This is a genomic window from Nocardioides hungaricus (genome assembly GCF_054782915.1).
This window is the reverse complement of sequence record NZ_BAAGRO010000066.1, coordinates 115,344-171,733: the sequence shown is the minus strand read 5'-3', so window position 1 is coordinate 171,733 and position 56,390 is coordinate 115,344. Positions and strand designations below refer to the sequence as shown.

Here is a 56,390-nt window from a genome sequence, read left to right as displayed (position 1 = left end):
CCGGCCTGGCTGCGCCAGGGCGCCGCCGTCATGTCCGGCGGCGCGCCGCTGACCCGCCAGGTCGTCGAGCGCGCCCCGGTGGCGCCGCAGCGGGACGAGGCCGTCGCCGAGGCGCCGGTCGCTGCCCCGTCCGCCAAGCCGGCCGCCGCTCCGGCGACCGAGCCGGTGCGGCAGCCGGACTCGAAGCCGGATCCGAAGCCGGGTCAGCGCGGCCCGGGCGACGGCCGCCCGACTCCCGACCTCCCGTCCGCGCCGCCGGCGAGCCCGACGCCGGAGGTCGTTCCCGGGGACGACCCGCCCACGTGGGGGAGCAGGGGTCCGAGCCTGGTCGGCCATGAGCCGTCCGAGGACGACGACGGGGGGCGTCCCGACCGGACCCCGCCGGTCCTCGGCAGCGGGTCCGAGCCCGGCCCCGGCGGTCCCTGGTACGGCGACGACCGGGGCGACCGTGGTGACGACCGGGGCCACGACCGTGGTGATGGCCGGAATTGGTCCGACCCGGGTCGGGGACACGCCCTCTCCGGCTGGGGTCACGACTGACGCCCCTCGCCGGCCGGAGCCCGCACGGCTACTCCACCGGCGCCAGCACCGCGTCGACGGCGATCTCGGCCGCCGCGTCGTCGACGGTGAAGACCAGGTCGCCGGTGATCTTGCCGGTCTTGCGCAGGTCGTCGGCGGCCTGCTCGGCGGCGCGGACGAGCGCCTCCGGGCCGCGGATCTCGACCCGGGAGAGCTCGGCGCGCATGGAGGCCTGGGCGTTCGACTTCGCGCCGCGGATGCCGACGAGGGCGGCCGAGACCGCGTCGAGGGTCGCGGCGTCGGTGGCGGCGGCCGAGCCGAGCTCGACCACGGTCGGCCAGGAGGCGCGGTGGATCGAGCTCCCCCCCGAGTTGGCGGAGTGCCACCACGACCAGACCTCCTCGGTCACGTAGGGCAGGAACGGCGCGAGCAGCCGGAGCTGGGCGTGCAGCGCCAGAGCCAGTGCGGCCCTGGCCGACGCGGTGGCGGCACCACCCTCCTCGTCGTACGCGCGCTCCTTGACCAGCTCGAGGTAGTCGTCGCAGAACTCCCAGAAGAACTTCTCGGCCGTCTCGAGCGCGGTCGTGTAGTCGTAGGCCTCGAACGCGTCGGTGGCCCTGCGGATCACCTCGGCGAGCCGTCCGAGCAGGGCGCAGTCGACCGGCTCGGACACCTCGAACGAGTTGAGAGCCGTGGCGCGGACCTCGCCGAGCACGAACTTGGACGCGTTGAGCACTTTCATCGCCAGCCGGCGGCCGACCTTCATCTGGGTCTCGTCGAACGGCGAGTCCAGGCCCGGCCGGGCCATCGCGGCGCGCCAGCGGACCGCGTCGGCGCCGTACTTGTCCAAGATGTCGGTCGGGACGACGACGTTGCCCTTGGACTTCGACATCTTCTTGCGGTCCGGGTCGAGGATGAAGCCGGAGACCAGCGCGTGCGACCAGGGCGCGGCGTGGTTCTCGAAGTGCGCGCGGACGACGCGGGAGAACAGCCAGGTGCGGATGATGTCGTGCGCCTGGGTGCACAGGTCCATCGGGAAGACCCGTCGCCACAGGTCGTCGTCGGACTCCCAGCCGCCCGCGATCTGCGGGGTCAGCGAGGAGGTCGCCCAGGTGTCCATCACGTCGGGGTCGCCGAGGAAGCCGTGCGGCTTGCCCCGCTGGTCCTCGGTGTAGCCGGACGGTGCGTCCGTCGACGGGTCGATCGGGAGTTGCTCCTCGCGAGGGAGCAGCGGGTGGTCGTAGTCGGGCTCGCCGTCGGCGTCGAGCGGGTACCACACCGGGAACGGGATGCCGAAGAACCGCTGCCGCGAGATCAGCCAGTCGCCGTTGAGGCCGCCGACCCAGTTGTCGTAGCGGTGCTGCATGTGCGCCGGGAGCCAGGTGATCCGCGCGCCGACGTCGATGAGCTCCTTGCGCAGGCCGGCGTCGCGGCCGCCGTTGCGGATGTACCACTGGCGGGTCGCGACGATCTCGAGCGGCTTGTCACCGCGCTCGTAGAAGTTCGTCATCCGCTGGGTCGGCTTCGGCTCGCCGTCCAGGTCGCCGGTCTCGCGCAGCTTCGCGGCCACGGCCTCGCGGGCCGAGAACGCCGTCTTGCCCTTGAGCTCCTCGTACGCCGCCGCGGCGGTCTCGTGGGAGAGCCACTCGGGCGTCTCGCGTGACATCCGGCCGTCGCGGCCGATCAGGGTGCGGACCGGCAGGTCCAGCTCGCGCCACCAGGTGACGTCGGTGAGGTCGCCGAACGTGCAGCACATGGCGATGCCGGCGCCCTTGTCCATCTCGGCGGCCGGGTGCGCGAGCACCGGGATCTCGACGCCGAACACCGGGCTGGTCACGCTCGTCCCGAACAGCGGCCGGTAGCGCTCGTCGTCGGGGTGCGCGATCAGCGCCACCACCGAGGGGATCAGCTCGGGACGGGTCGTCTCGATGTGGACGGGCTCACCTGAAGGCTGGTGGAAGGCGACGCGGTGGTAGGCACCGGCGTACTCACGCGCCTCGAGCTCGGCCTGCGCGACCGCGGTCTGGAACGTGACGTCCCAGAGGGTCGGCGCCTCCTGCAGGTAGGCCTCGCCGCGGGCGAGGTTGCGCAGGAACGCGCGCTGGCTGACCGTCTGCGCCTTGGCGCCGATGGTCGTGTAGTGCTGCTTCCAGTCGACCGAGAGGCCGAGGGTGCGCCAGAGCGCCTCGAAGACCTGCTCGTCCTGCTCGACGAGCTCCTCGCAGAGCGCGATGAAGTTGGGCCGGCTGATCGGGATCTGCCGCTTCGGGTCGGGCTTGGCCGGCGGGGTGAAGTCGGGGTCGAAGGGCAGCGACGGGTCGCAGCGGACGCCGTAGTAGTTCTGCACCCGCCGCTCGGTCGGCAGGCCGTTGTCGTCCCAGCCCATCGGGTAGAAGACGGACTTGCCGCGCATCCGCTGGAAGCGCGCGATCAGGTCGGTGTGCGTGTAGGAGAACACGTGGCCGACGTGCAGGCTGCCGCTCACGGTCGGCGGCGGGGTGTCGATCGAGTAGACGCTCTCGCGCGGCTGGGTGCGGTCGAAGGCGTAGGTGTCGTCGGCCTTCCAGCGCTCGCTCCAGGTGGCCTCGAGGCCCTCCAGCGCAGGCTTCTCGGGTACGGCTACGACGCGCGGGGGTGCGGTCGTCGTCTCCGGTGCCTGGTCAGCCTGCGTCTCGGTCATGGAAGAAAGCCTAGGGCGCGGCCACTCCGCCGGAGAAACCGGTTGTGGCCACGGCCGCTTGCTGGCTGACTTCCGCCATGGAGCTCGAGCTGACCGAAGACCCCGCCCGCTTCCTCGCCGAGGCCGCCGGGTACCTCGCCGCGGACCCGGTGGTGACCACGGTGATCGCCACGGTCACCCACCGGCTGGCGGCCCAGCCGATGGCCGACGCGCCGTACTGCTGGTGGCTGCTCGTGCGCGACGAGGCCGGCGCGGTCGTGGGCGTGGCGATGCGGACGGCGCCGTTCGAGCCCTATCCGGCCTACGTGCTGCCGATGCCGGACGACGCCGCGGTCGCGCTCGCCCGAGCGCTGCACGACCGCGGCGAGGAGCTGGGCGGCGTGAACGGCGCGCTGCCGGCCGCCCGGATCGTCGCCGAGGAGACGGCCCGGCTGACTGGTGGAGCGGCGAGGGTGGACGAGCACGTGCGGCTGTTCGAGCTCGGCGACCTGGTGGTGCCGCCGGCGCCGGCCGGCCGGCTGCGTCTCGCGACGCGGACGGACGCCGAGCTCTGCCTGGCGTGGTTCGACGCGTTCGCCGTCCATGCGGCCGCGCAGGCCGGCCGGGACGGGCGGCACGCCATGGTCGCGTTCACGCTCGAGGACATCGGCGTACGCATCGACGAGGGTCTCCTCTGGCTCTGGGAGGACGAGGCCGGCACGCCGGTGCACCTCACCGCCGCCAACCCGCCCGCGAACGGCGTCACCCGGATCGGCCCGGTCTACACCCCGCGCGAGCACCGCGGCCGCGGCTACGCCGGCCGCGCCGTCGCCGAGGTGTCGGCGGCGTACCTCGCCGACGGCGTGCGGTGCTGCCTGTTCACCGACCAGGCCAACCCGGTCTCGAACCGGATCTACGAGGCGCTCGGCTACCGGCCCGTCGTCGACATGGCCAACCTGGTGGTCCGCCGGCGTCATCGCTAGCATCACTGCTAGCATGATGTCATGTCCGCCGTCCACATCCGCAACGTGCCTGAGGAGACGGTCGCCCGGCTCAAGGAGCGAGCGGCGGTCAACGGCCGCTCGCTCGAGGCCGAGCTGCGGCTCGTCCTCGACGAGGCGGCCGCGCAACCCCGGGGCCGCCGCCGTCGTTCGCTCAACCTGACCACGGTGAGCACCGGACGGACGGAGCCGTTCAATCGTGCGGACGTCTACGGCGAAGACGACCCGGATGGCCGTTGAACGCGTTCTCCTGGACACCAACGTCCTTCTGGCGGCCGTCGACGACTCGCGTCGCCGGCACGCCGCCGCGATCGAGCTGATCGGAGGAGATCCACGGGCGCTGGCAGTGACCACCCAGGTGATGCAGGAGTTCCTGGCCGTCTCGACGCGTCCCGTCGCCGTCAACGGTCTCGGCCAGTCGGGGCACGTCGCGGTGGCCAACCTCGAGGAGATGGCCAGCGGTCTCGACGTGCTCGTGGAGACGCCCGAGTCGCTGCGCAGGCTGAAGAGCCTGGTGCGCGAAGGGCTGGCCAGTGGCAGGCAGGTGCACGACGCCAACCTGGTGGCCGTGGCGCTGGCACACGAGGTCGATGCGATCGTCACGGACAACCTCGCGGACTTCGCGCGCTTCGCCGAGCTGATCGAGATCGAGTCCTTGACACCGTAGGGACCAGCCGCGATCCGGTCGCACCCTAGACTCGTCGGGACATGACGGACCTACCTGCGCCCCGCCTGGCCGAGACCTTCGCAGAGGTCGAGGACGCGCTGCTGTCCCGATGGCCCGAGACGAGGCTGGAGCCGTCGCTGGACCGGATCCGCGCGTTCACCGAGCTGCTCGGCGACCCGCAGCGGGCCTACCCGGTCATCCACCTGACCGGCACCAACGGCAAGACCTCGACGTCGCGGATGATCGACACCCTGCTGCGCGCGCTCGACCTGCGCACCGGCCGGTTCACCAGCCCGCACGTCGAGCGGATGACCGAGCGGATCTCCGTCGACGGCGAGCCGCTCCCCGACGAGGAGTTCGTGCGGGCGTTCAACGACGTCGCGCCGTACACCCACCTCGTCGACGCCCAGGAGTTCGACGACAGCGAGGCCCACCCGCTGTCGTTCTTCGAGACCGTGGTCGGCATGGCGTACGCCGCCTTCGCCGACGCCCCGGTCGACGTAGCCGTGGTCGAGGTCGGCATGGGCGGGTCCTGGGACGCGACCAACGTCGCGGACGCCGCGGTCGCGGTCGTGCTGCCGGTGGCGGTCGACCATGCGGCGTACCTCGGCGACACGCCCGCGGCCATCGCGGTCGAGAAGGCCGGGATCATCAAGCCCGGCTCGATCGTGGTGCTCGCCCAGCAGGAGCCCGAGGTCGCCGCGATCATGCTCGAGCGCGCGGCCGAGGTCGGCGCGACGGTGGCCCGTGAGGGCATGGAGTTCGGCGTCGTCTCGCGGGTCCCGGCGGTCGGCGGCCAGGTCCTCACGCTGCAGGGCCTGCGTGGTCGCTATGACGAGGTCTTCCTCCCGCTCTACGGCGCCCACCAGGCGCAGAACGCCGCCGTGGCGCTGGCCGTGGTGGAGGCGTTCGCGGGGGAGACGCCGCTGGACGAGGAGGTCGTGCGCGCGGCGTTCGCCGAGGTCACCTCTCCGGGCCGGCTGGAGATCGTGCGGCGCAGCCCCACGATCGTGCTCGACGCGGCGCACAACCCGCACGGCGCCGAGGCGACGGCCGCCGCGCTCGACGACTCGTTCACGTTCTCCCCGCTGATCGGGGTGGTCGGCGTGATGGGGGACAAGGACCACGAGGGGCTGCTGGCGGCGTTCGAGCCGCACCTCGCCCACCTGGTCTGCACCCAGAACTCCACCGGCCGCGCCCTGCCCGCCGAGCGGCTGGCCGAGGCAGCGCGCGAGATCTTCGGCGCGGACCGGGTCACGGTCGCGCCGCGGCTCCCCGAGGCGATCGACCAGGCCGCCGCGCTGGCCGAGGCCGGCGGCGCCTTCGGCGACCCGCTCGGCTCGGGCGCCGTGCTCGTGACCGGCTCGGTCGTCACCGTCGGCGAGGCGCGCTCGCTCCTCGTGCGGGGTGCGCGATGAGCGCGGCCGAGCAGGAGCGCTCGCCCCGCCGGGGCATGTGTGCCGCCGTGCTCAGCCTGGAGGCGATCACCCTCGGGCTGACCATTCCAGTGATGATCAGCGTCGCCGGCGTCGACACCGCTACCGCGCTGTGGGTCGGGCTCGGGCTCACCGTCGCCTGCCTGCTGCTCGCCGGCCTGCTCCGCGCCGAGTGGGCCTACGGCGCCGGCTGGGTGATCCAGGGCGCCGCGATCGGGCTCGGCTTCGTGATCCCGCTGATGTTCCTGCTCGGCGCGATCTTCGCGCTGCTGTGGGGGTCGGCCTACTTCCTCGGCCTCAAGATCGAGCGCGAGCGCGCGGCGGCGTACGCCGCCTTCCAGGACTCGGGCGAGCCCGGCGACGATCGCGGCTAGTGGTTGCCGCCGGGCCGGTCCCCGGTCGGCGTCCTCGCGCGGGCGGAGGCTCGATAGTCTCCCCGGCATGACCTCCGCGACGACCCAGCGCACGCTCGTCCTGCTCAAGCCCGACGCCGTCCGCCGCGGCCTGGTCGGCCAGATCCTCGGCCGGCTCGAGGCCAAGGGGTTGAGCCTGGTCGAGATGGAGCTGCGCACCATCACCGGCGAGCAGGCCGACGCCCACTACGTCGAGCACCTCGACCGCGACTTCTACCCGCCGCTGCGCACGTTCATCACCAGCGGCCCGTTGGTGGCGCTGGTCGTCGAGGGCGAGGAGGCGATCCCGGTCGTCCGCACGCTGATCGGACCCACCGACGGCCGTCAGGCCCCGGCCGGCACCATCCGCGGCGACTACTCGCTCTCCAATCGCGAGAACCTGGTGCACGCCTCCGACTCCCCGGAGTCCGCCGCCCGCGAGATCGCGCTCTGGTTCCCCTGCCCCTGACGCCGACTCGGCGCATCTTGCCCGCCTGAGAGCACCGACTCGGCGCAACTTGCTCACCCGCCGGGCAAGTTGCGCCGACTCGCGGTTCTTGCTCGGGCAAGTTGCGCCGAGTCGCGCCTCCCTCGCGGACAAGACGCGCCGAGTCGCGATTTCGCGGCAGGGCCGCGTGTCCTGCCGCTGAGCCGTGCGCGCGCTTCGTAGCCTGTTGTCACTTCTTCCCCACCCGCACCACCCGACGCAGCACCGGTGCACTCCAGCGACAGGGCGACGCATGGCGAACAGCTTCATCGGCCGCGACATGGCCGTGGACCTCGGCACCGCCAACACGCTCGTCTACGTCCGGGGCAGGGGCGTGCTGCTCGACGAGCCGAGCGTCGTCGCGCTCAACGACACCACCGGCGAGATCCTCGCGGTCGGCCACGAGGCGAAGCGGATGATCGGGCGCACGCCCGACCACATCACCGCGATCCGCCCGCTGCAGGACGGCGTCATCGCCGACTTCGACGCGACCGAGCAGATGCTGCGCTACTTCATCCAGCAGGTCCACCGCCGCCGCTACTTCGCCAAGCCGCGGATGGTCATCTGCGTCCCGAGCGGCATCACCGCGGTCGAGCAGCGCGCGGTCAAGGAGGCCGGCTACCAGGCCGGCGCCCGCCGGGTCTACATCGTCGAGGAGCCGATGGCCGCCGCGATCGGCGCCGGGCTCCCCGTGCACCAGGCCACCGGCAACATGGTCGTCGACGTCGGCGGCGGTACGACGGAGGTCGCGGTCATCTCGCTGGGCGGCATCGTCACCAGCCTCTCCGTGCGGACCGCGGGCGACGACCTGGACCAGGCGATCGTCGCGTGGATGAAGAAGGAGCACTCGCTGATGCTCGGCGAGCGCACCGCCGAGGAGGTCAAGATGACCCTCGGGTCGGCGTTCCCGCTGCCCGACGAGCCGGAGGCGGAGATCCGCGGCCGCGACCTGATCTCCGGCCTGCCTCGCACGGTCGTGGTGTCCAGCGCCGAGGTCCGCCAGGCCCTCGAGGAGCCGCTGCACGCGATCGTCGACGCGGTCCGCTCCACCCTCGACCAGACCCCGCCCGAGCTGGCCGGCGACATCATGGACCGCGGCATCGTGCTCACCGGCGGCGGCGCCCTGCTCCGCGGCCTCGACGAGCGGCTGCGCCACGAGACCGGCATGCCGGTCCACGTCGCCGAGGACCCCCTCACCTCCGTCGCCCACGGCGCCGGCAAGTGCGTGGAGGAGTTCGAGGCGCTCCAGCAGGTGCTGGTCGGCGACCAGAGGCGGAGCGCATGAGAGAACGGCGCTGGCGCGGTCCGGACCGTCAGAAGCCCTCGCCCGCCCTCCTCGTGGCGCTCGTCCTCGCGAGCCTGAGCCTGATGACGCTGGACGCGCAGGCCGGCGGCCCGGTCGACTCCGCGCGCCGCGCGGTCGGCGAGGTGTTCGGACCCGTCGAGGTCGCGACCGCCACCGCGATCCGGCCGTTCACCGCCGTCCCCAACTGGTTCCGGTCGCGCGAGGGCCTGCAGGACGACGTGATGGCGCTCCGCGCCGAGAACTCCAAGCTGCGCTCCGATCTCGCCACCCAGGACTACGACCGCAACCGCCTCGAGGAGTACGACGGCCTCACCGCCGCCGCCGAGAGCCTCGGTGCCTCGCTGGTGCCGGCGCGCGTGGTCGGGCTCGGCCCGTCGCAGTCGTTCTCGCGCACCGTCACCATCGACGCCGGCTCCGACGCCGGCGTCGCCCCCGACCTCACCGTGGTCAACAACGACGGCCTGGTCGGCCGGGTGCTGCGGGTCACCCGCTCCACCGCGACCGTGCTGCTCATCGTCGACGCCGACTCCGTCGTCGGCGCCCGGGTCGGCCGCAGCATGCAGGTCGGCCTGCTGAGCGGCCGCGGCGTGCTCGGCAGCGACGGCCGCCTCGACCTCGAGCTGGTCGACCAGACCGCGATCCCGTCCAAGGGCGACGCCGTCGTCACCTGGGGGAGCGAGTCGACCGGCCCGTACGTCTCGGGCGTCCCCGTCGGCAGGGTCACCAGCGTGTTCAGCAGCGTCCGCGAGACCGCCCAGCGCGCGGTCATCGACCCGTTCGTCGACTTCGGCGCGCTCGACGTGGTCGGCGTCGTCGTCCCGTCGGGCACGCCCAGCGACCGGGCGATCATCGAGGCGGACGGGAGCCTTCGGTGAGCTGGCTGCGCGCGCTCCTCGCCTTCGCCGCCGTCTCGGTGGCGATGGTCCTCCAGGTGACGCTCTTCCCGTACGTCGCCTGGCAGGGCGTCGTCCCGAACCTCTGCCTGCTCGTCGTGGTCGGCGCCGCGCTCGCCCGCGGCCCGCAGTTCGCGATGGTGCTCGGCTTCGTCGCCGGCGTCGTCCTCGACCTCGCCCCGCCGGCCGACCATCTCGCCGGCCGCTGGGCGCTCGCCCTCGTGGTCGTGGGGTACGTCGCCGGCCGGGTCCGCCCCGACGCGAGCCGGGACGCTCGCCCCTCCGCCGTGACCGTCGTGCTCACGGTCGCCGCCTCGTCGTTCGTCGGCACCTCGGTGTTCGCGCTGTCCGGCGTGCTGCTCGGCGACCCGATCGCGATCCCGGACCTGCTGCAGGTGATCGCCGTCGCGCTGCTGTGGGACGTCCTGCTCACGCCGCTCGTGCTCCCGCCGGTGACGGCGCTGTTCCGCCGGCTCGAGCCCGACCGCGCCCTCGCCCGATGAGGGGCGTCCGATGAGCGGCCACCGCACCGGCCGGCTGCGGCTGGTCGTCATCCAGGCGCTGGTGTTCTCGCTGTTCGCGACGCTGCTGGTGCGGCTGTACTACCTGCAGGTCGTCGGCGGCGAGCAGTACAGCGCGCAGGCGGCCTCGCAGTCGGTCCGTGACATCGTCGTGCAGCCGCAGCGCGGGCTGATCGTCGACGACATGGGCCGCCCGCTGGTCGCCAACCGCGCGTCCTGGGTCGTCTCGATCGACCGCTCGATGCTCGCCAGGATGACCGAGCGCCAGCAGGGCCTGCTGGTCGAGCGGGTCGCCGGCGTCGTGGGGCTCCCCGCGAAGGTCGTCGAGCGCAAGCTGGTCGACTGCGGCGACGACGGCAGCGTGGTCGGCGAGTGCTGGAACGGCTCGCCGTACCAGCCCGTCCCCGTCGCCACCGACGTCGAGCAGGGCGTCGCGCTGCGCATCCTCGAGCAGCCGGAGGACTACCCCGGCGTGCTCGCCGAGCAGCAGAGCATGCGCGCCTACCCGCGCCCCTTCGGCGTCAACCTCGCGCACGTGCTCGGCTACCTCAGCCCGATCACGGAGGACGAGCTCGACACCGCGGAGAAGGACGGCGACCGCTCGGTCAACGGCGCCTCCTCGGTCGGTCGCGCCGGCGTCGAGAAGCAGTACGACCGCTGGCTGCGCGGGATGCCCGGCTACAAGAGCGTCGCCGTCGACTCGATGGGCCGCGTGCTCGGCGACGACGGCGAGGTCGCCGGCCAGCCCGGCGACACCCTGGTCACCAGCATCGACGCCAAGGTGCAGGCGGTCGTCGAGCAGCAGCTCGCCCAGACCATCGAGACCGCGCGGCAGACCCTCGACCCCGTCACCGGCCGCAACTACGTCGCCGACTCCGGCGCGGCCGTCGTGATGGAGGCGGACACCGGCCGGATCGTCGCGATGGCCAGCCAGCCGACGTACGACCCGAGCGTCTGGGTCGGCGGCATCACCAAGCGGCAGCTCGCGCGGCTCTACTCCGAGGCCGCCGGCAACCCGCTGCTCGGCCGCGCGACCCAGGGCCAGTTCGCGCCCGGCTCGACCTGGAAGCCGTTCATGACCGCCGGCGCGCTCACCAACGGCTACTCGACCGACACCCGGCTGAACTGCTCCTCGTCGTTCCGTGTCGGCAACCGCGACTTCAAGAACTACGAGTCCGGCGCCTACGGCTACATCGGCTTCGCCCAGGCGCTCGAGGTCTCCTGCAACACCTTCTTCTACCGGGTCGGCTACGACTTCTGGCAGCGCTACGGCTCCGACGTCGCCGACGTCGACGCCAAGGACCCGCTGGTGTCCGAGGCGAAGACGTTCGGGTTCGGGTCCGAGACCGGCATCGACCTGCCCGGCGAGGCGTCCGGCCGGATCGCGGACCGCAAGTGGAAGCGCGCGTACTACACGTCGATGAAGGACTACTACTGCGGCATCGTGGACAAGCCGCAGGGCAGCGCAGAGAACAAGGGAGTCAGCGACTTCGTCTACCGCTTCGCCCAGGAGTTCTGCGTCGAGGGCTACGCCTACCGCGCCGGCGACGCCGTGAACTTCGCGATCGGCCAGGGCGACACGATCGTCACGCCGCTCCAGCTCGCGCGCGGCTACGCCGCGATCGCCAACGGCGGCACGCTCTACGCCCCGCGCGTCGCGAAGGCGATCGTCAGCCCTGACGGCGAGGTGCTCAAGCGGATCGCGCCGAAGAGGGTCGGCACCGTCGGCGTGCCGAAGAGCGTGCTGTCCTACATCGACGAGGCGCTCAAGGGCGTCACCCGCCAGGGCACCATGGCCTGGCGGATGGGCGGCTTCCCGCTCGACCGGGTGCAGGTCCGCTCCAAGACCGGCTCCGCGGAGGTCTACGGCAAGCAGTCGACGTCCTGGGTGGCGTCGTACACCGACGACTACGTCGTGGTGATGATGGTCAGCCAGGGCGGCACCGGCTCGGGCACCTCCGGCCCGGCGGTGCGCAAGATCTGGGAGACGCTCTACGGCGTCGACGGCGCGAGCGTGAACCCGGAGAAGGCGGCGATCCCGGGTACGACGCCGCCGGCCGCGCTGCCGACGTTCATGAAGGACGGCACGATCCTCCCGCCCTCCCGCCGGCCCGCGCGCAAGGGAGGCTGACATGCTCCGGAACCCCCGTCTGGACTGGGTCCTGATGCTTGCCGTGCTCGGCCTGGTCACGCTCGGCACCCTGCTGGTGTGGTCGGCGACGACGCACCGGGAGGACCTCACCGGGGGCGACCCGACGGCGTACCTGAAGAAGCAGCTGGTCAACGTGGCGATCGGCCTGGTGCTGCTCGTGATCGTGATGGCCACCGACCACCGCTGGGTGCGGATCGTCGCGCCGCTGGTCTACCTCGCCTCGATCGTCGGTCTCGTCCTGGTGCTCACGATGGGCACGTCCGTCAACGGCTCGCGCTCCTGGGTGCAGCTCGGCGGCATGTCGATCCAGCCCTCGGAGTTCGCCAAGCTCGCGGTCGTGGTCGGCATGGCGCTGTGGGTGGCCGAGCGCGCGGACGTGCGTCGCGGGAAGCCCGGGGGCGGCGCCGGCGACGTGATCGGCATGCTCGCGATCGCCGGCCTCCCCGCGACGCTGATCCTGCTGCAGCCCGACCTCGGCACGATGCTGGTGCTCTCGGCGACCGTCTTCGGCGTACTCGCCGTGTCCGGCGCCCCGCGCCGCTGGCTGGTGCTGCTCGCGGCCGGGGGTGTCACCGCCGGGGCCGCCGCGATCGCGGCCGGCTTCCTCAAGCAGTACCAGGTGGACCGCTTCCTCGCCTTCACCAACCCCGATCTCGACCCGCGCGGCGCCGGCTACAACGTCGAGCAGGCCCGGATCGCGGTCGGCAACGGCGGGCTCTTCGGGCAGGGCCTCTTCGACGGCTCGCAGACCCGCGCCGGCTTCGTGCCCGAGCAGCACACCGACTTCGTGTTCACGGTCGCGGGGGAGGAGCTCGGGCTGCTCGGCGCCGGCCTCCTGATCGCGCTGCTCGGCGTCGTGATCTGGCGGGCGCTGATGATCGCCGCCCGCACCGACGACGTGTTCGGCCGGCTGGCCGCCGCCGGCATCGCCTGCTGGTTCGGCTTCCAGGCGTTCCAGAACGTCGGCATGTGCCTGGGGATCATGCCGGTCACCGGCGTACCCCTGCCGTTCGTGTCGTACGGCGGCAGCTCGATGTTCGCCGGCATGCTCGCGATCGGGCTGCTGCAGAACATCCACCGGCGCTCGACGGCGACCGAGCCGAGCCGGCTCTCGCTGCCCGACCGCGTGCTGGTCAGGGCTTGATCGACATGAAGACGAATGCGGCCAGCAGCACCAGGTGCACCATGCCCTGGAGGCTCTTCGCCCGGCCCTGCACGACGGTCAGGATGGACACCACGACCGTGATCGCCAGCAGCACGATCTGAGTGGACCCGAGGCCGAGCTCGAGCGGACCGTCGAGCCAGATCATCGCGACCGCGATGGTCGGGATGGTCAGGCCGATCGAGGCCATGGCCGAGCCGTAGGCGAGGTTGAGGCTGATCTGCACCCGGTCGCGGAGCGCGTTGCGGACGGCCGCGATCGACTCGGGCGCGAGCACCAGCAGCGCGATGACGACGCCGACGACGGCGTACGGGAAGCCGAGCTCCTTCACGACCGACTCGATGGTGGGGGAGAGCAGCTTGGCCAGCCCGACCACCGAGACCAGCGAGACGAGCAGCAGCCCCACGCTGACCCACGCCTCCCGGGTGGGCGGCGGGTCGGCGTGGCCGTCGCCGTCCTCGTCGAGGATGCCGGTCACCCGGCCCTGCTCGTCGGAGGAGACCGGCAGGAAGAAGTCGCGGTGCCGGACGGTCTGGGTGAACACGAACGACGCGTAGAGCGCCAGGGAGGCCACCGCGGCGAAGGCGAGCTGGGAGGGCGAGAACTGCAGGCCCTCCGCGGAGGTCGTGAAGCCGGGGAGCACCATGGTGACCGCCGCCAGGGTGATCACGGTGGCCAGCGCCGACCCCGAGCCGGAGGCGTTGAAGCTGACCAGGTGGTGCTTGCGGGCGCCGACCAGCAGCGAGATGCCGACGATGCCGTTGAGCGTGATCATCACCGCCGCGAACACGGTGTCGCGCGCGTAGGTGCTGGCGCTGTCGCTGCCGCCGGTCATCAGCATCACGATCAGGCCGACCTCGATCACGGTCACCGCGACGGCGAGGATCAGCGACCCGAACGGCTCGCCGACCTTGTGGGCGATCACCTCCGCGTGGTGCACCGCCGCCAGCACCGCACCGACGACTCCGGCCGCGATCAGCGACAGGACGACCGCGCCGTCGTGGTAGCTCCAGGTCACGGCGAGCAGCACGATCGTGAGCACTGGCACGGCGACCGTCCACTGGAACCGCCCACGCACCGCGTTCGCACTCATGGCCCAAACCCTACGGAGTGCGCCGCAGGGCCTAGCATCGTTGTCGATGGCAACCACCGACGCCGACCGCTCCGGCCCCGCATCTGGCACGTACACCCACCGCCAGGTCCTCACGATCCTGTCCGGCCTGATGCTGGGCATGTTCCTCGGCGCGCTCGACCAGACCATCGTGAGCACGTCGATCCGCACGATCGCCGACGACCTCGACGGCCTGTCCGTGCAGGCCTGGGTCACTACGGCGTACCTGATCACGGCGACGATCACCACGCCGATCTACGGCAAGCTCGGCGACAACTACGGGCGCAAGAAGCTGTTCCTGTTCGCGATCTCGGTGTTCATCGTCGGCTCCGCGCTGTGCTCGTTCGCGACGTCGATGTACCAGCTCGCCGCGTTCCGCGCCTTCCAGGGCGTCGGCGCCGGCGGCCTGTTCACGCTGGTGCTCGCGATCATCGGCGACATCGTGTCGCCGCGCGAGCGCGCCCGCTACACCGGCTACTTCATGGCGATGTTCGGTACGTCGAGCGTGCTCGGTCCGCTGATCGGCGGCTTCTTCGCCGGGCAGGCGACGATCCTCGGGATCTCCGGCTGGCGCTGGGTCTTCCTCGTCAACGTGCCGATCGGCATCCTCGCGCTCTTCGTCGTGTCGGCGACGCTGCATGTCCACCACCTGAAGCGGAGCGTGCGGGTCGACTGGTGGGGCGCGATCGCGCTCGTGGTCGCGCTGGTGCCGCTGCTGACCGTCGCCGAGCAGGGCCGCACCTGGGGCTGGGGCTCGCCCCGGTCGATCGCGTGCTTCGCGATCGGCGCGGTTGGCGTCGCGGTGTTCGTGCTGGCCGAGCGCGCGATGGGCGACGCGGCCCTGATCCCGCTGCGGATCTTCCGCATCCGCGCCGCCGCGGTGACGATCTCCGCGAGCGTGATCGTGGGCATGGCGATGTTCGGCGGGATCATGCTGCTCCCGCTCTACATGCAGATCGTGCACGGCGCGACGCCGACCGAGTCCGGCCTGCTGATGCTGCCGATGGTGGTCGGCATGATGGCGGCGTCGATCGGCTCCGGGCAGGTCATCGCGCGCACGGGCCACATCCGGCTGTTCCCGATCGTCGGGTCGGCGGTGATGGTGGTCGGGCTGTTCCTGCTCTCGCTGTGCGACGCCGACACCGCCCAGGTCTGGGTCAGCCTGGCGATGTTCGTGCTCGGCATCGGCCTGGGCAACTGCCTCCAGCCGACCCTGCTCATTGTGCAGAGCGCCGTGCCGCCGACCGAGATCGGGGTGGCCACCAGCTCGGCGACGTTCTTCCGCCAGATCGGCGGCACCCTCGGCGTCGCGATCTTCCTGTCCGTGCTGTTCGGCGGCGTCGGCGCCAACATCTCCAGCGCCATCGAGCGCGAGAGCCGGACGCCGCAGTGGCAGCAGGCCGTCGCCGACGGGAAGGGCCTCGACCCCTCGGTCGTCGCCGAGGTCCAGGACGACTCCTCGGTGATCGACTCGATGGACCCGGTGATCGCGCACCCGTTCAAGGTCGGCTTCGCGGAGTCGATGGACACCGTCTTCCTGCTCGCCGCGGGCGTCGGGGTGCTCGCGTTCCTGATCCTGCTCCTGCTGCCACCGGTGGAGTTGCGCGCCACCTCGGCCAGCGTCGCGGTGCGCGCCGAGTCGCAGCCCGCCTCCGGCGCGGGCCCCGACGACGGCTGACGGTTCGTCGCTCGGTCGGCGTGCGGCGTACGCTGGCTCCTTGCCCCGATCCCCGTCCCGCGAGGTTGATCCATTGTCCGCGCCCGCGAGCGTGTTCCCGCGCCTGGAGCCCCGACTGCCGTCGGTCTCCAAGCCGATCCAGTACGTCGGCGGCGAGCTCAACTCCACGGTGAAGGAGTGGAGCTGCGCCCCCGAGGGTGAGACGGTCCGCTGGGCGCTGATGTACCCGGACGCCTACGAGGTCGGCCTGCCCAACCAGGGCGTGCAGATCCTCTACGAGGTCCTCAACGAGCGCGACTGGATCGTGGCCGAGCGCACCTACGCGGTGTGGCCGGACATGGAGCGGGTCATGCGGGAGGACGGCATCCCGCAGTTCACCGTCGACGCCCACCGCCCGGTGAGGGCGTTCGACGTGTTCGGCCTGAGCTTCTCCACCGAGCTCGGCTACACCAACATGCTCAACGCGCTCGACCTCGCCGGCATCCCGCTGCACGCGGCCGACCGCACCGAGGACGACCCGATCGTGCTCGCCGGCGGCCACGCGGCGTTCAACCCGGAGCCGATCGCGGACTTCCTCGACGCCGCCGTGCTCGGCGACGGCGAGGAGGTCGTGCTCGCGATCTCCGAGGTCGTCCGCGACTGGAAGGGCGAGGGCCGTCCCGGCGGCCGCGACGAGCTGCTCCGCCGGCTCGCGGTCAGCGGCAACATCTACGTGCCGCGGTTCTACGACGTCGCGTACGCCGCCGACGGCACCATCGAGGCCGTCGTACCCAACCGCCCCGGCATCCCGTTCCGCGTCCGCAAGCACACGCTGATGGATCTCGACGCCTGGCCCTACCCGGCCAAGCCGCTGGTCCCGCTCGCCGAGACGGTGCACGAGCGGTTCTCGGTCGAGATCTTCCGCGGCTGCACGCGCGGCTGCCGGTTCTGCCAGGCCGGCATGATCACCCGGCCGGTGCGCGAGCGCTCGATCCGGACCATCGGCGACATGGTCGAGAACGGCATTCGCAGGTCCGGCTTCGAGGAGGTCGGGCTCTTGTCTCTCTCCAGCGCCGACCACACCGAGATCGGCGACGTGGCGCGTGGCCTCGCGGATCGCTACGACGGCTCGAACGTCTCCCTCTCGCTGCCGTCCACCCGCGTGGACGCCTTCAACATCACCCTGGCCAACGAGTTCTCCCGCAACGGCCGGCGCTCCGGCCTGACCTTCGCCCCCGAGGGCGGCAGCGAGCGGATGCGCAAGGTGATCAACAAGATGGTCACCGAGGAGGACCTGATCCGCACCGTCGCCACGGCGTACTCCCACGGCTGGCGCCAGGTGAAGCTCTACTTCATGTGCGGCCTCCCCACCGAGACCGACGAGGACGTGCTCGCCATCGCCGAGCTCGCCAAGAGGGTGATCGCCAAGGGCCGCGAGGTCTCCGGCCGCAACGACATCCGCTGCACGGTCTCGATCGGCGGCTTCGTGCCCAAGCCGCACACGCCGTTCCAGTGGGCCGCGCAGCTCGACCACGAGACCACCGACTCACGCCTCAAGCAGCTGCGCGACGTGGTCCGCGAGGACAAGCGCTTCGGCCGCGCCATCGGGTTCCGCTACCACGACGGCAAGCCCGGCATCATCGAGGGACTCCTCTCGCGCGGCGACCGCCGGGTCGGCCGGATCATCGAGCAGGTCTGGCGCGACGGCGGCCGCTTCGACGGCTGGAGCGAGCACTTCTCCTACGACCGCTGGGTCGCCGCGGCCGAGGTCGCCCTCGCGGCCCTCCCCGACGAGCAGAGCGGCGTCGACCTGGCCTGGTTCACCACCCGCGAGCGGGACTACGACGAGGTGCTGCCCTGGGACCACCTCGACTCCGGCCTCGACAAGGACTGGCTCTGGGCCGACTGGGAGGACGCCCTCGCCGTCGCGTCCGGCGCTGATCTTGAGGTCGAGGACTGCCGCTGGACCCCCTGCTACGACTGCGGCGTGTGCCCCGAGATGGGCACCGAGATCCAGATCGGGCCTACCGGGCAGAAGCTGCTGCCGCTGTCGGTGGTGTGATCAGTCACTCCGTCTGCGACCAGGCGGCCACCGGCAGCGACAGGTAGACGCCGACGGTGAGGGCACCCATCTCCTCGGCCACGGCCCGGAGGACCCGGTCACATCGGTCCTGCCGACTCTCGGCGCGGCTGGCGAACCATTTCGATCGGATCTCGACCACGATGTCGAGTCCGGTGACGTCGTGTGGGCCAGTGGATCGGAAGCGAAGCTCGGCATCGCCGGGCTGAAGGCGTCCGTCGTACGGCTCCTCGGGGCACTCGATGGCGACCGCGACCGCATCCGGCAGGAGCTGGGCAAGGCGCGCGATGTCGGTATCGGTCACGCGAGGGCCGGCGGTGACGTCGATGATCGGCATGGTGGCTGTCCCGGATGGGCCGCGCTCAGGCCGACTGGAGCGGCCGGATGGCGTCGATCTCCGCACGGTGCTTGTCCTTCTCGACCTCGATGTCGTAGTCGATCTGGAGGCCGACCCAGAACTGCTCGCTCATCCCCAGCGCCTTGGAGATCCGGATGCCGGTCTCCGGGGTGATGCGACGAGTGCCGTGCACGATCTCGTTGATGCGGCGTGGCGGCACCCCGATGGTCTTCGCCAGCCGGTACTGCGAGACACCCATGGGCTTCAGGAACTCCTCCAGCAGGATCTCGCCAGGGTGGATGGCGGGCATCAGGTCTTTGGCCACGGCTCTCTCCTCTCAGTGGTAGTCGACGATCTCAACGTCGGCCGGTCCGTTCGGTGTCCAGACGAAGCAGATCCGGAACTGGTCGTTGACCCTGATCGAGTGCAGGCCGGTCCGATTGCCGACCAGCTTCTCCAATCGATTGCCCGGCGGCACTCGTAGGTCGTTCAAGTTCTCTGCGCGATTGAGGATCAAGAGCTTGCGGTAGGCAGAGCGCTGGACGTCCGGCCCCAGCTCTCGTACGTGCTTGCGCTCCCAGACCTTATGCGCCGCCGAGTTGGCGAAGGACTGGATCACTGCTCAATGATAACGCGGCGCGTCAACATTCGCTTCGAGCCTGCTCCTCCTTCGTGGCTGAGTCGGGCAGTGGCGTGGCGTGTGCCCCCGTCGCGCGCAATTGCGCTGGAATGGCAGTGTGAGCCACGGTCGCGGTGTCGTAGCGGCGCAATTGCGCTGGGTCGGCAGCAGGAGCCGCCGTGGTGGTGCTGTCATGGCGCGATTGCGCTGTTATGGCAGACGCCAAGCGCTACTGACGGAAGGCTGCTGCCGCTGAACGTAGGCGCTCAAGTGTGGACGCAGCCGATCAGTCCGTCTGCGACCCGGTGGTAACCGGCAGCGACAGGTAAGCGACAGATAGAACACGCCGGTGCTGAGGAGCGTGGCGGCCAGCGGCAGCACGAGCGACACCGGGCGCGGTCATGGTCGGGCCGCCCCGTCGCAGTAGCCGGCTGGAGTCGAGGAGTGCCGCCGGTCGGCTGACGTCAGAGCAGGCTGTCGGCGTCGGTGCGGTAGAGCGCTGCGTCCTTGGACAGCACCGGATTCGCCAGCCGCAGCGCCGCCGCGTCGCTGAAGTTCGCGAGCTCGAGCAGGCGCTTGCGGAGTACGGCGAGCAGGCGGGTCACCGAGCACGTCGTACCGTAGGCCGCCAGCAGCCTCCGCAGTCGTCGGCGCCGCTGGTCGTGGTCGAAGTCATCTCCCCAGACGGCGGTCGACAGCGGCGCGAGGCGGTACGCCAGGTAGCAGAGGTCCCAGAGCCGCGGCCCGGGTGATGCGTAGTCCCAGTCGATGGCGCCGACTGCGACGCGGTCTCGGAAGACCAGGTTGTACGGCGCGAAGTCGTTGTGGCAGATCACCTCGGCCGGCTCGTGGACGGGCGCACGCCACGGCCCCGCGGTGGTCGAGACCGACCGTCGCGTCGTGGATCGTGCGCAGCAGCCGGGCTGCGGACGTCAGCGCGTCCTCGCTCCAGACCCACGAGGGCATCGGGTACGCCGGCACCGTGCCGTCGAGGAACGAGAGCACCTCGCGGCCGTCGGTGACCGCGAGCGGCGTCGGTACGCCGTCGACCCCCGCGGCGTGCAGGCCCCTCAGCAGCGCGTGCACCGCCGGAGTCCACTCTCCGGCCTCGCGGACGACCGTGTCGCCGCGACGCCACACCGCGCCCATGTTGCCGCCCAGGGGTGTCGCGTCATCTGCCACGGCGGGCTCCCGTCCGCCTCACTCCGGGGCGGTGGCCGCGACGTCGGGGAGGTCGCCGAAGCGTGCGGCGGCGTCCCGGCTCACGATGGTGCGCCCGGTCTCGGCCGCGTGGGCCGCGATGATCAGGTCGTGCGGTCCGCGGGGGCGGCCCGTGCGGTGCGTGTGCGCGAGCAGCTTGGCGTGCTCGACGGCGGTCGACTCGGTGTAGTCGGCCACGTCGACCCAGTCCCTGAGGTCCGCGAGCGCGGTCAGGCGCGCGGCTCGGCGCAAGGTCGTGCTGGCACGCTCCGCCCCTGCGCGGAACTCTGCGACCGAGATGGCCGCCATCACGATGTCGTCATTGTCGAACTGTCGGCGGTCGAGCCGGTCGCGCTCGTAGTCGACCAGGACGTTGGTGTCCAGGATCAGTCGTCGTCCCATGGGTCTCCGTCGTCGGGGAGCAGGAGGGCGCGGGTCTCCTCGATCGTGCGCCTGATCTCGTCGGCGTCCTCGTCGGTCAGGCGGGAGGGTCCGCGCTCCTCCAGGGCCCGGCGGAGCTCGCGCCCGGTCCTGCGCGCCGCCGGCCGGATCTCGGCGACGACGGTCCCGCCACGGGTAACGGTGACGGTCTCGCCGCGTTCGACCGCGTCGAGGAGGTCGGAGAAGCCCCGGGACGCCTCGGTGGCGGTCATGCTCCTCATGGAATCAGATTATCAGATCGATGTGCGAGCTGGTCCTCGACCATCACCGGACGCGACACGTACCCCGCGAGCGGGAGGAGCGGCAGCGCCAGCGCCAGCAGCAGCACGAGCGGCCAGGTCCAGCCACCGGTCGCGTCGCGGACGACGCCGACGAGGAACGGCCCGACCGCGGCGAGCAGGTAGCCGGTGGACTGGGTGAAGGCCGACAGCGCGGCGGTGCCCTCCGGCGTGCGGGCGCGCAGGCCGATCAGCGTGAGGATCAGCGGGAAGGTGCCGGTGGCGATGCCGATGAGGAGCGCCCACACGATGGCCAGCGAGTGCGGCGCGAGCATCAGGCCGACGAAGCCGACGGGGTACACCGAGATCACGGTGTAGAGCACGCGGCGCGGGTCCTCGCTGCGCGCGAGCACGTTCGGCAGCCACAGCGACAGCGGGACCGCCGTACCGGCGAGGACCCCGGCGAGGACGCCGGCTGCGGCGGCGGAGTAGCCGCTGTCGCGCCAGAGCTGGGCGAACCAGCCGAAGATCGCGTACGCCTGCAGCGACTGGAGGCCGAAGAACACTGCCATCGCCAGGCCGAGGCGGGTGCGCGCGACCTGGCCGAAGGTGATCGTCCGTGGCGCGCGCTCGAGGTTGCGGTCATGGGCGACGAGGGAGAGCCAGGGGAGCGCGGCGACGATCGCCAGCGCGGCCCACGCGCCGAGCCCCCAGCGCCAGCCGCCGAACGCGTCGGAGATCGGCACGGTCAGCACCAGCGCCGCGGTCAGGCCGGCCGACAGCGCGGTCGTGTAGATCGCGGTGACCCGGCCGATCCGGTCGGGGAAGTGCAGCTTCACCAGCGAGGGGAGCAGCACGTTCGCCATCGCCATGCCGCCGAGCGCGAGCAGCGAGAGCGCCAGGAACAGCGCCTCGCTCCCGGTGACCGCCCGGCCGAGCAGGCCGGCGGCCGCGGCGAGGATCGCGAGCAGCGTGACCCGGTGGATGCCGATCCGGTGGGCCGCGGCCGGGGCGAGGGCGCCGAACACGGCGAACGCGATCACCGGCAGCGACGTCAGCAGGCCGGCGGCCGGACCCGACATCGAGAAGGCGGCGCGCGCCTCCGCGAGCACCGGGCTCACGCTCACCGCGGTGGGCCGGAGGTTGAACGACAGCAGGACGATGCCGACCAGGATCAGCGCCGTCGCCCTGCGCGCGTTCGTGCTCACTCTGCTCATCACTCTCTGTTCATCACTGGGGGCATCGTCTCAGGCGCCCTGTCGGCGGTCTTCGGCAGGCTCTGCTGAATGATGGGCCACATGCGGACCGTGACCGACGGCGAGAGGCGACAACGGCTCGCCCACCACCATGCGCTGGCGCCCGGACACCGTGCCGCCGACCCGGAGGCCGCGACCCGTGGGATGACCGTCCTGCACGCCACCGAGGCGCCCAGCGTCTACCTCTCGCTGTGGGCACGCGTCGACGGCCTGACGGTCGCCGACGTCGACCGGGCGCTGTACGACGACCGCAGCCTGGTCAGGCAGCTCGCGATGCGGCGCACCCTGTTCGTGTTCCCGCGCGACCTGCTGCCCGCGGCCTGGGGCAGCGCCTCGGCCCGGGTCGCGACCGCGCTGCGCGCCCGCCTGGTCAAGGAGGTCGAGCACGGCGGCATCGCCGCCGACGGCGCCGCCTGGCTGGCCACCGCCGAGGCCGCGACCCTGGCCCGCCTCGCCGATGGCTCCGAGCTCTCCGCAGCGCAATTGCGCGAGCTGGTGCCCGAGCTCGACGGCCGCCTCGACGTCGGCAAGGGGGCGTACGCCGCCAACGTCTCGGTCGCGCCGCGCGTGCTCACTCAGCTCGGCGTCGATGCCCGGATCGTGCGCGGACGCAACGGCGGCCACTGGCGTACCGCCCGGCCGCAGTGGACCGCCATGGCCACCTGGCTGGACCCATCAGAAGGTCACGTGCCCGAGCCCCTCGAGGAGCGGGAGGGGTACGCCGAGCTGGTCGGTCGCTGGCTGCGCACGTTCGGCCCCGGCACCGAGGCCGACCTGGTGTGGTGGCTCGGCTCGACCAAGACCGCCGTGCGCGGGGCGCTCGCCGACCTCGGCGCGGTCGAGGTCGCGCTCGAGGACGGCCGTCCGGCGTACCTCCTGCCCGACGACGCCCTGGCCCAGGACGAAGAGCCGCCGGTCGAGCCGTGGGGCGCGCTGCTGCCGGTGCTCGACCCGACGGTGATGGGCTGGAAGGAGCGCGACTTCTACCTCGGACCGCACGGCCCGATGCTCTTCGACACCAACGGCAACGCCGGCACCACCGCCTGGTGGGATGGTCGCATCGTGGGCTGCTGGGCGCAGGATCCCGACGGTGTCGTCGTGCTCAACCTGCTCGAAGACGTCGGCGCCGACGCCCGCGCCGCGCTCGCCGCCGAGGCGGCGCGGCTGACCGCGTGGCTGGAGGGCCACCGGGTGAGCACGGTGTACCCCTCGATGGCGATGAAGCAGGCGGTCGGGTCCTAACCTGGACCGGTGCGTGACCAGCCCGAGCAGCAAGCCCCGCCCGTCCAGCGGCTCCGGATCCGCTATGCGAAGCGCGGCCGGCTCCGGTTCACCAGCCACCGCGACTTCAGCCGGGCCTTCGAGCGCGCCATCTTCCGGGCCCGGGTGCCGATGGCCTACTCGTCCGGCTTCAACCCCCACCCCCGGATCTCGTACGCCGGCGCCGCCCCGACCGGGGCCGCGAGCGAGGCGGAGTACCTGGAGATCGGGCTCGCCGAGGTCGTCGACACCACCGTCGTTCGGACCCTCCTCGAGGAGGCGCTGCCGGACGGGCTGGACGTGCTCGAGGTCGTCGAGTCCCCGGGCGGCTCGCTCGCGGACCGGCTCGAGGCCAGCCGATGGCGGCTCGACCTGGACGCGCCCGCCGACGCGGTGACGGCCGCCGTCGCCGCCTTCCTCGCCACCGGTGCCGTGCCGGTGCAGCGGATGACCAAGAAGGGCCTGCGCGAGTTCGACTGTCGCGCCGCCGTGGTCTCCCTGCGGGTGCTGGCCGGCGCCCGGCTCGAGCTGGTGCTGCGGCACCAGGAGCCCGCCGTACGCCCCGACGACGTGCTGTCCGGGCTCGCCTCGGTCGGCGGCCTGGAGATCGCCGGTGCGCCGCTGCTCACCCGGCTGGCTCAGGGCCCCCTCGACACCGTCACCGGGGAGGTCGGCGACCCGCTGCGCTTCTCGGATTGAGGGACGACAGCCGTTCGTGTGCGATACTCGCCATGGTCGAACCGGACAACCGTCCGGAATGACTCGACGACGATCGTGTTCGTCGCCAGACCGCGACGCGGCCCGGCAGGTCGGTGACAGCGACCAGCCAGACACACCAGAGTCACTCTCTGGCGGGCCCGGCGACCGCGGCAGGTGACGAGGAGGACGCCGTCGCCACCAGAAGGCTTTGCGCCATCGGCTCTGAGTACCCGGGCCGGTGACGTCGGACCGCTCGGGCGCAGCGCGCCGGAGCGCTAGGAGTGCAGATGGCCGACGAGTTCCAGGCCGGAACCGACACCCCTGCCGCGGAGGCCCCCGAGGCTCCCGAGGCAGACCAGAAGCCCGCCAAGAAGGCCGCCGCGAAGAGGACGGCGACCAAGAAGGCGGCCGCGAAGAAGACCACCACGACGAAGGCGGCCGCCAAAAAGGCGGTCGCCAAGAAGTCCACCACGACGAAGGCGGCCGCCAAGAAGACGGCCGCCAAGAAGGCCGTCGAGAGCGCTGCCGTCGAGAAGGGGCCCGACGAGGCCGTCGAGGCTCCGCCGGGCGCCCCGGCCGCGCCGGGCGCCCCGGCCGTGCTGTTCCAGACGCCCGAGACGACCGTGACCACTCGGCCCCGGCGTACCCGCAAGGCCGCCGACCCGAAGCCCGATCCCGAGGCTCCGGAGGAGCCCGCGGCCGAGGAGAAACCGGCGAAGAAGACCGCCGCCAAGAAGCCGGCTGCCAAGAAGACCGCCGCCAAGAAGAAGGCCGAGCCGGAGGCACCCGCGGAGGAGCCCACGGCCGAGGACGAGGAGTCCGAGGACACCGAGGGTCCGGCCGAGGGCACCGGCTCCGGTCGCCGTCGGCGCCGCCGGGGTGGTCGTCGCCGCCGCAAGAGCGGCGAGTCCGCCGAGGGCGACGACGCCGCCGAGGAGGAGTTGGGCGCCGAGGCAGCCGCAGAGGACGGACAGGGCGAGAGCAGCTCCTCGCGGCGCCGCCGACGCCGCCGCCGCTCCGGCGAGGACGGCGGGGAGGGCTCCGACGACCCGGAGAACACCGTCACCCGGGTCCGCAGCCGCCGCTCGGTCGAGGACGAGATCACCGCGGTCTCCGGGTCGACCCGCCTGGAGGCCAAGAAGCAGCGCCGCCGCGAGGGCCGCGAGGCCGGTCGCCGCCGCGCGCCGATCGTGAGCGAGGCCGAGTTCCTGGCCCGCCGCGAGTCGGTCGACCGCCAGATGGTCATCCGCCAGCGCGACGACCTCACCCAGATCGGCGTCCTCGAGGACCGGGTCCTCGTCGAGCACTACGTCGCCCGCGAGTCGCAGACCTCGCTGATCGGCAACGTCTACCTCGGCCGGGTCCAGAACGTGCTGCCCTCCATGGAGGCCGCGTTCATCGACATCGGCAAGGGGCGCAACGCGGTCCTGTACGCCGGCGAGGTCAACTGGTCCGCGCTGGGCCACAAGGACGGCCAGCCGCGCAAGATCGAGTCGGTGCTGTCCTCGGGCCAGACCGTGCTCGTGCAGGTCACCAAGGACCCGATCGGCCACAAGGGCGCCCGCCTGACCAGCCAGATCAGCCTGGCCGGCCGGTTCCTGGTCTATGTGCCCGACGGCACCACGAGCGGCATCTCCCGCAAGCTCCCCGACACCGAGCGCAACCGCCTCAAGGCGCTGCTCAAGGAGATCGTCCCCGACACCGCCGGCGTGATCGTGCGGACCGCGGCCGAGGGCGCCAGCGAGGAGGAGCTGACTCGCGACGTCGAGCGGCTCAAGGCCCGCTGGGAGGACATCGAGGGCAAGGCGAAGGGCAGTGCGCCGCAGCTGCTCTACGGCGAGCCGGACCTGACCCTCAAGGTGGTCCGCGACCTGTTCACCGAGGACTTCTCCAAGCTGGTCGTCCAGGGCGACGACGCCTGGGACACCGTGCAGGGGTACGTCGCGCACGTCGCCCCCGACCTCGAGGACCGCCTCGAGCGGTACGAGCCGGGAGAACACGGCCAGGGCGGCAAGGCGGACGTCTTCGCCGAGTACCGCATCGACGAGCAGATCGCCAAGGGCCTGGACCGCAAGGTCTGGCTGCCCTCGGGCGGCTCGCTGATCATCGACCGCACCGAGGCGATGACGGTCGTCGACGTCAACACCGGCAAGTTCACCGGCTCCGGCGGCAACCTCGAGGAGACCGTCACCAAGAACAACCTCGAGGCGGCCGAGGAGATCGTCCGCCAGCTCCGGCTGCGCGACATCGGCGGCATCATCGTCGTCGACTTCATCGACATGGTCCTGGAGTCCAACCGCGACCTGGTGCTCCGCCGCCTGGTCGAGTGCCTGGGCCGCGACCGCACCCGCCACCAGGTCGCCGAGGTCACCTCGCTCGGCCTGGTGCAGATGACCCGCAAGCGGATCGGCACCGGCCTGCTCGAGGCGTTCAGCGAGAACTGCGAGCACTGCCAGGGCCGCGGCCTGATCGTGCACGACCACCCGGTCGAGCCCAGGCGCGGCGGTGGCGACGAGGAGGCGCGCCGCGGCAGCCGTCGCGGCGGTCGCCGCGGCCGCGGCGGCGACGACGCTCCCAAGGAGGCCCCGAAGCCGCCGAGCCCCAAGGACGTCGCCGCGATGGCCAAGCCCGAGGCGCCGGAGCTGGTCGAGCCCGCGGTGGTCGAGCCTGTCGAGACCGAGCCCCCGGTGGTCGAGCCTGTCGAGACCTCCGAGCCGGCCGGGGAGCCGGTGGCCGAGCCCGTCGAGACCCTCGAGCCCGAGCCGACTCCCGAGCCCGAGCCGGTCGCCGAGGAGGCCCCGGCCGCTCCGGAGCCGCCGAAGGTCGTGACCCGCACGCGTCGTCGTTCGGCCAGCCGGCCCGCCGGCCCGCCGGTCGCCGAGGAGCTCCCGGCCCCGGTCGGCATCGTCGGCAGCGTCGGCGCCCCGCCGGCGGACGGCATCGTCGAGCCGGGGACGGCGGACACCGAGCCGGGCACGGGGCCAGGCATCGAGCCGGGCGCCGAGTTCGACCTGGAGGGCGAGCACCCCCACGTCGAGCACGTCCCGATCAAGAAGAAGGGCTCCCGGAAGCGCTGAGCGCGACCGGCGCCGGCGGACGCAGGCGGGAGAGTTGGCGGCGGTCATCAGCAGGCCCATGCCCATGGCGGCTGGCGCGAGGAGGGTCGCGACGGCACCGTGAGCAGGGCGTCGAGCGCCCGGCCGGCCATCAGCCAGGTCCATAGAGGCCGAGCGTCTGGTGGTGCTCCGCCAGCCCACACCCGGCGGCTTAGCCTCGATCCGTGGACCGGCTGCGTTGTGCGGTCCTCTGCTCGGCGGGGTTGACGTAGAGGTGCCTTCTGGGCATTGCCTCATGCCGGTTCGCCGCGAGCCACGCTTGGGTCATCTGTGCCGCCACGGTCCACAACCTGCTCTGTGCGACCGCCCGAACAGCCCCCTCTGCCCACCCCTCCCGGATGTCCGCAGCGACATCAGAGCAAGGCACCCCCCATCTGAGACCCGATCCACCTCTCGTGAGGTACCGATTTGCCCCAGTAGATAATATAAAGTAGTTTGTGCATCCTCATGACACTCGGCAGGCCACCTAGGGTTCGCGGCTCGATGAAGTGCGTCACCACCACCTTCTGAGCGCACCTGGCGATGAAGAAGAGAGGGCGTATGAACGATCACCCCAACATCCTGATCGTCGGGGCCGGTGTAGGCGGCTTGGTGACTGCTCTGCATCTGCAGCGCATCGGCATCGATTGTTCGATCATCGAGGCAGTGCCTGAATTTGGGCCCGTGGGGGTCGGCATCAACATCCTTCCGCATGCCTCGCAGGAACTCGGCGACCTTGGCCTGAGAGCCGCGCTGTCGAGCGAGTCAGTTCTTACCCGAGAGACAGCCTTCTATAACCGCTTTGGGCAACTCGTCTATCAAGAGCCAAGTGGGACTGCGGCAGGATATTCGAACCCGCAGTACTCCATCCACCGAGCGGCGTTGCATTCAGTCCTTCTGGACGCAGTCGAAGGTCGACTCGGGCAAGACGCGATCTTGCGTGGACATCGCCTCCTGAGGTTTGACCAAGACAGCGAGACGGTCAGGGCCCAAATTGAGCGCGCCGACGAGAGCCACGTAGAGATCCGTGCCAGCGCCCTCGTTGGAGCCGATGGGATCCATTCGGTGGTCCGCAAGCAGTTCTATCCGGCTGAGGGATCTCCTCGGTACTCCGGGGTGACGATGTGGCGTGGAGTGTCGATGTGGGAGCCGTTCCTGGGGGGCGACACGATGGTTCGCGTCGGTTCTCTCGCAACGGGGCAATTGGTCATTTATCCGATTCGCGACCCCTCTCCTGATGGCAAGCAGCTCATCAATTGGGTAGTCGAATTAGAGATCCCTCAGAGGCAAGGCAGGGGATGGAACGAGCCTGGGCACTTGGAGGACTTCATTGATCGCTTTGAGGACTGGCACTTCGACTGGCTAGATGTGCCAAGCATGTTGGCGGCAGCCGAGACGATCTTGGAGTATCCGATGGTGGATCAAGATCCACTTGCCAGGTGGACTCATGGACGTGTGACGCTCCTCGGAGACGCGGCTCATCCCATGATCCCGCGCGGATCGAATGGTGCCGGGCAAACGATCTTGGATGCGCGTGAACTCGCGACCAATCTGCAAAGCCATCGAGGCGACCTGTGTGCGGCTCTTGCTGCGTACGAGGCCGCACGCAGGCCCGCGACAAGCCAGCTTGTCATCGCCAACCGCACCGAGTCACCGGATGCCATTCTGCGTCTAGTCCACGACCGGACGGGGGGACGCCCCTTCGAGAGAATCGAAGACGTCGCCGATGCGTCAGAGTTTGAAGAAATCTCCGCGAACTACAGGAAGATATCCGGCGCGAGTAGATTCGATTAGCCATCACACGCAGGGAGTCCGGCCGAAGGAACCTTCAGCGACCAAGTTCTTCGGGCGCGCGAGTCTACAAGTGACAAGCCCTGTGATGCGCGCAGAAGGCTCACCAAGGCCGGGCCCTGTCTCTGCCAAATATTTTGTTTATGAAAGGTGCTTCTGAGTCATGGGTTCCAGTGCAGATAATAACGCGTATGTCGGAGCTCCCATTTCTCGAAACGAAGATGACCGACACCTCCACGGGCGTGGCAACTTCCTTGCTGACTTGCATTTCTCTGGCATGCGAGACATCGCCTTTGTGCGAAGCCAAGAGGCACACGGAAGGCTCCTCGAGGTCTCAGCCCCCAATCTGTCTCGGGAGAATTTCTGGATTGCCCAGGATTTCGCCGATGTTAAACCAATTCGTGCGGCGAATGACCACCCCGATTTCCAGGCATCGGATTACGTCCTTCTTGCCACCGATAAGGTGCGCTTTGTCGGTGAGCCGATCGCTATCGTGATCGGCGAGGATAGAGCAACCGCTGAGGACATGGCAGACGAGGTCTTCGTCAACATCGAGCCACTTCCGGCCGTGATTGATGTCGATGCGGCCCTAGAGGATCACTCGGTACGGGTCCACGACCACTGGGCCGACAACCGATTCATGCACACTGCGGCCGAGTTTGGCGACTTGGATGCAGCTGCCTCACAAGCAGCCATCACCGTAACCCGGGAATTTCGGATGGGACGACAGGCCGGCGTCCCGCTCGAGACCCGGGGGTGCCTTGCGTACTTTGACACTAGACTCGATCAACTGGTTCTGTACTCCTCGACACAGTTTCCACATATCATTCGCAGCGCGTTAGCCAGGCAACTCGACATCGAAGAACGACGAGTCCGTGTTGTCGCGCCGGATGTCGGTGGTGGGTTTGGAGTAAAGAACAATCTCAACCCAGAAGAAGTTCTCGTGGCCGCCTTGGCCATGCGGACCGGGTTTCCGGTGCGCTGGCTCGAGGACCGTTGGGAGCATCTCGTCGCCAGCCCCCACGCACGGGAGCACATTTACAGAGTAACCGGGCACGCTTCCGCGGACGGAGACCTTCTCGGAATCGAAGCTGAGATACTAGTCGACGTCGGCGCCTACTCTGTGTGGCCGTGGACGGCTGCTCAGGAAGCGGGGATGGCGTCCGGGATCATTCCTGGGCCGTATCGCCTCAAGAACTACCGCTTCCGGACCTCGAGTGTGGCCACCAATAAGTCACCGATGGGACCGTACCGAGGTGTTGCTCGCCCGGGTGCCTGCTTCGCCATCGAACGGACTATCGACGAGCTGGCAAACTCGATTGGCATGGAACCCAAGGATATGCGGATCCGGAACATGTTGCGCCCCGACGAGTTTCCCTACACCTCGGTGACGGGGAAAGTATATGATAGTGGGGACTACGCGATGAGCGTGAAGGGCGCCGCCCGCCTGCTGAGTCACGATAAGGTGAGGGCCCGTCAAGTAGAACTTCGAACGGACAGCGATCCGTGCGCCCGGCGACGGATCGGAATTGGCTATGCGTCGTATACGGAGCAAACGGCCCATGGACAAGTGGAGTGGGCAAGTCGTGGCCTCCCGGTCGGATTCGGTTTCGAATCTGCAACGGTGGCTATAGATCCATCTGGCAGCGTAACTATCCGTACAGGTATTCAAAGTCACGGGCAGGGTCTCGAGACCACACTAGCCCAGGTTGCTGGTGATGTCCTTGGAGTTCATCCCTCACAGATCTCGGTTAGGCATGGTGATAGCGAGACCTCTCCCTATGGTATGGGCACGTTCGCGTCCCGCAGCATGGTCATGGCAGGAGGGGCCACACATCGAGCGGCTCAGAAGGTCGCGGAGAAGTTGAAAGCCATCGCAGCAGGGCTGCTTGGGTGCAATTCAAGTGCCATCAGCTTGAGCAACGGTCAGGCCTTCGCGAATGAAAAGTCGGTTGGCTTTGCAGAGATTGCCGATGCCGCATACTTGCATGTAGATCGGCTCCCAAAGGGCTTGGACCCAGTTATCGAATACACAGAGCGATACAGGCCATCGATCGAGACCGGCACTTTCTCGTATTCGACTCATGGCGCAGTCGTCGAGGTGGACACTGAAACCGGTGAAGTGGCGCTTATTGACTACGGCGTCGCTGAAGACTGCGGCCGGGTGATCAATCCGATGATTGTCGATGGGCAGATCATCGGGGGCGTCACCCAAGGCATTGGCACGGCCTTGTACGAGGAGATCCCCTACGATGCTAACGGGCAGCCCAAAGCAACCACGTTGATGGACTATATTTTGCCGGGCGCAACCGAAGTGCCTCCTATAAAAATCGAGCATCAAGAGACACTCTCCCCCTTCACCGAATTGGGAATCAAGGGCATGGGAGAAGGTGGAGCAATCGCTCCTCCTGCTGCGATCGCGAACGCAGTCGCAGATGCCCTGCTACCGCTGCGGGTTGAGATCAATATCACGCCGATGACCCCGGAGCGGGTCTGGTGCGCCATTCAAGCTGCACAAGAGGCTGCCTCGTGAAGCCCGCGCCCTTTGTCTACCTGCATGCCGCATCTGTCGAAGAGGCCCTGGATCTCTTGGAACAGTACGGGGACGAGGCAAAGGTTATCTCCGGAGGTCAAAGTCTCATTCCTCTCTTGAATCTGCGGTTGTCGTTTCCTTCGGTTCTCATCGACGTAGGCGCGATCGGATCTCTCCAAGTCAGTCAGGATCGAGGAGCTAGCGTAGCGTTTGGCGCGGCGGTCCCTCACAGCCTTTTCGAGGACCGCGTTGTGCCCGACCCAAGCCGCGGTCTCCTTGCTCGCGCTGCAGCCGGCATTGGCTACCGTGCGATCCGGACCCGTGGAACTATCGGTGGGAGTCTGTGTCATGCGGATTCATCAGCGGAATGGCCGCTTGTTCTCTCAGCCATGGACGCTCAACTCGTGGTTCGCAGCACTTCGGGACAGAGAATGATTCCAGCGCGATCCTTTGTTCGCGGATTCTTCACGAACGCGCTCGAGGATGACGAGTTGCTGACAGAGATTGTCGTGCCAAAGTTCGACACCATGACGCGTTGGGGGATATATAAGTCTGCGCGGCGTCCGGGCGAATTTGCTGAATCTTTGGCCGTGGTGATCGCACATGAAGACGATGATGGGAGTCGGCATATCGAAGCCTGGCTCGGCGCTGCCGCCGATGTTCCATTGAGAATTTCAGGCTTGTGTGACAGGGATGGGACTGCTGCTATGAGTCTCACTAGCAAGGAAGTGCACGAAGCCGTTCAGGGCTCGCTGGCCTCGCCCACGAGCCAAGAGGAACGCTATCGCAGCCACCTGCACGGAGTAGCCATGTGGCGCGCCGTCAAGTCGATGGGTGTCAATGATGAGTAAAAGTCCGCAGGGCAACCGGGTTGATACCAGTTTGAGAGTGAATGAGGGCGAATTCGCTGTAACAGCGCCCGGTAGAACGTCACTAGCGGAGACCCTCCGGGACGAGCTTGGTCTCAAGGGTACCCACTTGGGTTGCGAACACGGTGTATGTGGTGCGTGCACTGTCTTTCTCGACAATCAACCGATCCGCTCTTGCACGACGCTCACTGCTTCGTGCGGCGGAAAGTCGGTGACCACCATCGAGGGAATCGATGGGTGGGAGGTCGAGGCCTTGCGGCGGGCGTTCACCAAGCATCACGCCCTGCAATGTGGATTTTGCACGCCTGGAATGCTGGTGACGGCGGTTGATATCATCCGGCGAAAGCCCAATATATCTCCCGCTGAAGCTGCCCTTGAACTAGGCGGCAACATTTGCCGCTGCACAGGGTACGCTGGAATCGTTCGTGCCGTCTGTGAGGTCGCTGCGCAGGGCAGTTGACAATAAGGCGCTTGCCAGCGAGCGACACTTCTCGGGCTGATCCGCTCGTCTCCAGGATCGCGAGGGCATTGTGGATCCTACTCCTCAGCTCGGTTAGCACGAAAGGTAGGAAATATGGAATTGGCAAATACATTTCGGGTAGCAGCATCAATTGACAGTGCCTGGAGCGTTCTTACCGACGTGCCGAGGGTTGCGGCGTGCCTCCCCGGGGCTCAGCTACTTGAATCGACCGATGACGAGTATCGCGGTCTGCTAAAGGTCAAGGTCGGGCCGATCAAGATGCAGTATCAAGGGACCATGAAGTTCCTTGAAGTGGATGAATCCTATAGAAAGCTGATATTGAAGGGCGAAGGACGTGACGCGCGTGGCCAAGGCGGTGCCAGTGCTCTCATAACGGCGCAACTGGTCGAGGAGGAGGAGTTCACGCGAGTCACTGTTATGACCGATCTTCAAGTCACCGGAAAGGTCGCCCAGTTTGGGCGCAACGTGATGGCCGACGTCTCGGAGAAGATGGTCAGCCAGTTCGCTCAGAACCTCGAGGCCGAGGTTTCAGGGAAGCGCTCGTCTGTCACGCAGTCTGACCCCAATCTGTCTGGGATTCAAAGTGGGACTCCACCAGATCGCGACGAGGACTCGCGCTCCGCCGAGTCCCTTCGATCCACAGAACGCGCAACGGACGATTACGTGGACTTGACAAGCGCGCTTCAACACTCTCTTGCCCAGCGAACGCGTCCTCTCGTGGTGGCGGGACTTGTTGTGGTCGTGCTTGTTTGGATTGGGAGCCGAAGGCGCTAGCGTGCTTCGACTCGTTGGCTCGGGCCGCGTTCCGGGGCTGTGCGCCGTGCCAGGGGCCATCACGTTCTCAGCGCCCCGCGCGGCTAGCTTGCGACGGAGACCGGCCCCGTCAGCATCCATGCTCCGGCCCAATCTGTAGAGCCTGCGGCCGTATGGCGCAGACCGCCAATGGCTCTCGACATGGATCCAGCATCAAGTATATAGTGTACGACAACTCAGCTCGGCGACCCCCATGTTCGACTAAGAGGAGAGTGTCATGTTGCGTCATGTGTTCGCTTGGCGGGTGGCTCCAGGTCACGATGCCGATGAGATCATCGAGATTCTCAATACCCTTCCCAGAGAACTCCCCGAGCTGATCAAAGGTTGGAGTGTCGGCCAACACAGTGGGGACACGGGCGAGAACGGATCGCCATGGGACGGCGCCCTAATCACTGACTTTGAGTCGTGGGAGGGCCTGGAAGCGTACAACAACGACCCTTATCACCTGGAGGTCATCGAGAGACTGTTGCCGATGTTCTCTGATCGCGCGGTCGTGGACTTCGAGACGCAGGAATCCTGATGCTGGACACTCGCAAGGCCGGAGTCCACGTCTCGACCAGTCCGTATGGAGAGGACGACCAACTGGGCGCCTTGAATCGACTGACGCCAGTTTCCCAGGCGGAAATTCTCAAGAGGGCCGACGGGTCGAAGGTCTATGATCTGAGCATCGACTACTTCGTCGGAATGCCTAGCTTCCAGGCAGCAGGAGACCCGGCATATCAGATCTTTATGAGCCACACTCCGGAGGGGACCGTCGTCGACAATCTTAATGGCGTCGGAGATTCGGTCAATCGGAAGGTGTGCTACTCGGGCGACGTGGTGTTCATGTATACGCACACCGGCACGCACATCGATGCGCTCAATCACTTCGGCGTCGACGGCAAGATTTACAACAATTTCGACCCTAGTGAACACCTGGGTAGCCGAGGTTGGACGAAGGGGGGCGCTGAACAGATCCCGCCCATGATCGCGCGCGGGGTCCTCTTGGACATCGCTCGCCTTAAGGGTGAAGATTGCCTCTCGGATTCTTATGCGATTACGGTAGAAGATTGCGAAGAGTCCCTACGTAAGTCTGGTCTTACCTTGACCGAAGGCGATGTAGCACTAGTCCGCACTGGCCGGATGCGCTACTGGCCGGACGGGTCGAAGGTGCTTGGGAACCCCCCCGGGCTCTCATTGGAAGCCGCTCGGTGGTTGACGGATCAAGGAATCGTGGCCATCGGTGCAGACCAAGAGTGTGTGGAGGTCGGTCCGTCACAGTATGACGACAATTGGCTGCCAGGTCATTGTCACTTCTTGGCGGAGGCAGGCGTCCCGATGATCGAGTTGCTGGACCTTGAAGGCATTTCCGAAGATGAGGTCAACGAGTTTTGCTTCATCGGAGCTCCTATTCGTCTTCGAGGTGCAACCGGTGCACCTCTTCGGCCACTCGCGATGCGACTCATTGGATAGCGTGGGATTCACCTGAGGGCGAGAACTATGATTCGCATCCATCTACTTCAGATCGCCTCTCATGATTCTGAACAGGTTTATGAACGGATCGAACGCGTCTCTGCCCTGGTTAAGAGGCAGAAGGGTGCCGACTTGGTGGTACTCCCTGAGCTTTGGTCCCATGGCGGTTTCGCTTATGACGAATGGCAGAATTGTGCTGAGGATCTAGGTGGGCCTACTCTCACGGCATTGTCTGAAGCGGCGGCATCAATCGGGGCTACGGTCCACGCTGGTTCACTGATTGAGCGCGGAGAGGGCGGTGAGCTAGGTCGCGACCTCTGGAACACCTCGATCGTTTTGGACCCGCGTGGCCGAGTCGTCGCCAAGTATCGCAAGATTCATAGGTTCGGCTTCGGTGAGGGTGAACCTGAGCTCCTTGAGCAGGGCGACGATCTGGTGTGGGCGCCTTACCTCTCCGATCGTGCTTCGCCTGTCCGGCTAGGCCTCGCAACCTGTTACGACTTGCGATTCCCCGAGCTGTTTCGCACGCTTGCAGATCGGGACTGCGGCATATTCGTGATCCCAGCGGCGTGGCCGGCCGAGCGCGTCGAGCACTGGGTCACCTTGGGCCGCGCTCGCGCGTTGGAGAATCAAGGCTTCGTGATTCAGTGCAACTCTTCGGGCACTAGCAACGGCGTTGTACTGGGTGGCCTCAGCCAAGTTGTCTCCCCGTATGGAGAGATAATCGCGCAAGCCGGCACGGGGGAGGAGGTGCTTGTATGTGACGTGAACGAGGAGGAAGTTGTGGCCTACCGAGCAAGCTTTCCTGTTCTAGCAGACCGCAGAATTCAGACGGTTCCGCTAGATAATTGATGATTCTGGGTGATTCGGTCTGTGCCGCTTCGGTCTGAGGAGGTAGAACCCCTATCGAAGGAGCCGCAGGTGCCGGGTCTGGGTCGTCCGACCGTACAGAACGAGCTGACTGCTGAGGAGCGCGGGGCGCTGCAGCGGTGGGTGCGTCGTCACGCGTAGTCGCGGGCATCGGCGTTGTAATGCCGGATCGTGCTGGCCTGTGCGCAGGGGCCGCACCAACGTTGCGGTTGCCGACGATCTGGGCGCGAACAAGGCGACGGTCTCTTAAGGGAAGCACTGATCAATTCAAGGGCGGCGCCAGACGCCGCCCAGGCACGCACGCTGGCTTCGTTGCCGTCGCTCGAAAGACGCCCGGTCTGCCCACGCTCCGGCGCCTCGCCATCGCACGACCTCAGACGACGCTGGCATCCACCCGCATCGATCAGCACGTCCTTAGGCGGTTCCGCCGGTTCGCTGCCCGACCGGCTCGAGGGACTCGTCGATGCCCCGCGGCCTGACCCGGCCCGCGAGATCGGTGACGAGGGGGTCGTGGTGGAGACCCTGGAGACGACTTCGAAGGACGCACGCGACCCATTGGTCGGCTCGGGGGCTCGCCGAGCGGCACGGAGTCAGTCGGCAGACGGACTTGGAGATCTGGCGGGCGTCGGGCTCAAGCCGTGACGCCAGGACGAGTTCAAGGGTCTCTTCGGACCCGGATCGAGAAGGTTCGTGACTGGTGGCCTGTACCTGTTCCCGCCGGTCGCAGCGGCGGTCTACGCCGTGGATGAGAAGCCGCAGACCAGGCCCCGAACCGGTCCGTCCCGATGCTGCCGGTGTTGCCTACGACCCCGCAACGAGCCACTCACGACTACGAGCGCAACGGCGCCCTGGATCTGTTCGCCGCCCTGAAGATCGCCGCCGGCAAGGTCATCGCCGACCTGCGCAAGTCCCACACCCGCGAAGGACTTCATCGCGTTCTGAATAACGTCAACCGTGAGGTGGCCGCCGAGCTGGACGTGCACGTGATCCTTGGACAAACCCGTCCACCACAGACGCCCGGGTTGTACGCCTGGCTGCTGCGCCATCGGGGGTTCCACTTCTACTTCACTGCGACCTACGGGTCATGGATGAACATGGTCGAACGCTGGCTCTCGGGTAACGCGAAGATTCGCCGGATCTTCGGCCCTGGTGGCGCGGAGCCGCACGATCTCTGCGGGGTTCCTGACCACCAAGAAGCTGCAGCGCTCCGCCCACAACGGCGTCAAGGCTCTCGTCGCCGACATCCGTGGCTGGGTCGAGCAGTGGAACGAGGACCCGAAACTGTTCGTCTGGCACGAGAGTGCCGAGGAGATGCTCGACCGGCTCGCCGCCTACGGCGTCGCATCAAACAAAATGGCCTGCGCTTCAGCGTGAGAAAACTAGGGAAGGCCCCTCGACCGTTTCTCGACAGAACCAACGATCGAGTGGCTGCCTCGGGCAGCCGTGACTCTTGACACCTCAAGGCGCGATCTGCATAACATATCCAACATGAACTATGATTCTCGCTGTCCGTGCCGCACTGAGGCCACCTTGAGGGCAGTTGGAGTCGCACGCTCGTCGATGTTGACCTGCCGAGCTGCCATCACGAGCGCCCCAGGGAACGGCCCAAGCGTGGGAACAGTTCTCCCCCTCAGGAAAGCGCGGCCGCAAATAGTGAAGTCACCGGATCAGTTGGGTGACAGCTAGATGCGAAAGGGGGTCCGACCGGGAGGCGACCGTCAGCGACGGGGTCACCTCAATCTGGACCATAACGAGGGTGAACGCACCGGCGAGGCATCCACAGCTCGACACCCCACTTGGCGATGGCACGACAACCCCAACAGTTGTGGATCGAGTCCATATGAGGTCAACCGGAACTTCGCTATCGAGCATCGTGGATCGACCGTCGGCTTCGACTGGATCCACCGAGGAACCCCGCTGAAAGCGAACACCGTTCATCCGGCGACATCGAAGAAAGGGAGTTCATGACAACGTCGACGGAGATTCCTGAATCCGGAGTAGCCGGCCCACGGTCGGCGCGTATCGACATCCAGCACATCAGCTTGGCCTTCGAGAGCAAGCGCGCGGGTCGCGTGCAGGCGCTCGACGACTTCAATCTCGCGCTGGAGCCTGGAACGTTCTGCTGCATCGTGGGTCCCAGTGGCTGCGGGAAGTCGACGCTTCTACGAATTCTCGATGGACTGCAGGCGCCCGACCAAGGCCGAGTACTCCTCAACGGAGTCCCTGTCACTGAGCCGACCCTTGACATCGGCTTCGTCTTCCAACGCTACAACCTATTGCCCTGGCGCACGGTTCTGGCCAATGTCGAGTTCGGACTGGAGAACCAGGGAGTAGCCAAGGAGCGTCGCCGCGAGATCGCCCGGAGATGGGTGAAGATCGTTGGCCTGGACGGCTTCGAGCAACACTACCCGAGTCAACTCTCTGGAGGCATGCAGCAGCGCGTCGGTCTGATCCGCGCGCTGGCGATCGATCCTACGGTGCTGCTGATGGACGAGCCGTTCGGCGCCGTCGACGACCTGACCCGGATGAGGCTCCAGGAGGAGCTGCTCGGCCTGTGGGAACGGGAAAACAAGACGGTGGTCTTCGTGACTCACGATATCGAGGAGGCTCTCTATTTGGCCGACCGAGTCGTGGTGATGAGTGCTCGTCCGGGACGCATCGAGGAGGTCTTCGACGTCGACCTCCCGCGACCCCGGGATCCGAATATGCGAGCCACCCCCGAGTTCGGGGCACTCAAGGCAGACGTCCTGCGATGCCTGCATCTCACGGGCTCGATGGGAAGCGATACCCCGTGAGCACCGCCGTCGACGACCTGCCCGCGACGAACCCAATAAATGCAGAGGGGGCCCCGCGTTCTCGGATGAGTACCGCGCGTCGACACTTGCTCTATCGGGTCCTCGCGTACTCCAGCATTCTCGTTGTCTGGCAGGTGACTGCCATGATACGCGGCCCCTTCTATTTACCGACCATTCCTGAGGTTCTGGCGGCGATGCCCAGACTGGTCAGCGAAGGATATGTCGGAACATTGGCGATCAGTCTCGAGCAGTTGATCTATGGCTTCGGTCTGTCGCTTCTCGTCGCGATCCCACTGGGTGCCCTGATGGGAGCATCCAAGGCTGCCGACGCTGTCCTGACTCCCTTCGTGAACGCCCTCTACGTCACGAGCAAGGAGTCTCTGCTTCCGTTGCTCATCATCATCTTCGGCGCCGGAATGGGCTATCTGGTCGCGGTCGTAGTCTTCTTCGCCGTCTTCTTCCCGATCATGAACACCGCCGCCGGCGTGCGCTATGTCGAGGGCTCGGTCACGGAGATCTCGAAGGCGTTCTGTACCGGCCGATGGCGGACCTTCACGCGGATCTACCTACCGGCGGCGGCGCCTTTCGTGATTGCCGGAGTCAGACTCGGGTTGGGTATGGCCATCAAGGGCATGGTGATTGCTGAGATCTGGATCTCGATCGGAACGGGCTATCTACTGCGGCAGTTCGGGGGTCTGCGGGAACTCGATCTCTACTTCGCCTTGGCGATCCTGATCGTTGCGGTCGCGTTGCTGGCTGACAAGATGCTCCACCTCGTCGAGACCCGACTGCTGCATGGGACGACACAAGCGGGGAGCCGAGCATGAGTGCCGTTGTCGCCTCCGTGATGGAGCACCGCCTGGCGCGGGTGTTGGTCTCGACGTTGTCGGTTAGCTGTGCCCTGGTCGTGTGGGAGATCGCGGGAAGTGCCGGCAGTCTCTTCTGGCTGCTGCCACCATCGGAGATTCTCACGACGATGTGGGCTGAGGTGCTGAATGGCGCGTTGCCCCGGGCCGCCACGCAGACGCTCTTCGTGGCGTTGGTCGGAGTGGTAGTCGGCTCGGTGCTTGGTGTCGCGATCGGGACGCTGATGGGCCAGTTCCCAGCCTGGGACGCCATCTTGGACCCACTGGTGAAGATCGGGTTCACTTCGCCGCTCGTGATGCTCGTCCCCGTCATCTCCATCTACCTCGGCATGGGCACCACCGCCAAGATCTCGTTCACTGTGCTCTTCTGCATCTTCGTCGTCATCATCAACACCGCCGCCGGTTTGCGCGAGGTGCCCGTCGAGGTGATGGAGATGGCGCGGGCCTTCACGGTCACTCCGCGTGCGATGCGGTTTCAGATCCTGTTGCCGTGGGCGGGGCCCTACGTCCTGACAGGCATCCGGATGTCAGTGGGGCGCAGCATCCAGGGCGCCCTCATCGCAGACATGTTCCTGCGTGCCGAGGGCATGGGGCTCTACATGATTCGAGCGGGCAGCAGCTTTCAACTCGCGAAGTTGTATGCGGCCGCGCTAGCTCTGACATTAATGGGTGCGCTCGTGATGTCGCTGGCACAGGCTGGCGAGAACCGCCTCCTTGCTTGGAAATCCTCCTGACGAACGAAAGGTATGAGCGGTTCGGTTCTCGGACTCCATATCCACCACTTGGAATCCACCACTTCGGAAGGGCACCATCATGCGCATTACCCATGCACGACTGCGACCCAGCTGGGTCGCGCTGGTCACAGTCGCCGCCGTGACGCTGTCAGCCTGCGGCGGCAGCGGCTCCGACGACGCGAGCGCCGGTGACGGCCTCAAGTCCATCAAGGTCGCATGGAGCAGCGAAGCTTCCGCCTACATTCCCCAGAGCCAAGGGCCCTGGCGCTATGGCGCCGACTTCGGCTTGGCCCAGAAGGAGAGCGACATCACCCAGGTCTCCTCCAGCGCGACCGCGATCCAACTGTTGCTCTCGGGTCGTGCCGAGGTGGTCACTGGCTCGTTCACCGCGTTCATGCAGGCCATCGGCCAAGGCAATGACCTGCAGATGTTCTGCCCCATCCAAGGCGTCCTTACTGACGAGGTCGTGGGCGTCGGAGACGTCAAGGACATCAAGCAGGTAACCGATCCCAACGTGACGGTGGCTCTGGACGCCCCGGGTGGGCTCGTCGACGACATCTTCAACCACGTGTTCAGCGCCAACGGTATGGACATCGTGGTCGGCGACCTGTCGAAGGTCATCATTCTCGAGGACGGCGGTCTCCGCCTCGCGGCCCTGGCCTCGGGCGAGGCGCAGGTCGCGATGCTCGATCCCTTCGAGATCGAGGAACTCAAGAAGCAGCGCGACGACGTCAACACCTTGAGCCTGGTTGCCGAAGACATGAATGCGGTCGGGTTCGTGTATGCGGCCACGCCGGAATGGCTTTCCCAGAATCAGGAGCGGGCTGCCGCATTTTGCGCATCTGTCCTGAAAGCCAATCAGGTCGCGCTCGGTGATTTCGAGACCTACGTCAAGTGGGCGGAGTACGCCATGGATCCCGCGCCTGCCCGGGAAACGCTCAAGGTCAGTTGGGATCGCGCGAAGAAGTTCAACGTGTGGCCCGTCGACGGGAGTTCCCTCTCCCAGGAGACCTATGAGAGCGACCTTGAGATCGGAGTCCGCGGTGGTCAGATCCAGGGCGATGCTGCCAAGAAGGCGTACGAGGAAGTCATAGATCCTGGCGTGACAGAGGCCGCGGTCGGCCTGCTCAACCAGTGATGAAAGAACAGGAGATCCCGTGAGCAAGGACCTGCGCACATACATCGAACAACTCCAGGCAGATGGCGACGAGGATTTTCTGCCGATCGACAAGCCCGTGCACCCCTCGGCCTACGACTGCACCGCGATCCTAGAGAAGTTGGAGCGGCTCGACCGTCGTCCGATGGTGCTGTTCGGATCGACTCACGACGTCGAGGGCCGTCCCTCGTCGATCCCGATCGCTATGAACGTCTTCGGCACTCGGAAGCGTTGCGCCAAGGCACTCGACTTTGATCCCGCGGATTCTCAGATGCCGCTCTCGATGCATTTCGCGGCGCTCAGTCGCAAGTCCGTGGAGCCTGATCTGCTGTCACGTGAGCAGGCACCCGCTCAGGAGGTGGTCCTTACCGGATCGGAAGTCGACACCAGCACGCTACCTATCGTCTCCCACTCGGAGGGCGACTATGGGCCGTGTCTGACAATGACACTGGTGGTGAAGGACCCGGACACGGACGCCTATAACGTCGCATTCATCAAGGCCTTCTACGATTTCGAATCCTCACGACGTCTGCGGATCACCATTCATTCGACGGACTCGCTTCGTGCGTTGAAACTGTATGAGGACCGCAATGAGCCGATGCCCATCGTCGCCGTTCTGGGGCACCACCCGGCGTTCTATCTGGGGAGCATGGGACTGACTCCGTACCGCAATGACGACTACCACACCATCGGTGCCTTCCTTGGCGAGCCTTTGCGTCTGGTCCCGTCGGTGACCTGGGGTGAGGACTTCCTGGTTCCGGCTGATGCGGAGATTCTCATCGAGGGAACGGTCCCTCCCGGGGTGCGCATGGTCTGTGACCCGTTCGGTGACATCACGCGTCAGTACCAGGCTCAGACGCTGCGTCCCGTCATGGACATCTCTGCGGTCACCCACCGTAGGGAACCGATCCTGCAGGACGTGTTCGCCGGGCACCGTGATCACATGACGGTGGGACAGATCCCCAAAGAGGGATCGCTCTTCAACACCCTCACAGACCGGTTCGGCTCGATCATCAAGGCTGTTCACATGCCCTACTCGGGGTGCGGCAGGCTCGCCTGCTACGTCTCGATCGACAAGTCAGCCGAAGGACAGGCGAAGGCCGTTGCTCTAGCTGCGCTTCAGGAGTCGTGGACCTTCCAGTACGTCGTCGTCGTGGACGCCAACATCGACGTCTTTCACGAAGAGGACGTGCTCTGGGCGATGATGGTGTACACCGATCCCAGTCGCGACATCGACCTGGTCAACAACATTCCGACGGTTTTCACGACCGCTATGGGCTATCGCAAGGTCCTTATCGATGCAACTCGGCCACTGGACAGGGCGATGCCGGAACAGAACAGGGTACCGAACGACGCCTTGGATCGCATTCGTCTCGAGGACTTCATGGAGGGGATCTAGTGGATCGCATCTTCTGGGTGACCTGCCCACAGTGCCAGTACCGCTTCTCAGTCGACTACTCGTTGAGGCACGATCCCGAGGTGCGCCTCGAATGTCCGTCCTCGCGCACCCTGTTCGGCGTCGACGACGCGGCCTCGATCCTCGAATGAGGAGAGACCAGGTTGCCAAGCCCTTGCCCCCGAGGTCGAGGTGCCCCTGCGACTGATCCCGATAGCAGTTGCCGGGGCACGGGCGGTTCTGCGGATGTGCCGGCGGGGCCGACCCGCAGCGCCTGGGCGAGGCGGCCAACCCTGGCCGGCTGGCTGTGCACGTGCTCCTTCGGTGACTATCGCAAGCTCACCTGTCGGGTCGCGCGGAGTCACGAGCAGTCCGGGAGTTCGCCGCCTGTCTACTGCGGTAGGGGGAATCGCGACCGTCAACTCTCCTGAGGAGGTGCCAGGGTGATGGGGACCGCTTCGGAGACCCGGCGCGTGGTGGTCGCCCTGACCGGCGCAACTGGTGCGCTTTACGGCCTGCGGGCCCTTGAACTGCTCAGGGACGTGTCGGAGATCGAGACCCACGTGATCGTGACCAAGGGAGCTCGGGCCACCATCAGGACGGAACTCGATCGTTCTGGCGCCGAGGTCTCTGCGCTGGCCGACGTGGTCCATAGCGACGGCAACCTGGGTGCCAGCATCGCCAGCGGATCGTTTCGTGCTCACGGCATGCTAATCGCGCCCTGCAGCGTGAAGACCTTGTCGGGCATTGCCAACGCCTACGCGGACAACTTGGTGGTCCGTGCGGCCGACGTGATGCTCAAAGAGCGTCGCAGGTTGGTCCTGATGGTGCGGGAGACACCGTTGCATCTCGGGCACCTCCGTTTGATGATGGCGGCTACCCATGCGGGCGCTATCGTGATGCCGCCGGTACCAGCCCTCTACTCGAAACCCGGCAGCGTCCAAGAACTCGTCGACTTCACAGTCGTGCGGGCCTTGGACCTCCTCGACATCGAAGTCGGGGCAATCCGCCGCTGGACGGGGATGGGCCCGGCGGCACAGGTCGCCCTGGCGCCGGAGGAGCGATGACGGCCTCGGTGGAGGGCGATAGGGAGGTTGAGCGTGTGACCCGACGCCCTGGATCGACAGATGGGCTACTTGCCGAGTGCGGCCGCCCGCGAAAGACCGAATGCTTGCCGGGCCTTCTCTGTGGAAGAGAAGCGCGAGCGATGCCCGGTAAGTCAGGGAGCCAATTGTTGGTAGGCTCGCTCGCGACTGGCGTGCAAGTGGCGGCGTATGAGATCAGTAAGTGAGTCCAAGTCCCGTTGCTTCAAATGAGTGATGAATTCCTTATGCCTTTCAACGCTGCCCCGAACGGTGACGTCATCATCGATCATGGATGCCACAACATATCGCTCACAGGCGTTCCACAACATGTTGATGTGCCTCAGCAATAAGCCTGGGCCGATCGAGTCAAACATGGCGAAGTGAAATGCGCGGTGAGCCGCAAGCATTTCACGAGACTTTGGACGATCGCGCAGGCGCAACATTTCTTCCACCCAGTAATCCATCTGCTGAAGTGTCGCCTCGTCCACCTCATTTATAGCTGTGGCGGCAGCTAACAGCTCTGCTGACTCCAGGAGACTGTACGCATCGTGGACATCTCTTCTCGAGACCTTGGAGACCATCACGCCACGACGCGGAGCATTGACGACAAGACCCTCGCCTTCGAGGTGGCGAAGCGCCTCGCGCACTGGAATCCGGCTGCTCGAGAGTTCCATGGCAAGTTTCTCAACGGCGAGTCTAGATCCCGCAGGCAATTCTCCCAAGACGATTCTTTGGCGCAGCTCGTTAATCACGAACTCGCCGAGCGTTAAATGTCTTGTGACCCCATCAACCTGCGTATTGCGTGGTGCGGGAACAGTCTTCTCCATTATTACCTTCTATTACCTTTCGAGCCTTGCTGAATTTCCGGTTCTATCTATAGCTGAGATTCTGAACGGCCCCGAGAGTAGTTTGCGGCGAATCTACCGGGGACGATGGACCGGGGTGGTCTTGCAATAGTGTATCAAATAACCTGACGTAGCCCTATGGGCGGGTTGACCCCAACGAAGACGTCCGCGCGTGGGGCATTAGGGGCGGAGCCGGGGTGTTCGCCAGCGTGACCAGCACCGAGGCGGACCCGGCAACAGGAGCAGGTACGGCGCCGCCAGCGTGATCCGCAACGGCCGGTGAGCTGTCCGGCACGATGTCGCGCACCACCACCCACTGGGTGCCGGGGGCGGTGCTGCGTCGCCGCTCGGGGCCGGGAGGTGCTCTACTGGAGGACGGCGCTGGGCGACGGGCTGGTCGCCGCCGGTTTTGCCGAGCGACCGTGAACCCCTAGTATTGATCCTCGGTGCGCGCTGGGAAGCGCGCCCCTCTCTGTGCAAACGAGCCTGTGCGGCGCCGCCCGAGCGTTGCGCCCCAGAACCTGAACACGCTTGAACTCGACGAAGGAGACCGCGGTGTACGCGATCGTGCGCGCTGGCGCCACCCAACAGAAGGTTGCCGTGGGCGACGTCATCGAGATCGACAAGGTCGCAACCGAGGTCGGCGAGTCGGTGACCCTCCCGGTGGTCCTCGTCGTGGACGGCGAGTCGGTCACCTCGGACGCCAAGCTGCTCGGCAAGGCGTCGGTGACCGCCGAGGTCCTCGGCGGCACCAAGGGCCCGAAGATCGTCATCCAGAAGTACAAGAACAAGACCGGCTACAAGAAGCGCCAGGGTCACCGCCAGAAGTACACCCAGGTCAAGATCACCGACATCAAGGCCTGACTGGCCGAGAAGGACTGAAGAGATGGCACACAAGAAGGGGGCGGCGTCCACCAAGAACGGCCGCGACTCCAACTCCCAGCGCCTCGGCGTCAAGCGGTACGGCGGCCAGGTCGTCAACGCCGGCGAGATCATCGTGCGCCAGCGCGGCACCCACTTCCATCCGGGCAGCGGCGTCGGCCGCGGCGGCGACGACACGCTGTTCGCGCTGGTGGCCGGCTCGGTCCAGTTCGGGACCCGCCGCGGCCGCCGGGTCGTGAACGTCGTCCCGGGCGAGTGACCTGACGCTCGCACCCACGCAGCAGATCGAAGGGCGTCCCGGATCCGGGACGCCCTTCGGCATTTGCCGAGAACTTCCGAGAGAGTAGGCATCATGGCCGTCCCCACCTTCGTCGACCGCGTGACGCTGCACGTCAGCGCCGGGCGCGGCGGCAACGGCGTGGCGTCGGTCCACCGCGAGAAGTTCAAGCCGCTCGGCGGCCCGGACGGCGGCAACGGGGGCCCCGGCGGCTCGGTGATCCTGCGGGTCGACACCGACGTCACCACGCTGCTCGACTACCACCACAGCCCCAAGCGGCGCGCCGAGCACGGCGGCCACGGCGCCGGCGGCCACCGCAACGGCTCCCACGGCTCCGACCTGGTCCTGCCGGTGCCGGACGGCACGCTCGTGACCGACCCGAGGGGCACGGTCCTCGCGGATCTGGTCGGCCCCGGCACCGAGCTGGTCGTCGCCCAGGGCGGCCGGGGCGGCCTCGGCAACGCCGCGCTGGCCTCGTCCAAGCGCAAGGCGCCGGGCTTCGCGCTGCTCGGCGAGCCCGGCGACGAGCTGGAGATCGTCCTCGAGCTCAAGGTGGTCGCCGACGTCGGCCTGGTCGGCTTCCCGAGCGCCGGCAAGTCCAGCCTGATCGCCGCGATCTCGCGCGCGAAGCCGAAGATCGCCGACTACCCGTTCACCACGCTGGTGCCGAACCTCGGCGTCGTGACGGCCGGCGACACGACGTACACCGTCGCCGACGTCCCCGGCCTGATCGAGGGCGCCAGCGAGGGCCGCGGCCTCGGTCACGACTTCCTGCGCCACATCGAGCGCTGCGCGGCGATCGTGCACGTCGTCGACACCGCCAGCATCGAGCCGGGCCGCAACCCGCTCGACGACCTCGACGTGATCGAGAGCGAGCTCGCCCGGTACGGCGGGCTGGAGGATCGCCCGCGCCTCGTGGCACTCAACAAGGTCGACGTGCCGGACGGGCGCGACATCGCGTCGTTCGTGGTCGACGAGCTGAGGGAGCGCGGTCTCCGAGTGTTCGAGGTCTCGGCGGCGTCCGGCGAGGGGCTGCGCGAGCTGACCTTCGCGATGGCCGGGATCGTCGAAGCGGCCCGGGCCGCGAAGCCGGCCGTCGAGGCGACCCGGATCGTGCTGCGGCCGGCGTCCGCCGACGGCAGCGACGCGTTCACGGTCAGGCGGACCGGCGACCCTTCGACGGGCTCGGGACAACACGCCTGGCGGGTGCGCGGCGAGAAGCCCGAGCGCTGGGTCCGACAGACCGACTTCAGCAATGACGAGGCCGTCGGCTTCCTCGCCGACCGGCTCAACCGGCTCGGCGTCGAGACCAGGCTGGCCGCGCTCGGCGCGGAGGAGGGCGACGCCGTGCTCATCGGCCACCCGGACAACGCGGTCGTGTTCGACTTCAGGCCCGGCATCGACGCGGGTGTCGAGATGCTGGGCCGTCGCGGCGAGGACCAGCGCTTCGAGGAGTCCCGGCCCGCGGCCCGCCGCCGCCGGGCCATCGACGAGGCGATGGGCGATCGCGCCGAGGGCGAGACCCGCGCCGACGTGGCGCGACGCCTCGACCGGCCGGAGGCATACGGCCCCTCGTCGTACGAGATCGGCGGTGCCGACGACCCGGACCGGCCCGATGAGGGCTCCGATGAGGGCTGAGGTCACCGGCGCCCGCCGAATCGTGGTCAAGGTCGGCTCGTCCAGCCTGACCACGGCCGCCGGCGGCATCGACCCGGGGCGGGTGCGCGACCTGGTCGACGTCCTCGCGAAGCTGCGCGCCGCCGGCGTCGAGGTGGTCCTGGTGTCCTCGGGCGCGATCGCGGCCGGCCTCGCGCCGCTGGGGCTGAAGAGGCGTCCGCGGGCGCTGCCGGCCCAGCAGGCGGCGGCGTCGGTGGGCCAGGGGCTGCTGGTGCACCGCTACACCGAGGAGCTCGCGCGGCACGGCGTGATCGCCGGGCAGGTGCTGCTCACCGCCGACGACGTCACCCGCCGCTCGCACTACCGCAACGCCTACCAGACCTTCGCCAAGCTGCTCGAGCTCGGCGTGCTGCCGATCGTGAACGAGAACGACACGGTCGCGACCAGCGAGATCCGGTTCGGCGACAACGACCGGCTGGCCGCGCTCGTGGCGCACCTGGTGCACGCCGACCTGCTGGTGCTGCTCTCCGACGTCGAGGGCCTGTACGACGCCAACCCGTCCCAGCCCGGCAGCTCGCTGCTGCCCGAGGTGCTGTCGGTCGACGAGCTCGCCGACGTCCGCATCGGTCGGGCCGGGGCCGCCGGCGTCGGCACCGGCGGCATGCACACCAAGGTCGACGCCGCCCGGATCGCCGCCGGCGCCGGCATCCCGGTCGTCCTCACCTCCGCCGATCGGGCCGCCGCTGCGCTCGCGGGGGAGCGGGTCGGCACGCTGTTCCACCCCACCGGCCGCCGCCGCCCGACCCGGCTGCTGTGGCTCGCGCACGCGACCGAGCCCAAGGGCACGCTGCTGCTCGACGCCGGCGCCGTGCGCGCGGTCGTCGAGCGCCGGGCGTCGCTGCTCGCGGCCGGCATCACCGGCGTCGAGGGCACCTTCCACGCCGGCGACCCGGTCGACATCGCCGCGCCCGACGGCACCCCGGTCGCCCGCGGGCTGGTGAACTTCGACGCCGAGGAGCTGCCGCGGCTGCTCGGCCGCTCCTCCAGCGACCTCAGGCGCGAGCTGGGCAAGGGCTACGAGCGCGAGGTCGTGCACCGCGACGACCTGGTCCTGCTCTGACGACCCGGCAGTCGGAGCGCGGCAGGCACCGTCATCACAGCGCAATTGCGCCGGAATGGCAGCCGGGCCGGGGCAAGGACTGCCACAACAGCGCAATTGCGCCGACTTGGCAGTCGGAACAGCCCAGGCACTGCCCCCACGACTGACCGCTAGGTTCGACCTCGTGCGTGCGCGGGTGCTGGTGTTCTGGGCAGTCGTGGTCGTGCTGCTCGTGCCGGCGGCCGCGCTGACCTTCGCCCGGGTGGTCGAGCCCGACGCCGGGTTCTGGATCCGGCTCGAGGCGTTCACGCCCCTGGCGCTCGTCCTGTACGCCGCCGCGGCCGTCCTGCTGGGCGTCCGGCTCCTCGTCCGGCGCCGGTGGCGCTCTGCCGCTTCGAGGGCGGCGACCGGCGTCCTCGTGCTCGCCCTGGCCGGGCTGGGCCTGCACGCGTGGTGGTTCTCCCCGCAGGTGACCGGGGCGAACCCGCCCGCGGCCGAGGGCGCCGAGCCGATCGTGGTGATGACCGCGAACATCTCCTCCGGAGCCGGCGACCCGGTCGAGGTGGTCCGGACGGCCAGCGAGGACGGCGTCGACCTGCTGGTCGTGCAGGAGATCACCGAGGCCGACCTCGCCGACATGGAGCGGGCCGGGCTGGCCGATCTGCTGCCGTACCGGGTCGGCGAGCCGGCGTACGGCGGCGACGGGACCATGGTGTTCTCCCGCACCGAGCTCGGGAAGGGCGTCCCGCTCGGCACCCTGCGCGGCGGGTGGGTGGTGTCGATGGGCGATCTGACCGTGGTCGCGGTCCACGCGTGGGCGCCGACCGAGCCCGACGCCTGGCGCGACGACCTCGCGACAGTCCGGGCGGCGGTGGCGGAGAACGACCCCGACCTGGTCGTCGGCGACTTCAACGCGACCGCCGACCACGCACCGATGCGGGCGCTCGCCGACGACGGCTACCGCGACGTCGGCGAGCTCGCCAACCAGGGCTGGCAGCCGACCTGGCCGGCCAGCGGGCGGGTGAGCCTGCTCGGCGTGCCGATCCCGAGCCTGGCCCAGATCGACCACGTGCTGGTCGGGCCGCGGCTGGCCGCGATCGGGATGCGCATCCGGGAGATCCCGGGCAGCGACCACCGGGCGGTCCTGGCCGAGGTGGCGCGCAAGTAGCGGCCGGATACGCTGGTCGGCGGCATGACTGCGTTTGATCCCGGCCGGACCGCCTACCTCGACCACGCTGCGACCACCCCGATGGTCCCCGCAGCCGTCGAGGCCATGACGGCGCATTTGCGCCAGGTTGGCAATCCGAGCTCGCTGCACGCCTCCGGCCGGCACGCCCGCCGGGTCGTCGAGGAGTCCCGCGAGACGATCGCGCAGGCGCTGGACTGCCGCCCCGGGGAGGTCGTCTTCACCTCCGGCGGCACCGAGGCCGACAACCTCGCGGTCAAGGGTGTCTACTGGTCCCGCCGCGCCGAGGACGCTCGCCGTACCCGCATCCTCAGCACCACCGTCGAGCACCACGCCGTGCTCGACCCGCTGCACTGGCTGGCCGAGGCCGAGGGTGCCGAGGTGGAGCTGCTGGACGTCGACGAGCGCGCCGTGCTCGACGTCGCCGCGCTGCGGGTCGCGGTCGGGCGCGACCCCGCCTCGGTCGCGCTGATCTCGGTGATGTGGGCCAACAACGAGGTCGGCACGCTCCAGCCGATCGAGGACATCGTCGCGATCGCCGCCGAGCACGGCATCCCGGTCCACACCGACGCCGTCCAGGCCGTCGGGCACGTGCCGGTCGGCTTCGCCGCCTCCGGCGTGGACGCGCTGACGCTGACCGGGCACAAGCTCGGCGGGCCGTACGGCGCGGGCGCGCTGGTGGTGCGCCGCGAGCTCGCGGTCAGCCCGCTGGTGCACGGCGGCGGCCAGGAGCGCGACATCCGCAGCGGCACGCTGGACACCCCGGCGATCGCCGGGTTCGCGGCCGCGGTCGAGCTCGCGGTCAAGCACCAGGCCGAGTACGCCGCCCGGGTCGCCGCGCTGCGCGACGACCTGGTCCGCCGGGTGGTCCGGGTCGTGCCCGACGCACACCTGCACGGTCACCCCGAGAGCCGGCTGCCCGGCAACGCCCACCTCGGCTTCCCCGGCTGCGAGGGCGACTCGCTGCTGATGCTGCTCGACGCCCGCGGCATCGAGTGCTCGACCGGCTCGGCCTGCTCCGCCGGCGTGCCCCAGCCGTCGCACGTGCTGCTCGCGATGGGGTGCGACGAGGTGCAGGCGCGCCACTCGCTGCGCTTCTCGCTCGGCCACACCACCACCGCGGCCGACGTCGACGCCGTGGTGGAGGCGATCGGGCCTGCGGTCGAGCGCGCCCGGGCAGCGCGCGCATGAGAGTCGTCGCCGCCATGTCCGGCGGCGTCGACTCCGCCGTCGCCGCGGCCCGCGCGGCCGAGGCCGGCCACGACGTCACGGGCATCCACCTCGCGCTGTCGCGCAACCCGGCGTCGTACCGCTCCGGCGCCCGCGGCTGCTGCACGATCGAGGACGCCAACGACGCCCGTCGCGCGGCCGATGTCATCGGGATCCCTTTCTACGTCTGGGATCTGAGCGACCGGTTCCACGAGGACGTGGTCGAGGACTTCATGGACGAGTACGCCGCCGGGCGGACCCCCAACCCGTGCCTGCGGTGCAACGAGAGGATCAAGTTCGCGGCGGTGCTGGACCGGGCGCTCGCGCTGGGCTTCGACGCCGTAGCGACCGGCCACTACGCGCAGCTGCGCACCGGCCCCGATGACCTCGTCGAGATGCACCGCGCGGTCGACCACGGCAAGGACCAGTCCTACGTGCTCGGCGTGCTCGACCAGGAGCAGCTGCGGCACTCGCTGTTCCCGCTCGGCGACTCGACCAAGGCCGACGTGCGGCGCGAGGCCGCCGAGCGCGGACTGCTGGTGGCCGACAAGCCGGACAGCCACGATATCTGCTTCGTCGCCGACGGCGACAACGCCGGCTGGCTGCGCGAGAGGCTCGGCGACCGCGCGCCCAACCACGGCGGCGCGATCGTCGACGAGTCCGGCTCCGTGGTGGGCAGCCACGAGGGGACGTACGCCTTCACGATCGGCCAGCGCCGCGGCCTGCGGCTGGGCGTCCCGGCCGCGGACGGCAGGCCGCGGTTCGTGCTCGACATCGAGCCGGTCTCCGGCACGGTCACGGTCGGCCCGCGCGAGCGGCTGGCCGTCCACCGGCTCACCGGCATCCGGCCGCGCTGGTGCGGCACCGTTCCGCAGTCGCTCGACGGGACCGTGCAGCTGCGGGCCCACGGCGAGGAGCTTCCGGCGCGGGTGCGCGTCGGCGAGTCCGTCGACATCGAGCTGCTGGCGCCGGCGTACGGCGTCGCGCCGGGGCAGGCCGCGGTCCTGTACGACGGCAGCCGGGTGGTCGGCTCCGCGACGATCGCGGCGACCGCATGACGCTGGCAACTGGCGTCGGGTCGATGCCCGGCGAGGACTTCGACGAGGCCCTGCGCATCGTGCTGGGTGAGTTGCCCGACCTCCCGCACCTGCCCGAGGTGCCCGGCCGCGGCGCGACCGCGAGCATGACCGGCCGTGGGCTGGCCGTGGTCGCCGAGCTCGGCGCCGACCTCCAGCCGGCCGGCTGGCGGCTGACCGGCGGGGGCGACGGCGTCGACCACCGCCGCGCGCGCAGCCTGCTGGCCCAGGACCTGGACGCGCTCGAGGAGCAGGCGCAGGGGTACGCCGGACCGCTCAAGGTCCAGGTCGCCGGACCGTGGACGCTCGCCGCGACCGTCGAGAGGCCGCGCGGCGACAAGGTGCTCGCCGACCGCGGTGCCCGCCGCGAGCTGGCCCAGGCGCTCGCCGAGGGCGTGCGCGGCCACGTCGCCGACGTACGCCGGCGGCTGCCGGGCGTCGACCGGCTGGTCGTCCAGGTGGACGAGCCGGCGCTCGCGGCCGTGCTCGCGGGCCAGGTGCCGACGGCGTCCGGCTTCAACAAGCACCGCAGCGTCGACCTGCCCGAGGCGGCGCAGGCGCTGGCGTGGGTGCTCGGCGCGGTGGCGGAGTCGGGCGCCGAGCCGTGGGTGCACTCGTGCGCGCCGGCGACTCCGCTCGGGCTGCTCCGCGGCGCGGGAGCGGTCGGGCTGTCCGTCGACCTCGCGGTGCTCTCGGCCGCCGACCACGACGCGCTCGCCGAGGCGCTCGAGGCGGGGGAGACGATCGCGCTCGGCGTCGTACCCGGTGTCGCGCCGGCGACCGAGCCGAGCGACGCCCACGTCACCGAGTCCGTGCTGCGCTGGCTCGACATGCTCGGCCTCGACCCCGGCGAGGTGTCCGACCGCCTCGTGGTCACCCCGTCGTGCGGGCTGGCCGGCGCGACGCCGGCCTGGACGCGCACGGCGCTGACGCTGCTGCGGACAGCCGCCGGCAGCCTCTGATCGCCATGGCTCGCTCGGCGACCTCGATCTCGATCTCGCCGCGCTCGTCGAGGCGCTGGAGGACCAGCTGTCCTAGCCGGTCCTCCAGCCTCCGGCGTCAGCCCACGTGCGCCGGCGCGCCCTCGGGGCCGTCGGTCGCGAGCTCCTCGTGCTTGACGTTGAGGAAGACCCAGATCGCGAGCGAGCCGAGCGCGATCAGGCCGGCGCCGACGAGGAACGCCGACGTCGCGCCCTCGGTGAACGCGCCGACGAAGGCCAGCCCGCCGGCCTGGTCCACCGGCACGCCCCGGGCGACCAGATCGCCGGCCAGCGCGTTCCGGGTGCCCTCGGACGCATTGAGGGCGACCGTGCTCAGGACCGCCAGGCCGAGCGCGCCGCCGACCTGCTGCATCGTGTTGAGCACGCCGGAGCCGATGCCGGAGTCCTCGGCGCGCACGTGGTGCACCGCGGACAGCGTCAGCGGCACGAACGTGAGGCCCATGCCGATCGACATCAGCACGACGAACGGGAAGACCGACGCCCAGTAGTTCACGTCGGAGCCGAGGCTGCCGTCGGGACCGAGCGCCATCAGGTCCGCGGCCGAGTCCGGCACGGAGAGCCGGGAGAACCCGATCAGGGCGACCATCGCCAGCAGCGTGCCCACGCCGGCGATGAAGCGCGGATCGACCCGGCTGGCCAGGTTCGACGAGAGCGTCGCGCCGATCACGATGCCCACCGAGAACGGCAGGAACGCGATGCCGGTGTGCAGCGGGCTGTAGCCCACGACCAGCTGGATGAACAGGCTCAGGAAGTAGAACATCGAGAACATCGCCGCCGGCACCAGCGCCATCACCAGGAAGCTGGTGGCCCGGGTGCGGTTGGCGAAGATCCGGACGGGCAGCAGCGGGTGCTCCACCCGGGACTCGATGAACGCGAACACCCCGAGCAGTACGACGCCGGCGGCCAGGGCCGCGATGGTCCAGGTGTCGCCCCAGCCGTACTGCTCCTCGCCGGCGCGGGTGAACCCGTAGACCAGGCCGAGCAGGCCGAGCGTGCCGGTGATGGCACCGGGGACGTCGAGCTCGCCGGGGTGCGACTCGGACTCGTTGAGGAAGCGCGGTGCCAGGGAGGCGGCGACCAGGCCGATCGGGACGTTGATGAGGAAGGTCCAGCGCCAGCCCTCGAGGCCGAGGATCGGGTCGAGGCCGGTCAGCCAGCCGCCGAGGATCAGGCCGACGGCCGCGCCGGCGCCCGACATCATGGCGTAGACCGCGAACGCGCGGTGGCGCGCCGGGCCGGCCGGGAACGTCGTGGTGATCAGCGCCAGCGCGGCGGGGGAGGCGAGCGCGGCGCCGAGGCCCTGGAGGCCGCGGGCGGCGAGCAGCAGGGCCTCGCTCTGGGCGAGGCCGCCCAGCAGCGAGGCGATCGCGAAGACGGCGAGACCCGTCATGAAGATCCGGCGGCGGCCGTAGAGGTCGCCGAGCCGGCCGCCGAGCAGCAGCAGGCCGCCGAAGGCGAGGGCGTAGCCGGTGACGATCCAGGTCAGGTTGGCGTCGCCGATGTTGAGGTCGCTGCCGATGTAGGGCAGCGCGATGTTGGCGATGGAGGCGTCGAGCACCACCATCAGTTGGGCGATCGAGATGAGCACCAGCGCCCATCCCAGGTGCAGCTTCCTGCCGGAGTCGGTGCTCTCGGCGGTGGCCACGTCGGTCATCAGGGAGTTTCCTTCGGTCGAGGGTCAGTGGGAGGCCGCACCGCGGGTCGCGGCCGGCAGGAGGATCTGGTCGATCACGCGGGTGATCAGGTCGGCGTCCGGTGTGTCGCCGAGGACGAAGACGCGGTGCAGGACGATGCCGGCGAGTGCCGGCTCAAGCAGGGAGAGGTCGGCGTCCACGCTGACCTCCCCGCGCTCGCGGGCACGCTCCCAGATCTGCTGGGAGACGGCGATCTTGGGGCCGACCACCCGCTCGCGGAACTCCGCGGCGAACTCGGCGTCCCGGGCGATCGCGGTCAGGATGGCCGCGAACATGGCGACCGAGTGCGGGTCGCCGACACCGCCGGCGGCGCACATCAGGCAGCGCAGGTCCTCCCGCAGGCTCCCCGTGTCGGGCGTCTCGGTCGGGCCCTTGCTGTGCTGGAGCGCGTCGACGACCAGGCTGACCTTGCTGGCCCAGCGCCGGTAGAGCGTGGCTTTCGAGGCCTTCGCCCGGGCCGCCACGGCGTCCATCGTGAGCCGGTCGTAGCCGACGTCCGCGAGCACCTCGAGGGTCGCGTCGAGGATCTCCTGCTCGCGGTCGCCCTCGACGCGGGGGCGCTCGATCGGCGTCATCGGATGATCCCTTCGGCGCTACCTGGATGAAACGGAACGGTTTCGTTTCATCCGGAACAGCGTAGGCACGCCCCGCATTCCGGTCCAACCGAGATTCCTCGGACTTCTTCCCGGCAGGTGGCGAAGTGGTCTGGACCGGAGCGTGGGCGGTGCCGGTCAGCTCCGACCGGCACAATGCGTCCCATGACCGACCCGCGCGAGGAGCACCGCCTGATCGCCGAGCAGGTCGAGGACGCGCGCTGGCGCTACTACGTCCTCGACAGCCCCACGCTCGACGACGCCGAGTTCGACCGGCTGATGCGGCGGCTGGAGGAGCTCGAGGAGGAACTCCCCGAGCTGCGGACGCCGGACTCGCCGACGCAGCGGATCGGCGGCGCGGTCTCGACGGAGTTCACCCCGCATCCCCACCTCCAGCGGATGGAGAGCCTCGACAACGCGTTCACCTTCGAGGAGCTCGAGTCCTGGCACGCCCGGCTCGCCCGCGACGGGGTGGCCGACCCGGCGCTGCTGTGCGAGCTCAAGGTCGACGGCCTGGCGATCAACCTGCTCTACGAGGACGGCCGGCTGGTGCGCGCCCTCACCCGGGGCGACGGCACCACGGGCGAGGACGTCACGCCCAACGTGAGGACGATCGACGCCGTACCCCACCGGCTGACGGGCACCGAGGAGTTCCCGGTGCCGGCGCTGATCGAGGTGCGCGGCGAGGTGTTCCTGCCCGTCGAGGCGTTCCTGAGGCTCAACGACTCGCTGCTCGAGGCCGGCAGGGCGCCGTTCGCGAACCCTCGCAACTCCGCCGCCGGCTCGCTGCGCCAGAAGGACCCGCGGGTGACCGCGAGCCGCGCGCTCGGCATGGTCTGCCACGGCGTCGGCGCCCGCCGGGGCTTCGAGCCCACGGCGCAGTCGCACGCCTACGAGGCGCT

55 protein-coding genes (2 of these 55 cut by a window edge) are annotated in these 56,390 nt (G+C 68.6%); 42 read left to right on the top strand and 13 right to left on the bottom strand.

What is annotated here, in order from left to right:
- Positions 1–540, top strand: the 3' portion of a protein-coding gene (locus tag ACYVKX_RS23005; protein WP_460836038.1) for a hypothetical protein. It extends 117 nt beyond the left edge of the window; only the last 540 of its 657 coding nucleotides appear in the window; the start codon falls outside the window, past its left edge; it ends in the stop codon at positions 538–540.
- 28 nt (positions 541–568) lie between these two features.
- Here the strand turns inward: ACYVKX_RS23005 and valS are convergent, their stop codons facing one another.
- Positions 569–3,199 (bottom strand): valine--tRNA ligase, encoded by a 2,631-nt coding sequence (gene valS, locus ACYVKX_RS23000; RefSeq protein WP_460836037.1) that lies wholly within the window; start codon positions 3,197–3,199, stop codon positions 569–571.
- Positions 3,200–3,276: 77 nt separating this feature from the next.
- Between valS and ACYVKX_RS22995 the strand changes: the two genes are divergently transcribed.
- The 11 genes from ACYVKX_RS22995 (at position 3,277) to rodA (ending at position 13,177) form a co-directional block, all read left to right on the top strand.
- Positions 3,277–4,161, top strand: a complete 885-nt coding sequence (locus tag ACYVKX_RS22995; RefSeq protein ID WP_460836036.1) for a GNAT family N-acetyltransferase — start codon at positions 3,277–3,279, stop codon at positions 4,159–4,161.
- 21 nt (positions 4,162–4,182) lie between these two features.
- Positions 4,183–4,419, top strand: a complete 237-nt coding sequence (locus tag ACYVKX_RS22990; RefSeq protein ID WP_460836035.1) for a FitA-like ribbon-helix-helix domain-containing protein — start codon at positions 4,183–4,185, stop codon at positions 4,417–4,419.
- Positions 4,409–4,846: a type II toxin-antitoxin system VapC family toxin gene (locus ACYVKX_RS22985; protein ID WP_460836033.1), complete on the top strand. Its 438-nt coding sequence runs from the start codon at positions 4,409–4,411 to the stop codon at positions 4,844–4,846. Before ACYVKX_RS22990 ends, ACYVKX_RS22985 begins: the two co-directional genes overlap by 11 nt.
- A gap of 41 nt (positions 4,847–4,887) precedes the next feature.
- Positions 4,888–6,264, top strand: a complete 1,377-nt coding sequence (folC, locus tag ACYVKX_RS22980; protein ID WP_460836032.1) for a bifunctional tetrahydrofolate synthase/dihydrofolate synthase — start codon at positions 4,888–4,890, stop codon at positions 6,262–6,264.
- Positions 6,261–6,656, top strand: coding sequence for a DUF4233 domain-containing protein (locus tag ACYVKX_RS22975; protein ID WP_460836031.1), 396 nt, complete (start codon positions 6,261–6,263; stop codon positions 6,654–6,656). Before folC ends, ACYVKX_RS22975 begins: the two co-directional genes overlap by 4 nt.
- A 67-nt stretch (positions 6,657–6,723) precedes the next feature.
- Complete coding sequence (ndk, locus tag ACYVKX_RS22970) at positions 6,724–7,143, top strand: nucleoside-diphosphate kinase (protein WP_460836030.1); 420 nt, start codon at positions 6,724–6,726, stop codon at positions 7,141–7,143.
- 271 nt (positions 7,144–7,414) lie between these two features.
- Entirely contained in the window at positions 7,415–8,446 is a 1,032-nt protein-coding gene (locus ACYVKX_RS22965) for a rod shape-determining protein (protein ID WP_460836029.1), read from the top strand.
- A complete protein-coding gene (mreC, locus tag ACYVKX_RS22960; protein ID WP_460836028.1) occupies positions 8,443–9,342 on the top strand; it encodes a rod shape-determining protein MreC in 900 nt (299 codons plus the stop codon). The genes ACYVKX_RS22965 and mreC overlap by 4 nt, the downstream gene beginning before the upstream one ends.
- The gene (mreD, locus tag ACYVKX_RS22955; RefSeq protein ID WP_460836026.1) at positions 9,339–9,863 is read left to right on the top strand and encodes a rod shape-determining protein MreD; all 525 of its coding nucleotides are present in this window, start codon (positions 9,339–9,341) and stop codon (positions 9,861–9,863) included. The genes mreC and mreD overlap by 4 nt, the downstream gene beginning before the upstream one ends.
- Before the next feature lie 10 nt (positions 9,864–9,873).
- Positions 9,874–12,012 (top strand): penicillin-binding protein 2, encoded by a 2,139-nt coding sequence (gene mrdA / locus ACYVKX_RS22950; protein ID WP_460836025.1) that lies wholly within the window; start codon positions 9,874–9,876, stop codon positions 12,010–12,012.
- Between the two features lies 1 nt (position 12,013).
- A complete protein-coding gene (rodA, locus tag ACYVKX_RS22945; RefSeq protein WP_460836024.1) occupies positions 12,014–13,177 on the top strand; it encodes a rod shape-determining protein RodA in 1,164 nt (387 codons plus the stop codon).
- Here rodA and ACYVKX_RS22940 read toward each other — a convergent pair.
- Entirely contained in the window at positions 13,167–14,288 is a 1,122-nt protein-coding gene (locus ACYVKX_RS22940) for a calcium:cation antiporter (protein WP_460836023.1), read from the bottom strand. The two genes, rodA and ACYVKX_RS22940, sit on opposite strands and share 11 nt — an antisense overlap.
- 46 nt (positions 14,289–14,334) lie before the next feature.
- On the opposite strand from ACYVKX_RS22940, the gene ACYVKX_RS22935 reads away from it, so the two are divergent.
- Together ACYVKX_RS22935 and ACYVKX_RS22930 are read left to right on the top strand one after the other, a co-directional pair.
- On the top strand, positions 14,335–15,984 hold the full coding sequence (locus tag ACYVKX_RS22935) for an MDR family MFS transporter (protein WP_460836022.1): 1,650 nt from the start codon (positions 14,335–14,337) through the stop codon (positions 15,982–15,984).
- 73 nt (positions 15,985–16,057) lie between these two features.
- Positions 16,058–18,025 (top strand): TIGR03960 family B12-binding radical SAM protein, encoded by a 1,968-nt coding sequence (locus ACYVKX_RS22930; protein WP_460836021.1) that lies wholly within the window; start codon positions 16,058–16,060, stop codon positions 18,023–18,025.
- A gap of 4 nt (positions 18,026–18,029) precedes the next feature.
- Here the strand turns inward: ACYVKX_RS22930 and ACYVKX_RS22925 are convergent, their stop codons facing one another.
- The 7 genes from ACYVKX_RS22925 to ACYVKX_RS22895 all read right to left on the bottom strand — a co-directional run bounded on the left by ACYVKX_RS22925 (position 18,030) and on the right by ACYVKX_RS22895 (position 22,066).
- Positions 18,030–18,380 (bottom strand): hypothetical protein, encoded by a 351-nt coding sequence (locus ACYVKX_RS22925; protein WP_460836020.1) that lies wholly within the window; start codon positions 18,378–18,380, stop codon positions 18,030–18,032.
- Positions 18,381–18,405: 25 nt separating this feature from the next.
- Positions 18,406–18,705: a HigA family addiction module antitoxin gene (locus ACYVKX_RS22920; protein WP_460836018.1), complete on the bottom strand. Its 300-nt coding sequence runs from the start codon at positions 18,703–18,705 to the stop codon at positions 18,406–18,408.
- Positions 18,706–18,717: 12 nt separating this feature from the next.
- Positions 18,718–18,999, bottom strand: coding sequence for a type II toxin-antitoxin system RelE/ParE family toxin (locus tag ACYVKX_RS22915; protein WP_460836017.1), 282 nt, complete (start codon positions 18,997–18,999; stop codon positions 18,718–18,720).
- A 464-nt stretch (positions 19,000–19,463) separates the two neighbouring features.
- The gene (locus ACYVKX_RS22910) at positions 19,464–19,835 is read right to left on the bottom strand and encodes a phosphotransferase (protein ID WP_460836016.1); all 372 of its coding nucleotides are present in this window, start codon (positions 19,833–19,835) and stop codon (positions 19,464–19,466) included.
- 364 nt (positions 19,836–20,199) lie between these two features.
- A complete protein-coding gene (locus tag ACYVKX_RS22905) occupies positions 20,200–20,601 on the bottom strand; it encodes a type II toxin-antitoxin system VapC family toxin (RefSeq protein WP_460836015.1) in 402 nt (133 codons plus the stop codon).
- Positions 20,586–20,861 carry a type II toxin-antitoxin system Phd/YefM family antitoxin gene (locus ACYVKX_RS22900; RefSeq protein ID WP_460836014.1) on the bottom strand — a complete coding sequence of 92 codons (276 nt, stop codon included), beginning with the start codon at positions 20,859–20,861 and terminating at the stop codon, positions 20,586–20,588. Before ACYVKX_RS22900 ends, ACYVKX_RS22905 begins: the two co-directional genes overlap by 16 nt.
- Positions 20,858–22,066 carry an MFS transporter gene (locus tag ACYVKX_RS22895; RefSeq protein ID WP_460836013.1) on the bottom strand — a complete coding sequence of 403 codons (1,209 nt, stop codon included), beginning with the start codon at positions 22,064–22,066 and terminating at the stop codon, positions 20,858–20,860. Before ACYVKX_RS22895 ends, ACYVKX_RS22900 begins: the two co-directional genes overlap by 4 nt.
- A gap of 90 nt (positions 22,067–22,156) precedes the next feature.
- On the opposite strand from ACYVKX_RS22895, the gene ACYVKX_RS22890 reads away from it, so the two are divergent.
- From ACYVKX_RS22890 to ACYVKX_RS22840, 11 genes are all read left to right on the top strand, one after another.
- Complete coding sequence (locus ACYVKX_RS22890; protein ID WP_460836012.1) at positions 22,157–23,356, top strand: winged helix DNA-binding domain-containing protein; 1,200 nt, start codon at positions 22,157–22,159, stop codon at positions 23,354–23,356.
- A gap of 9 nt (positions 23,357–23,365) precedes the next feature.
- Positions 23,366–24,073, top strand: a complete 708-nt coding sequence (locus ACYVKX_RS22885; protein WP_460836011.1) for a TIGR03936 family radical SAM-associated protein — start codon at positions 23,366–23,368, stop codon at positions 24,071–24,073.
- 287 nt (positions 24,074–24,360) lie between these two features.
- Positions 24,361–27,150, top strand: a complete 2,790-nt coding sequence (locus ACYVKX_RS22880; protein WP_460836010.1) for an Rne/Rng family ribonuclease — start codon at positions 24,361–24,363, stop codon at positions 27,148–27,150.
- Between the two features lie 579 nt (positions 27,151–27,729).
- Positions 27,730–28,962 (top strand): flavin-dependent oxidoreductase, encoded by a 1,233-nt coding sequence (locus tag ACYVKX_RS22875; protein WP_460836009.1) that lies wholly within the window; start codon positions 27,730–27,732, stop codon positions 28,960–28,962.
- A gap of 160 nt (positions 28,963–29,122) precedes the next feature.
- Positions 29,123–31,492 carry a xanthine dehydrogenase family protein molybdopterin-binding subunit gene (locus ACYVKX_RS22870; RefSeq protein WP_460836008.1) on the top strand — a complete coding sequence of 790 codons (2,370 nt, stop codon included), beginning with the start codon at positions 29,123–29,125 and terminating at the stop codon, positions 31,490–31,492.
- On the top strand, positions 31,489–32,343 hold the full coding sequence (locus tag ACYVKX_RS22865) for an FAD binding domain-containing protein (RefSeq protein ID WP_460836007.1): 855 nt from the start codon (positions 31,489–31,491) through the stop codon (positions 32,341–32,343). Before ACYVKX_RS22870 ends, ACYVKX_RS22865 begins: the two co-directional genes overlap by 4 nt.
- The gene (locus tag ACYVKX_RS22860) at positions 32,333–32,821 is read left to right on the top strand and encodes a (2Fe-2S)-binding protein (protein ID WP_460836071.1); all 489 of its coding nucleotides are present in this window, start codon (positions 32,333–32,335) and stop codon (positions 32,819–32,821) included. Before ACYVKX_RS22865 ends, ACYVKX_RS22860 begins: the two co-directional genes overlap by 11 nt.
- A 114-nt stretch (positions 32,822–32,935) precedes the next feature.
- Positions 32,936–33,616: an SRPBCC family protein gene (locus ACYVKX_RS22855; protein WP_460836006.1), complete on the top strand. Its 681-nt coding sequence runs from the start codon at positions 32,936–32,938 to the stop codon at positions 33,614–33,616.
- 256 nt (positions 33,617–33,872) lie between these two features.
- Positions 33,873–34,175 (top strand): Dabb family protein, encoded by a 303-nt coding sequence (locus ACYVKX_RS22850; RefSeq protein ID WP_460836005.1) that lies wholly within the window; start codon positions 33,873–33,875, stop codon positions 34,173–34,175.
- Positions 34,175–35,107, top strand: a complete 933-nt coding sequence (locus ACYVKX_RS22845) for a cyclase family protein (protein ID WP_460836004.1) — start codon at positions 34,175–34,177, stop codon at positions 35,105–35,107. The genes ACYVKX_RS22850 and ACYVKX_RS22845 overlap by 1 nt, the downstream gene beginning before the upstream one ends.
- A 27-nt stretch (positions 35,108–35,134) precedes the next feature.
- On the top strand, positions 35,135–35,959 hold the full coding sequence (locus tag ACYVKX_RS22840; RefSeq protein WP_460836003.1) for a carbon-nitrogen family hydrolase: 825 nt from the start codon (positions 35,135–35,137) through the stop codon (positions 35,957–35,959).
- Positions 35,960–36,711: 752 nt separating this feature from the next.
- On the opposite strand, the gene ACYVKX_RS22835 is transcribed toward ACYVKX_RS22840, so the two are convergent.
- The gene (locus ACYVKX_RS22835; protein ID WP_460836002.1) at positions 36,712–37,023 is read right to left on the bottom strand and encodes a hypothetical protein; all 312 of its coding nucleotides are present in this window, start codon (positions 37,021–37,023) and stop codon (positions 36,712–36,714) included.
- 103 nt (positions 37,024–37,126) lie between these two features.
- Between ACYVKX_RS22835 and ACYVKX_RS22830 the strand changes: the two genes are divergently transcribed.
- The 8 genes from ACYVKX_RS22830 to ACYVKX_RS22795 all read left to right on the top strand — a co-directional run bounded on the left by ACYVKX_RS22830 (position 37,127) and on the right by ACYVKX_RS22795 (position 43,991).
- Positions 37,127–37,351 carry a hypothetical protein gene (locus ACYVKX_RS22830; RefSeq protein WP_460836001.1) on the top strand — a complete coding sequence of 75 codons (225 nt, stop codon included), beginning with the start codon at positions 37,127–37,129 and terminating at the stop codon, positions 37,349–37,351.
- A gap of 590 nt (positions 37,352–37,941) precedes the next feature.
- On the top strand, positions 37,942–38,772 hold the full coding sequence (locus tag ACYVKX_RS22825) for an ABC transporter ATP-binding protein (protein ID WP_460836000.1): 831 nt from the start codon (positions 37,942–37,944) through the stop codon (positions 38,770–38,772).
- Positions 38,769–39,599 (top strand): ABC transporter permease, encoded by an 831-nt coding sequence (locus ACYVKX_RS22820; protein ID WP_460835999.1) that lies wholly within the window; start codon positions 38,769–38,771, stop codon positions 39,597–39,599. Before ACYVKX_RS22825 ends, ACYVKX_RS22820 begins: the two co-directional genes overlap by 4 nt.
- Complete coding sequence (locus ACYVKX_RS22815) at positions 39,596–40,372, top strand: ABC transporter permease (RefSeq protein WP_460835998.1); 777 nt, start codon at positions 39,596–39,598, stop codon at positions 40,370–40,372. Before ACYVKX_RS22820 ends, ACYVKX_RS22815 begins: the two co-directional genes overlap by 4 nt.
- 79 nt (positions 40,373–40,451) lie before the next feature.
- Positions 40,452–41,510, top strand: a complete 1,059-nt coding sequence (locus tag ACYVKX_RS22810; RefSeq protein WP_460835997.1) for an ABC transporter substrate-binding protein — start codon at positions 40,452–40,454, stop codon at positions 41,508–41,510.
- A gap of 19 nt (positions 41,511–41,529) precedes the next feature.
- Positions 41,530–42,927 (top strand): UbiD family decarboxylase domain-containing protein, encoded by a 1,398-nt coding sequence (locus ACYVKX_RS22805; protein WP_460835995.1) that lies wholly within the window; start codon positions 41,530–41,532, stop codon positions 42,925–42,927.
- Positions 42,927–43,076: a hypothetical protein gene (locus ACYVKX_RS22800; RefSeq protein ID WP_460835994.1), complete on the top strand. Its 150-nt coding sequence runs from the start codon at positions 42,927–42,929 to the stop codon at positions 43,074–43,076. The genes ACYVKX_RS22805 and ACYVKX_RS22800 overlap by 1 nt, the downstream gene beginning before the upstream one ends.
- Positions 43,077–43,370: 294 nt before the next feature.
- Entirely contained in the window at positions 43,371–43,991 is a 621-nt protein-coding gene (locus tag ACYVKX_RS22795; RefSeq protein WP_460836069.1) for a UbiX family flavin prenyltransferase, read from the top strand.
- A 152-nt stretch (positions 43,992–44,143) separates the two neighbouring features.
- On the opposite strand, the gene ACYVKX_RS22790 is transcribed toward ACYVKX_RS22795, so the two are convergent.
- Positions 44,144–44,836, bottom strand: a complete 693-nt coding sequence (locus ACYVKX_RS22790; protein ID WP_460835993.1) for a GntR family transcriptional regulator — start codon at positions 44,834–44,836, stop codon at positions 44,144–44,146.
- 573 nt (positions 44,837–45,409) lie between these two features.
- Between ACYVKX_RS22790 and rplU the strand changes: the two genes are divergently transcribed.
- The 8 genes from rplU to ACYVKX_RS22750 all read left to right on the top strand — a co-directional run bounded on the left by rplU (position 45,410) and on the right by ACYVKX_RS22750 (position 53,162).
- The gene (gene rplU, locus ACYVKX_RS22785; RefSeq protein WP_460836068.1) at positions 45,410–45,718 is read left to right on the top strand and encodes a 50S ribosomal protein L21; all 309 of its coding nucleotides are present in this window, start codon (positions 45,410–45,412) and stop codon (positions 45,716–45,718) included.
- A gap of 22 nt (positions 45,719–45,740) precedes the next feature.
- Positions 45,741–45,995, top strand: a complete 255-nt coding sequence (gene rpmA, locus ACYVKX_RS22780; protein WP_460835991.1) for a 50S ribosomal protein L27 — start codon at positions 45,741–45,743, stop codon at positions 45,993–45,995.
- 93 nt (positions 45,996–46,088) lie between these two features.
- The gene (obgE, locus tag ACYVKX_RS22775) at positions 46,089–47,651 is read left to right on the top strand and encodes a GTPase ObgE (protein WP_460835990.1); all 1,563 of its coding nucleotides are present in this window, start codon (positions 46,089–46,091) and stop codon (positions 47,649–47,651) included.
- Positions 47,641–48,750, top strand: a complete 1,110-nt coding sequence (proB, locus tag ACYVKX_RS22770) for a glutamate 5-kinase (RefSeq protein WP_460835989.1) — start codon at positions 47,641–47,643, stop codon at positions 48,748–48,750. Before obgE ends, proB begins: the two co-directional genes overlap by 11 nt.
- A 163-nt stretch (positions 48,751–48,913) precedes the next feature.
- Positions 48,914–49,897, top strand: coding sequence for an endonuclease/exonuclease/phosphatase family protein (locus tag ACYVKX_RS22765; protein ID WP_460835988.1), 984 nt, complete (start codon positions 48,914–48,916; stop codon positions 49,895–49,897).
- A 24-nt stretch (positions 49,898–49,921) separates the two neighbouring features.
- A complete protein-coding gene (locus tag ACYVKX_RS22760; protein WP_460835987.1) occupies positions 49,922–51,106 on the top strand; it encodes a cysteine desulfurase family protein in 1,185 nt (394 codons plus the stop codon).
- Positions 51,103–52,182 carry a tRNA 2-thiouridine(34) synthase MnmA gene (mnmA, locus tag ACYVKX_RS22755; RefSeq protein WP_460835986.1) on the top strand — a complete coding sequence of 360 codons (1,080 nt, stop codon included), beginning with the start codon at positions 51,103–51,105 and terminating at the stop codon, positions 52,180–52,182. Before ACYVKX_RS22760 ends, mnmA begins: the two co-directional genes overlap by 4 nt.
- The gene (locus ACYVKX_RS22750; RefSeq protein WP_460835985.1) at positions 52,179–53,162 is read left to right on the top strand and encodes a uroporphyrinogen decarboxylase/cobalamine-independent methonine synthase family protein; all 984 of its coding nucleotides are present in this window, start codon (positions 52,179–52,181) and stop codon (positions 53,160–53,162) included. The genes mnmA and ACYVKX_RS22750 overlap by 4 nt, the downstream gene beginning before the upstream one ends.
- A gap of 97 nt (positions 53,163–53,259) precedes the next feature.
- On the opposite strand, the gene ACYVKX_RS22745 is transcribed toward ACYVKX_RS22750, so the two are convergent.
- Complete coding sequence (locus ACYVKX_RS22745; RefSeq protein WP_460835984.1) at positions 53,260–54,855, bottom strand: MFS transporter; 1,596 nt, start codon at positions 54,853–54,855, stop codon at positions 53,260–53,262.
- Positions 54,856–54,879: 24 nt separating this feature from the next.
- Entirely contained in the window at positions 54,880–55,470 is a 591-nt protein-coding gene (locus ACYVKX_RS22740) for a TetR/AcrR family transcriptional regulator (RefSeq protein ID WP_460835983.1), read from the bottom strand.
- A gap of 183 nt (positions 55,471–55,653) precedes the next feature.
- Between ACYVKX_RS22740 and ligA the strand changes: the two genes are divergently transcribed.
- A protein-coding gene (gene ligA, locus ACYVKX_RS22735) for an NAD-dependent DNA ligase LigA (protein WP_460835981.1) crosses the window boundary here: on the top strand, positions 55,654–56,390 show its 5' end (the start). Its footprint extends 1,342 nt past the window's final position; only the first 737 of its 2,079 coding nucleotides appear in the window; its start codon is at positions 55,654–55,656; its stop codon lies off the right edge, out of view.

What these genes read in the sequence shown, in the direction of transcription:
- ACYVKX_RS22935 (WP_460836022.1), top strand. Translation starts at nt 14,335, where the DNA reads ATGGCAACCACCGACGCCGACCGCTCCGGCCCCGCATCTGGCACGTAC.
- mreC (WP_460836028.1), top strand. Translation starts at nt 8,443, where the DNA reads ATGAGAGAACGGCGCTGGCGCGGTCCGGACCGTCAGAAGCCCTCGCCC.
- folC (WP_460836032.1), top strand. Translation starts at nt 4,888, where the DNA reads ATGACGGACCTACCTGCGCCCCGCCTGGCCGAGACCTTCGCAGAGGTC.
- ACYVKX_RS22940 (WP_460836023.1), bottom strand. Translation starts at nt 14,288, where the DNA reads ATGAGTGCGAACGCGGTGCGTGGGCGGTTCCAGTGGACGGTCGCCGTG.
- ACYVKX_RS22965 (WP_460836029.1), top strand. Translation starts at nt 7,415, where the DNA reads ATGGCGAACAGCTTCATCGGCCGCGACATGGCCGTGGACCTCGGCACC.
- ACYVKX_RS22900 (WP_460836014.1), bottom strand. Translation starts at nt 20,861, where the DNA reads ATGAGGAGCATGACCGCCACCGAGGCGTCCCGGGGCTTCTCCGACCTC.
- rodA (WP_460836024.1), top strand. Translation starts at nt 12,014, where the DNA reads ATGCTCCGGAACCCCCGTCTGGACTGGGTCCTGATGCTTGCCGTGCTC.
- ndk (WP_460836030.1), top strand. Translation starts at nt 6,724, where the DNA reads ATGACCTCCGCGACGACCCAGCGCACGCTCGTCCTGCTCAAGCCCGAC.
- ACYVKX_RS22925 (WP_460836020.1), bottom strand. Translation starts at nt 18,380, where the DNA reads ATGCCGATCATCGACGTCACCGCCGGCCCTCGCGTGACCGATACCGAC.
- ACYVKX_RS22745 (WP_460835984.1), bottom strand. Translation starts at nt 54,855, where the DNA reads ATGACCGACGTGGCCACCGCCGAGAGCACCGACTCCGGCAGGAAGCTG.
- ACYVKX_RS22810 (WP_460835997.1), top strand. Translation starts at nt 40,452, where the DNA reads ATGCGCATTACCCATGCACGACTGCGACCCAGCTGGGTCGCGCTGGTC.
- ACYVKX_RS22750 (WP_460835985.1), top strand. Translation starts at nt 52,179, where the DNA reads ATGACGCTGGCAACTGGCGTCGGGTCGATGCCCGGCGAGGACTTCGAC.
- ACYVKX_RS22815 (WP_460835998.1), top strand. Translation starts at nt 39,596, where the DNA reads ATGAGTGCCGTTGTCGCCTCCGTGATGGAGCACCGCCTGGCGCGGGTG.
- ACYVKX_RS22795 (WP_460836069.1), top strand. Translation starts at nt 43,371, where the DNA reads ATGGGGACCGCTTCGGAGACCCGGCGCGTGGTGGTCGCCCTGACCGGC.
- ACYVKX_RS22760 (WP_460835987.1), top strand. Translation starts at nt 49,922, where the DNA reads ATGACTGCGTTTGATCCCGGCCGGACCGCCTACCTCGACCACGCTGCG.
- mnmA (WP_460835986.1), top strand. Translation starts at nt 51,103, where the DNA reads ATGAGAGTCGTCGCCGCCATGTCCGGCGGCGTCGACTCCGCCGTCGCC.
- ACYVKX_RS22835 (WP_460836002.1), bottom strand. Translation starts at nt 37,023, where the DNA reads ATGGCGCAGCAGCCAGGCGTACAACCCGGGCGTCTGTGGTGGACGGGT.
- ACYVKX_RS22870 (WP_460836008.1), top strand. Translation starts at nt 29,123, where the DNA reads ATGGGTTCCAGTGCAGATAATAACGCGTATGTCGGAGCTCCCATTTCT.
- ACYVKX_RS22790 (WP_460835993.1), bottom strand. Translation starts at nt 44,836, where the DNA reads ATGGAGAAGACTGTTCCCGCACCACGCAATACGCAGGTTGATGGGGTC.
- ACYVKX_RS22990 (WP_460836035.1), top strand. Translation starts at nt 4,183, where the DNA reads ATGTCCGCCGTCCACATCCGCAACGTGCCTGAGGAGACGGTCGCCCGG.
- mrdA (WP_460836025.1), top strand. Translation starts at nt 9,874, where the DNA reads ATGAGCGGCCACCGCACCGGCCGGCTGCGGCTGGTCGTCATCCAGGCG.
- ACYVKX_RS22975 (WP_460836031.1), top strand. Translation starts at nt 6,261, where the DNA reads ATGAGCGCGGCCGAGCAGGAGCGCTCGCCCCGCCGGGGCATGTGTGCC.
- ACYVKX_RS22855 (WP_460836006.1), top strand. Translation starts at nt 32,936, where the DNA reads ATGGAATTGGCAAATACATTTCGGGTAGCAGCATCAATTGACAGTGCC.
- ACYVKX_RS22995 (WP_460836036.1), top strand. Translation starts at nt 3,277, where the DNA reads ATGGAGCTCGAGCTGACCGAAGACCCCGCCCGCTTCCTCGCCGAGGCC.
- ACYVKX_RS22850 (WP_460836005.1), top strand. Translation starts at nt 33,873, where the DNA reads ATGTTGCGTCATGTGTTCGCTTGGCGGGTGGCTCCAGGTCACGATGCC.
- rpmA (WP_460835991.1), top strand. Translation starts at nt 45,741, where the DNA reads ATGGCACACAAGAAGGGGGCGGCGTCCACCAAGAACGGCCGCGACTCC.
- ACYVKX_RS22845 (WP_460836004.1), top strand. Translation starts at nt 34,175, where the DNA reads ATGCTGGACACTCGCAAGGCCGGAGTCCACGTCTCGACCAGTCCGTAT.
- proB (WP_460835989.1), top strand. Translation starts at nt 47,641, where the DNA reads ATGAGGGCTGAGGTCACCGGCGCCCGCCGAATCGTGGTCAAGGTCGGC.
- ACYVKX_RS22890 (WP_460836012.1), top strand. Translation starts at nt 22,157, where the DNA reads ATGCGGACCGTGACCGACGGCGAGAGGCGACAACGGCTCGCCCACCAC.
- ACYVKX_RS22985 (WP_460836033.1), top strand. Translation starts at nt 4,409, where the DNA reads ATGGCCGTTGAACGCGTTCTCCTGGACACCAACGTCCTTCTGGCGGCC.
- obgE (WP_460835990.1), top strand. Translation starts at nt 46,089, where the DNA reads ATGGCCGTCCCCACCTTCGTCGACCGCGTGACGCTGCACGTCAGCGCC.
- ACYVKX_RS22905 (WP_460836015.1), bottom strand. Translation starts at nt 20,601, where the DNA reads ATGGGACGACGACTGATCCTGGACACCAACGTCCTGGTCGACTACGAG.
- ACYVKX_RS22880 (WP_460836010.1), top strand. Translation starts at nt 24,361, where the DNA reads ATGGCCGACGAGTTCCAGGCCGGAACCGACACCCCTGCCGCGGAGGCC.
- ACYVKX_RS22740 (WP_460835983.1), bottom strand. Translation starts at nt 55,470, where the DNA reads ATGACGCCGATCGAGCGCCCCCGCGTCGAGGGCGACCGCGAGCAGGAG.
- ACYVKX_RS22825 (WP_460836000.1), top strand. Translation starts at nt 37,942, where the DNA reads ATGACAACGTCGACGGAGATTCCTGAATCCGGAGTAGCCGGCCCACGG.
- valS (WP_460836037.1), bottom strand. Translation starts at nt 3,199, where the DNA reads ATGACCGAGACGCAGGCTGACCAGGCACCGGAGACGACGACCGCACCC.
- ACYVKX_RS22875 (WP_460836009.1), top strand. Translation starts at nt 27,730, where the DNA reads ATGAACGATCACCCCAACATCCTGATCGTCGGGGCCGGTGTAGGCGGC.
- ACYVKX_RS22840 (WP_460836003.1), top strand. Translation starts at nt 35,135, where the DNA reads ATGATTCGCATCCATCTACTTCAGATCGCCTCTCATGATTCTGAACAG.
- ACYVKX_RS22860 (WP_460836071.1), top strand. Translation starts at nt 32,333, where the DNA reads ATGATGAGTAAAAGTCCGCAGGGCAACCGGGTTGATACCAGTTTGAGA.